Genomic DNA, 57,671 nt, shown 5'->3' with positions numbered 1-57,671 from the left:
TCCTGAAAGCAGATTACATCGGGCATTTGGGTTGCCACAAGATCCAGCATTTTCTCTTTTGTTAACAAGGAGATTTTTTCACCATAAGGGGTAAAATTATGCACGTTGTAGGTCATCATCCTGATCAGTTTGACATCTTCTTTTTGCAGCGCGCCCTTTTTACCAAAAAAACCAAACGTAGCAATTAAACTGTGGCCGCCGTAGCCTATCAAAACTACAGTTAAGATAACAACTACCCACTTAGCTCGCAAAGCCCAATAGATCAACACTAAAATATTTGCAAAAAGGAAGAATGGATAGGCTAAACCAAAAAACGCGATAATCATGTGCTCACGAGGGTCGCTTACTCCAGCTCTAATCCCCATAAACATACCAATAGCCAACAGAATGGCTACCCCAAATACCAGTTTATCAAAAAGTGTGATCCTCTTTTTTTTCATTAATTCTTACTTGCCCTAAACAAAATCTCCTTTTCTTCCTTGCTCAACTGATCATATCCGGCCTTAGAAATTTTATCTAAGATTGCATCTATTTCTTTCTGATTAACGATATGCTCACTTTTTTTCGGGGCGGAATTTCTTACGACTTTTAATTTAGGCTTTCTGACGAAGATACCGCTCAAGTCCTTCCCGTTCTGCAATAATTTGATATAACTAAATCCAAATAAAGCGCCGCCTAAATGGGCAATGCTCCCGCCGGCATTGGCTCCACCGGTTCCAATAACATCAAGTATGATATAGGCTAAAACGAGGTATTTCAATTTAACATTTCCAAGTAACATTAACTGAAGATTGTAATCCGGAACTAAAGTAGCCGTGGCAACTAAAATAGCCATTACACAGGCTGAAGAACCGATAATGGTTGCCTGCTGAACGGAAAATACCGGAACAATGTGGAATAGCAATAAAAATGTGAGCGCTCCTAAAATACCGCCACCCAAATACACAAAGTGAAATTGACGGGGTTTTAAAAAACTTAAGAATATTTGTCCCATCCAATACAACCATAACATATTGAATAGAACATGAAAAAAATCGGCATGAAAAAACTGGTAGGTTATAATTGTATAAAACCTAAACGGCAAACTAGCTATGGTAGCAGGGAATGCAAAGTACTCCTGAATTTGCGCTGTAAGCCATCCCTTTTCGCCAGAGAAAACCATGAACACCCCCAGCAAGGAAGCAACAATAAATATAAGTACGTTAATACCTATATATAGCATAGCGGGGCTGCCCGACTTGAAAAACTTTATATACAGTTCATGCAACAATCCTCTAGTCATAATAATCGTAAAAAGTTGTTTTGTTTCGCCATAGCTTAACTAAAATATAACCTATCAGTGCACCACCTAGATGGGCAAAGTGGGCCACAGAATCTCCGGCAAATTTTCCCATCCCTAAAAATAGCTCAATCACTATGTAAACTGGAATAATATATTTTGCTTTAACCGGAACTGGGATAAACATAATATACATCTCAATATTGGGGTATAGCATTGCGAAAGCCACGAGCAAACCAAAAATAGCACCCGAGGCACCAACCATTGGTCCAAAGTAAATTGATTTCATCGTTTCTAGGTCCGCTAAGCTCGCTACCGAAAGCGTGTCGAGATTATTGATCGCTGAACCCGTGATTTGGTAAACTTCGAATGCCTGCACCGCCCATTGCAAAGCCAAAGCGCCAAAGCCGGTGATAAGGTAAAAGTTAATAAAGCGCTTAGGCCCCCAATGCGCTTCCAATATTCCTCCAAACGAATAAAGCGCAAACATATTGAAGAAAATATGCATCGTGTTTGCGTGCATAAACATGTAGGTGAGTGGCTGCCATATTTTAAAGAAAGGCGAATCGAAGTAGAATACGGCTAAATACTCAGCAAATGGAATTCCTTGTTGCTCAAAAATCCATTTGGCCACAAAAAATAGCACATTAATAATTAGCAAATTCTTAACAACCGGTGGAATGTTATTCATAGTTTTTTTGATTTGGATTTTCCAATATAATATTATTTCTTTCTTTCTACTTACAACCCGTCATTGCGAGGCACCACCCGTCATTGCGAGCGCAGCGAAGCAATCTAACCTTCCGTCCTTGCGAGCGCAGCGAAGCAATCTAACCCCGCATAGTCAAAAGATTGCTTCGTACCTCGCAATGACGATCTTTTGTTGCAAATTTTTGTCCCTCACCCTTCCGTCCTTTCAACGCACCACACCCGTCATTGCGAGCGCAGCGAAGCAATCTAACCCTGCATAGTCAAAAGATTGCTTCGTACCTCGCAATGACGATCTTTTGTTGCAAATTTTTGTCCCTCACCCTTCCGTCCTTTCAACGCACCACACCCGTCATTGCGAGCGCAGCGAAGCAATCTCATCTTTCGTCATTGCGAGCGCAGCGAAGCAACCTAACCCTGCATAGTCAAAAGATTGCTTCGTACCTCGCAATGACGATCTTTTGTTGCAAATTTTTATCCCTCACCCTTCCGTCCTTTCAACGCACCACACCCGTCATTGCGAGGCACGAAGCAATCTATCTCCCTATCCCTACCGCTCAAATTTCTGCGCAATTTCACTCAGCGCAATAGTTTGAATCACTGGTCGCCCATTCACGCTAAAGTTAGGAGTTTTACAAGAAAAAAGCTCCTCAATTAAGGTATTCATTTCTTGCTGACTTAAAGCTGTTCCTGCTTTAATTGCACTGTTCCTTGCCATACTTCTGGCCAAGGAATCTCTTTTATCAAGTTTTAACTCCTGTTGTGAATTTTTATAGCCCTCAATTAGCTGTTCAAATAATTGCGTTTCATTAATTGTTGCACTTCCCAAATCAACCGGAACGCCTTCAATAACCAACGTATTTTTACCGAATTCCCGAACTTCAAAACCCAAGCTTTTAATATCTTCTAATAAACTTTTGGCTAATTCGTAGTCGTTCGGACTTAAAGTAACCGTTTGCGGAAAAAGACTTTGCTGGGAAGCTCCCTTTCTATCTTCTAAATGAAGCGAAAATCTTTCATACAAAATCCTTTCATGCGCAGCCTGCTGATCAATCACCATTACACCCGACTTAATCTGTGAAACAATGTAACGGTTATGTATCTGCATAAATTGTTTCTGCACCGGCTCAAATTGATCGCCTTCATAAGTTGGTGTCAAGGGCAATGCAGATTGCGCTACCACCTTATGTTCGGTAACCTCATACAATGAGCCCCAGTTTTGTGAGTTATTGCCAGCATTCCCATAATTCCGTACATAGGTTACCACATTATCTTTCACAGGCGACCTGCTAGGTGCAAATGGGTTAAAGTCGGGGTTGAAAGCAATACTCGGAGGTACAATATCTTCCTGAGGAATGGGACTTATCATCTGAGTGAAACCCGTTTCCTGATTAAAGTCTATGGTAGGACTAATGTTAAACCGCCCTAAAGATCTTTTGACAGCGGAATGAATAATGGCATAAATGGACTTTTCGTCCAAATACTTGATTTCAGTTTTAGTTGGATGCACGTTTACGTCGATCTTAGCTGGATCGATATCTATAAATAATACATACAATGGATAACTATCCTCAGGCAACAACTCTTGGTAAGCTTTGTTTACAGCGTGATTTAAATAAGCATCCTTTATAAAACGATCATTTACAAAGAAAAACTGTTCACCCCGGGTTTTTTTGGCAAATTCAGGCTTTCCAATATATCCTTTAAGATTAATAATTGTGGTTTCTTCCTCCACAGGGATTAATCGTTGATTATAATTATTTCCAAATAGATGAACCACACGTTGTTTTAATGCAGAAGCAGGTAAACGATAAATCTCTACTCCATCATGATGCAGACTGAAAGCAATGGCGGGCTTAGCCAGAGCAACTCGTTGAAATTCGTCAATAATATGGCGCATTTCTGCAGGATTACTTTTTAAAAAGTTACGCCTGGCCGGGGTATTGTAAAATAGATTTTTAATACAGATACTCGTTCCACCTGGGGTAGCAACAGGCTCTTGTTTGATAAATGAAGCCCCCTCAATCTCCACTAATGTACCCACCTCTTCTTCATGCCGTTTGGTCTTCAACTCTACCTGAGCAATCGCCGCAATCGAAGCCATTGCTTCTCCCCTAAAACCCATGGTACGAATGGCAAATAGGTCTTCCGCTTTGCGAACTTTTGAAGTAGCATGACGCTCAAAGCACATTCTCGCATCGCTAACGCTCATCCCACAACCATTATCAATGACCTGAATGAGTGCCTTCCCTGCATCCTTAACGATTAATTGAATTTTGTCAGCCCCAGCATCAATCGCATTTTCAAGCAACTCTTTTACTGCCGACGCCGGTCGCTGTACCACTTCGCCAGCGGCGATTTGATTAGCAACGCTATCAGGTAAAAGTTGTATAATATCAGACATTTATTATTATAGTAAGGTCGCTAATTTAGCGAAAATTAGCTTTATCCTTAAGTCTGTTTTCACATTATTGATACTAAATGACTTAGAGGTGATGCAGGAGAAGCCGGCTTTAATCTTTAAACCGCATCAGTATAAAAACTCCCAACCTTTTCCTATCTTTAAAGCATGAAAAGACTCTCTTTCCTACTCATACTTTTGTTCGTCCTCACTGGCTGTGGAAAGCAAAAAGCAGATATGATTATCTATAATGGAAAAGTTTACACGGTAAACGACAAGTTTGAAATAGCAGAAGCAATGGCTATTAAGGACGGCAAAATTGTTGGCGTTGGAACAACGGACGATATTCGCAAGGAATTTGCAGCCAATGAAGAGGTGGATGTTGCAGGAAAAGCCGTATATCCAGGTTTTATTGATGCTCATGCCCACTTTATGGGCTATGGACAAAGTTTGCAGAGTGCTGATTTAAGAGAGACAAACAGCTGGGATGAGGTTTTAACTAGGTTAAGTGAGTTCGCGAAGACAAATCCCGATGGCTGGCTAATTGGTAGAGGATGGGATCAGAATGATTGGATAAACAAGGAATTTCCAACAAAAGAAAAGTTAGATGTAATGTTCCCGAACCGTCCCGTGCTATTGGAGCGAATAGACGGTCATGCCGCTGTGGTAAACCAAAAAGCCCTAGACGAAGCGGGAGTTAGCAAATCGTTTTCCTTAACAGGGGGAGATATTGTAGAAAAAGATGGCAAATTAACCGGTCTGTTAATTGACAATGCTGTGGGACTGGTTCAAAATAAAATACCGGCACCCAATGCAAAGCAAATGGAGAAAATTTTTCTTGATGCGCAAAAAAATTGTTTTTCAGTAGGTTTAACCACGATAGACGATTGTGGTTTAGACTTTGAAGCGGTAGATTTTATTGAAAAAATGCAGGCCAAGAAAACATTAAAGATGCGTTTATATGTGATGCTTTCTGATACCGAGAAAAATTTTGATTACCTATTTAAACGAGGAGCAATTAAAACAGATCGATTAAATGTAAGGGCTTTCAAAGTATATGCAGATGGAGCATTAGGTTCCAGAGGTGCTTGCTTATTACATCCTTACACCGATATGCCGAATAAGAGAGGTTTCCTATTAAGCGAGACTAAGCACTTTGAAGAGGTAGCTAAAAAAATAAACGAACACAACTTTCAAATGTGCACCCACGCCATTGGAGATTCTGCAAACCGTACCATTCTCAAAATCTATAATGAGGTTTTAGGCGGTAAAAATGATAAGAGATGGAGAATTGAACACGCACAAGTGGTCGCTCAGGCAGATTTTAACCTATTTGGCAGCGCAAGCATCATTCCCTCGGTACAGCCTACACACGCCACTTCCGATATGTATTGGGCGGGTGATCGCTTGGGTAGCGAAAGAGTGAAGGGTGCCTATGCTTACAAACAATTAATGGACCAAAATGGTTGGATACCTTTGGGAACCGACTTTCCTGTGGAGCAGATCAACCCGATGTTTACATTTTTTGCTGCTACAGCCAGAAAGGACGCTAAAGATTTCCCTCCAAATGGTTACCAGATGGAAAATGCTTTAACGGCCGAACAAGCTCTTAGAGGGATGACCATTTGGGCCGCAAAAGCTAACTTCGAAGAAAAGGAAAAAGGAAGCTTGGAAATTGGCAAGTTTGCAGATTTCATTGTGCTCGAAAACGATATCATGAAAGCTAACGCAACGCAAATTTTACAAAATAAGGTGCTGAAGACTTACGTTAATGGAGAAAAGGTATATGATCAAAAATAAATTAATAAGTACAATTGTTGCGTTTCTAACCCTAGCTTTTACCTTAAGTGCCTGCGCACAAGAACATAGACAAAACGAAAATCGCTTAAAATCAATCAATGCGATTACTAAAAATTCTGTACTCCTTAACAATCAAAAGAACCTAATTCCAATTGTGGGTTTAAGCGACAAGCATTTTGCTTCGGTTAATTTAGGATTTGAACATCAGTTGGCCTTTGACAGCTTGCTCTATAAATATGCAGATGTGCAGTCGATGAGTGCTTTAAAATACAAGGATTCATCTACGTTGAACGACCTAGAAGATGATTTAAAATATTTTAATACGGTGATCATTGCGATTACGGATGCAATGTCTTCCAATGGCAAATATTTGAATTTCATCAATAACATTGCTAAAAATAAAAATGTAATAGTGGCACTATTTGGCGATGGCAAAAGTTTGGCCAATCTCGATCAGCTAACCGCACCAATAGTTTGGACACCACAAATTGACCAGGAGTCGAGCATGGTAATCCCTCAGATTATTTTTGGAGGTATAGCCGCCCAGCAAACCTTAACTATAGGATATTCGGGAAAATATACGGTTGGATCAGGCTACAAGACTACAACTACCCGGTTAAAATACACCGTACCCGAAGATGCAGGTGTTAACACGGATGACCTGAAGGAAATCGATGAAATTGTGAAAGAAGGAATCACCAAAAAAGCTGCCCCAGGTATGGTGGTGTTAGTTGCGAAAGATGGCAAGGTAATTTATAACAAAGCTTTTGGCTACCATACCTATGACAATCGAAGAGCCGACAATATAACCGATATATTCGACCTGGCATCAGTTACAAAAGTTACGGCTACTACGCCGAGTGTGATGCGTTTAGTGGAACAGAACAAATTAAAATTGGACACCAATGTTGGTTCTTATATTGCAAAAGCAAGAAATACCCCCATGAACGGCATCAACGTTCGTGAAGTAATGCTCCATCAAGCTGGTTTTATTCCTTATATCCCTTTTCATAATTTTATTAAAGAAGGAGATTATAGCCGGGATTCAACAGCTGCCTTCCCCACAAAAGTGGCAGACAACTATTATGTTAAAAGAGGTTTTTTTAATGATGTTATGTGGCCAAAAATGTTAAACTCGCCCATCAAAACCCGAGGAAGCTACGTGTACAGTGACATCAGTATGTACGTGATGCAGGATATTGTTGAACACATTACAGAAACACCGGAAGACCAGTATGTTTTAGCCAATTTTTATAAGCCATTGGGTATGCATACTGCTGGCTATCTCCCAAGAAACCGTTTTGCAAAAGATAGGATAGTACCAACAGAAGATGATAAAGTTTTCAGAAAAACGCTATTAGAAGGTTATGTGCACGATCAGGGAGCTGCTTTAAAAGGCGGTGTTGCAGGTCACGCTGGCTTATTCGGCTCGGCCAACGATCTGGCAATCTTTTATCAGCTTATGCTTAATAAAGGCACTTATGGTGGCGAGCAGTATTTTAAACCCCAGACCGTTGATATGTTTACTGCAAAACAATCGAACATTAGCAGAAGAGGATTGGGATTTGACCGTTGGGATCCAGATTTAACGAAGAAATATCCATCTTCATTGGCTTCACCGCAAACCTTTGGCCATACCGGTTATACAGGTATTGCGGTGTGGACAGATCCTACAAGAGGATTGATTTATGTGTTTCTCTCTAATCGGGTAAATCCAACGGTAAGCGAACAATTAGGAAGGTTAAATATTCGTCCGCGGATACAGGACGCAATTATTAAGGCGATTGACAAAGGAAAGAAGAGCGGCAATTAAGCAATAACCGACCCTAAATAGTGGCTGTTGCTTTGCGAGCTATGATCATACGCTACGAAAGCTATATACACGTGAAATTCACACCCTGCTGAATCATCAGGTAACTCGATAGAAGCCGTACCCATGTACCGCTTTCCTGCGGCAATGTCATACGCTGCTTGGCCAGTTTCGGAACAATAGGCCAATACCATGGCTTGGTCTATCATTTCATAATGTCCATCTGTACTCCAAGTGAACAATATGCTATCACCCTGGCGTTCCATATGCATGGTTTTCGGAACTGTAAGACTTCCAAAACTCACTAAGGCTAAACTTGGATCAATATAAGAGGTGCCATCTTCCCTCGTTTTCAATGCGTGCTTACTGTTATACGATTTGGCAGCAACAAAGCCTTGAAAAGTGGGTGCATAATTTCTAAAGCCTACCCTAAGCACACCTAAGAGCGGCCGCTGCCAGGCTTGCAATAAAGCAAACTTTGCTCTATTCGCTAACTCTTTAGCTCCGGGCTTTTTTGTCCTTACTTTAGCTAAACCTTTAATAACATCCTGTCCGTTCAGCTTATAACCTATAACCGAACCAAATTTACCTGTTAAGCCTCCGTTAGGCCCATTTCTAATTATTGCCATATCATCAAATTTAAAACAGTCTAATGCCACCGGCTTCTTAATAAAGATAAGAAAAATTAGGGAAAAAGAGACCTTTAACATAAATTTTACACGGAATTTATAGGGAATTAACAGGGGGTGTACAGGCATTAATCCCTGTTTAGTCCCTGTTAACTCCCTGCTAACCCCCTGTTATCCCCCTGTTAATAGTTACTTTGTCTGCATCACTTTCCCTAGCCGTCCCTACAATGGCCTTAAAGATTTATCTTATCTTTGTGAAAAATCACAATAACAATGGAAGAAGAATTAATTGTAAAAGACAGTAATGGTAACCGTTTAAAGGATGGCGATTCAGTAATATTAATTAAAAGTTTGCCCGTAAAAGGAACATCGGTAACTTTAAAAAAAGGTATGGTTATCAAAAATATTAAGTTAACCGACGATCCTAAAGAGGTGGATTGTAAAGCTGATAAAATGAGGATTGTATTAAAAACAGAATTCCTGAAAAAAGGCTAACAATTTTCAGTTAATTATTTTTTCAACCCGATCTCTCTTAAACGTTCATCCAAATATTCTCCAGCAGTCATATCGTTGTAGGCTTTTGGATGGTCAGCATCGATTGTTGAAGGTAAACTTGTTAAGTCCATATCACTTCTTGGGTGTAAAAAGAAGGGCACGGAGAAACGCGACGTTTTCATCAATTCGCGCGGGGGGTTAACAACCCGGTGTGTGGTAGATTTAAGCTTATTATTGGTTAGGCGTTGCAACATGTCGCCAACATTTACCACAATATCGGTATGATGTGCTTTAATTGGCAACCATTCGTTATTGCGGGTTAATACTTCTAAACCATCGGCACTCGCACCGATTAACAGGGTAATTAAATTAATATCCTCATGTGCTCCGGCACGTACAGCATCATCTGGCAGGGCATCCGGGTCTTCTATCGGAAAATAATGGATTCCTCTTAAAATTGAATTTCCATTATGTACGTGTTTATCAAAATAATTAACCGGCAAGTTTAAATAGGTGGCAATGGCACGTAACAAATGCTTGCCATTCTCTTCGAGTTTTTGATAAATTTCTCTGGTAACCGTATTAAAGCCTTCGATTTCTTCCAAAACTTCGTTATCAGGGTACTCTTTTTTGATGGGATCTCCATCGGTCACCTCTTGTCCTATTTGCCAAAATTCTTTTAAATCGGCCGTTTTTGCGCCTTTTGCCGTTTCCTTCCCAGCACTGGTATAGCCTCTTTGTCCGGCCAATTCGGGTTTTTCATATTTGCGTTTTACCGCTACTGGTAAACTAAAAACTCCCTTTATATGAGCATATAACTTATCAATTAACTCCTGACTAACACCATGATTGGTAATGGTCACGAATCCTGAGTCATTAAAAGCTCTTCCAAGCTCATCAGAAAACTTCTTACGCTGCTCTTCAGTACCATGAATATAGCTGCTTAGATCAAGGCATGGGATATAAGGTGTAGACATATCTTTTGTTTTTTATGAATGTATAAATTTAGAAAACTTATTGCAATCGCCATCCTATTGTCAATAATAATTAGCATTTTTAGTTATTCAAAACTATCTTCCTTTGTTTTGCGTATAATTACTGAAAGTAATTCGTAAAAGATGAAATACATTACCTTGTTAATTTTAGTACTCCTATCTATGGAAAATGCAGATGCTCAGCAAAAGAAATTACAGAAAGCAACTTTCGGCATGGGCTGCTTTTGGTGTACAGAAGCGCTATTTCAACGCTTAAATGGCGTAACCAACGTTAAATCGGGTTATGAAGGCGGCAATACAGTAAATCCTACTTATGAAGAAATTTGTACCGGAACAACAAACCATGCCGAAGTGATTGAAATGGAATATGATCCGGCAAAAATTAGCTACGACGAGCTATTAGAAATTTTCTGGAAAACCCACGATCCTACCACTTTGAACAGGCAAGGCGCCGATGTTGGCACACAATATCGCTCCGTTATTTTTTATCATAGCCCTGAACAAAAAGAAATTGCCGAAAAATATAAGGCAGCGCTTAATAAAGAGAATGCATTTGGCAAGCCTGTGGTAACCAGCATTGATAAAGCGGAAACTTTCTATGTTGCCGAAAACTATCATCAAGACTACTACATTAAAAACGGAGAATTGCCTTATTGCAGAATAGTAATCTTACCGAAAATGGAAAAGCTGGAGAAATTATTCAAAGCTAAGCTGAAAAACTAACCTTCTACCACAACACCCATTGCACAGAATTTATCAATTCTGGTTGCTATAAGCTTGTCTGTATCTAGTTTAGTTAATTCTTTAAGATCTTTGACTATTTGTTTCTTTAATGTTTCCCCCATCAATTCGGGATTTTGATGCGCACCACCGAGGGGTTCTTTGACAATACCATCGATTAACTTGTTTTTAAACATATCATCTGAGGTAAGCTTTAAGCATTCTGCAGCTTTCTCCTTAAAATCCCAGCTTCTCCATAAAATAGATGAGCAAGATTCGGGAGAGATAACCGAATACCAGGTATGCTCTAACATATAAACTTTATCGCCAATCCCAATTCCTAAGGCTCCGCCTGATGCACCTTCACCAACAACAAAACATAATATGGGCACTTTGAGCACCGACATTTCTAATAAATTTCTTGCAATCGCTTCACCTTGTCCACGCTCTTCGGCTTCCAAACCAGGATAGGCACCCATGGTATCAATAAACGATATAACAGGTTTATTAAATTTCTCGGCTAAACGCATTAACCTTAAAGCCTTCCGGTAACCCTCGGGATTTGCCATCCCGAAATTACGAAACTGACGCTCTTTGGTATTTTTTCCTTTTTGGTGACCAATGATCATCACTGTTTGCCCATCAATGGAAGCAAAACCCCCAATAATGGCCTTATCGTCCTTAACAGTTCTATCGCCATGCATTTCAATGAAGTCATCGCAAATAAAATTGATATAATCTAAAGTCTGAGGCCTTTCAGCATGGCGCGACATCTGTACTTTTTGCCACCCTGTTAAGTTACTATAAAGGCTTTTACTTGTATTAGCCACCTTTTCTTCAAGCTCTGCTAAAGTTGCAGACATGTCTACTTTAGTTTTGTCAGCAACTTGTTTTACCTTTTCAATTTGCTGCATTAAATCAGCTAAGGGCTTTTCGAAATCGAATGATGTTTTGATCTGTTCCATATGCGGGCTGTAAAAATACGGAAAATAGCTAAAAGAACAAAGAACTCCTTACTTAATAGGCATCATAAAGCTTGTACCCGCTCCGGTTTGTGTAGTAGGTAATTTACCATCCCATTTTTTAATCCATTCCTGCTGTATTAACATCGGTGTTAATGAAGCCTGTCTTAATCGGTTCGCTTCAGCTTCAGATTTAGCCCTAACTAATAGTGCTTGTGCCTCCCCTGTAGCCGTTGCCACCTTTACTTTTGCTTCGGCATCTGCTTGCTTAGCTTGATTTTCTGCCTTTAATCGGGCTTGGATTGAAGCATTTTTCTCATCAATCATTTGTCTTAAACTTTCTGGAGGCGTAATAGCCGAAGTAAGTTGGTCGTATATAAACCCATCTTTACCCAATTTAGAAATCAACACCGTTTGTATTCTATCTTCGAATTTTTCCCGGTTAGACATTACTGAATCCGAACTAAACGAGTTCGCTACAATACGATAGGCATCATAAATACTGTTGCGCATAAACTGTTGTTCGATTTCAGTTAATGTTTTACGGTATTGTCTATAAATTTGAGGAACCATTGCCGGGTTTACATGGTAATTTAGCTTAGGATCCACCTTAAACTCCGCAGCGTCTTTTGTAGTTACCACAAACGGATCGTAATCTACCGACTGTGTAAACGTTGGGAATTCAATAATTTTAGTTGTCCAGGTATTGTACCACACTCGACCGGTTACTATGGTAATATTATCAACGCCTCTATTGGTACCGTATAGATTAATTTTGATACCCACATTTCCAGCATCTATATTCTCATAAGTAAATGGTTGAATAATTATAAAAGCAAGAAATGCAACGAATATTAATACGTATCTGATAATTTTTCTCGACATAGATGAGTCCATTTTAAATCTTTTTAAATAAATTAGTTATCGGCTTAAATACAATTGCTAATCCCAATATAATCTCGAATACCCCAATTGCTACATCAATATTAGAGGGCTCACTCAAATTGTTCACCCCTAAAGTGATGAGTGTAATAGCCACAATTACGCGAATTAGAATGAAGATTTGTTTCATTGTTACAGCAATTTAAATATTGGTTGTTTAAAACTTCGCAGGAACACCTTTTTTTGGCAATGTTTTTTCGATAAAATCACGGATGTGATCATTTCCTAGTTGTAAATCTGGCTTGCGCAGGTACATCATATGACCACTTTCATACCCTTCCCAGCTCATTCTATCTTTCAGCTTACCACTCGGATCCATTTGCCACATATTATACTTTGCATTAAAATAATCGCAGGCACCATCATAATAACCCGATTGAACTAAAACATGCAAATAAGGATTTTGAGCCATTGCCGCTCTCAAATTTTCGCCTGTTTGGTCGCCACTTCTTTCCCAAGGGTTTACCGGACCGAACATGTTATATTTTAAATCTGTTTTATAATTGAGCTCATTGCGGATGTACATATTAATAGCCGGGGTAAATGAGTGCAGCCAAGAGGTTAATTCTGCATTATAATCCGGACTATTACCTGCATCCGATTTATCGATCCCTTTGTATCTCGAATCTAATCTTCCGACGGTATAGCCTTTATCGCGCAATAATTCTTTCCAGAACAAATTGGTAGAGACGTTAAGGTTGTTCTGTAAGATAACCTTTTCAGATAAACCGGAGAAACGAGCCATCTTAGCAGCAATTTTCTGCTTTTCGGCCGCTGGTAAAAACCCACCTTTCGCAATGGCCGGAATAAGTTCATTTACCGTAAAGTTCTCCACTTCTGGCAACATATCCGTTAATTTTTTGCTTTGTAAATCGCCAGGTAAAACTTTATGGTACCAAGCTGTTGCCGCGAAGTACGGTAAACGCAACGCAGCGTCCAAAACTGTTCCTCTTTCAATCCCTAGTTCGGTAGGCGAAACTAAAATTACCCCGTTTAAATACATCCATTGGTTACTTTGCAGCTCTAAAGCGAGGCCCGAAACACGGGTGGTGCCATAACTTTCTCCGATTAAATATTTGGGAGAAGCCCAACGGTTATTGCGGGTTACAAAGGTATTCAACCATTCGGCCAAATAGCGGATGTCGGCTCTAACGCCAAAAAACTTATTGGTTGGTACGTCTTTGCTAGTTGCACGGGAATAACCCGTATTTACCGGATCGATGTAAACAATGTCGGCAACGTCTAAAATTGAAGCACTATTATCTTTATAACCATAGGGTTGAATTGGATATCCTTCATCGTCGATATTTAAAACCACTGGACCAGTATAGGCGATATGCATCCAGACCGATGCAGAACCTGGGCCCCCGTTAAAAGAAATTACCAGGGGTCTGCTATCTTTATTTTGAACATCAGAGCGTTCATAATAAGTATAAAATAATCCGGCAATAGCTTTTCCTTCCTCATCCCATACTGGTAAAGTTCCTGTTGTAGCTTTGTAGGGAACAGCTTTCCCTCTAATGGTTACGGTATGATTGGTAATGACCGAACTTTCTGGCACAATGGTTCTTGATGCCACGCTCTGTGTTCTGGCTGCTGGTTCTTCTCTTACTGCAGGGTTAGTTGGAGCGGTTGGTGGTCTTTGCCCTTCGCGGCGTTGTTGAGCTTGCGTAAAGCTTACAAAGCTTAATGCAATGAGTGTTAAGGTAAAAATTCTCTTCATTTGATTGTTTTTGGTTGTATCGCTATAAATATCAAAAAATTGCAAAGCATTACTAGCATAGGCACGAAATTGTTACGCCCTATACTTCTAATACCACCACTCTATCTAATTCCTGCTCGTCAGAATTAAGCGTGATGATTAGCTCATTTTTTGAAAGTTTGGTTTGAATGCTGGAATTATCCTTAAGCAAATAAGCTTTTTTTATCTTTTTGTGTAAGAACTGCGGTAGCACAATCTGGTTAGTGTTGGCATTTAAAACATGCACAAAAATCTTATTTCCTTTTTTGGTCATACTCCCCCATTCCTGCGGTTTTAAATAACCAGCCTCTGTTCCATAGATACTTTCGCCATAGGTTTTCAGCCAGCTACCCATTGCCTGCAAGCGCTCTTCAAATTCGGGCTGTACTTTTCCATTTGGCATGGGCCCAATGTTAAGCAATAAATTAGTCCCTAATGAAGCGGCCTTTACGAGGTATTCGATCAATTGCTTATTTGATTTGTAAGTGGTGTCCGTTAAGCTAAAACCCCAAGAGCCATTGATCGTTTCACAGGTTTCTAAAGGCAGTTTATCTGATGCTTTTTGAAAGCTTAAGCCTGATTTATTCTCTCCCGGCAAATCTTTTTCAAACATTTGGAAGTCTTCACCTGCAAAAGGCGTAAGGTGGTGATTATTACCGATTAAACATTGGGGCTGTAGTTGGTGGATCAAGCTATATATTTCATCGTATTTCCAATCTATTCTCGAGTTTCTATCTTTTTCACCTTCAGGGGCCGTTTGGTCCCAGTGACCATCAAACCAGATACCTGCAATCTCGCCATAATTGGTCAATAACTCAGTCAGTTGATTCTTCATGAATTGCAGATAGCTCGCATAATCGCTTTTTCCTTTCCTACCACTATGCTGACCAGTTCTTCCCGTTTCGTGCGGATAGTCTTCTCTGGTCCAATCTAACAATGAATAGTACAAAAAGAGCTTTATCCCTTGCTTGTGGCACTCATCGGCCATCATTTTCACAATATCTTTTTTGTAGGGTGTATTGGTGATATTAAAATCTGAGTGTTTGGTATCCCACATGCTAAAACCATCATGGTGCCGGGTAATTAACGTGATATACTTCATCCCCGCATTTTTCGCCATTGTTACATAATGAGCGGCATCAAAAGCTGTGGGATTAAAAAAATCTTGCAACCGCGTATAATTGTTGACGGTAATTTTACGATTATTCATTACCCATTCTCCACTACCGGGAATACTAAAGGGACCCCAATGGATAAATAAACCAAACCTGGCGTCATTAAACCATTTTCTCGCCTCCAGATTAGCAGTTGAGGGAGTATAATTTTGAGCAGCCGCAGAAAAAGCAGACAAAAAAACAAGGTATAGTAGGAGTACTCTTTTGATCATCATTTATCTTTTTATTTATGCAATTAAAGGATAAATATGCACAATGCCAAAACCAAGTTCCCTTTTATTGATTCAAAGCTAGCTTACTAAATATATGATATTCGCCTGGGGCAAGGGTAGCATTATATTGTGCAGCAGAAATGTTAATATTAGAACCATTCAGTACATCGAGCCATAAGCCGTTACTACCAAAATCTATTCCGGCAACTTGCGGATTTACGTCGAAATTACCCACTATTACCACTGTGTTTGTACTATTAACCAATTTTATATATTTAATTGCTCCAGTTAAATTATAACTAATTGTAGCCGAATTAAATATTGAATTACCTTTCTTGAGTTTTATAAATTTAGCATAAGCCTCATATAAGGCTTTTCTGCTCGGATCGTTGAAATACTCCCATTTTATTGGTTTCACCCCGGTTCTGCCATTAAAATCAATGCTCGTGTCGTAACCTAATTCACCGAATTGCCAAATCATTTTAGGACCAGGTATAGCGAAAAGAAAGGCCGCAGCCATTTCTTCTCTCTTTAACGCGGTGGTTAAATCCTTAATAACGTACGATCCTGAGGCATTACCGAAATTAATGTTCTTAAAATTCAACCGCTCTTCATCATGGCTTTCTATGTAGCTCACTAAATTTTCGGATTTAGCAAAACCATGTTTGGTATAAAATCCCCACGAAAAATCAGCATTGTTTAGCCAGCCCATTGTTGCTTCATTCATAGTATAATTAAGATTGTTCCAGAGCATCATGCCATCGTCGGCCAAGGTACGTTCTTCCGTTTCCTCTGCAAAATGTTCTAGAATCACATAAAAATTAGCATTGTCTAAGCTCTTTATAAAGCCGTTATATTCTTTCCAGATTGCAATTCTTCCCGCGTCATATTGCCTGAAAACATCATCACCAGAAGAGTTCTTCTGCGTAAAGCCTTTTGATAAATCGAACCGAAAGCCGTCGATCTTATAATTTTGCATCCAAAACTTGATCACATTTTTAGCGAAATATTTAGTGGCGGCACTTTCATGGTTAAAATCGTAGCCTACATTAAAAGGATGTTTGGCATCAACATTAAACCACGGACTATTACCCGAAGGCTTACCCCCTTCGAAATATAACTGTGCCATGGGCGATTGACCAAATGAGTGATTCAAGACCATGTCGAGAATAACAGCTATTCCACGCGAGTGACATTCGTCTATAAAATTTTTTAAAGCTGTTTCCGTGCCGTAATATTTATCTGGAGCAAAGTAAAAGGATGGATTATATCCCCAGCTTAAATTACCTTCGAACTCGTTAACGGGCATTAGTTCAATCGCATTAATTCCGAGGTTAACTAAGTAATCCAATTTTCCCAATGCGGCAGCATAGCTATGTTCTTGTGTAAAATCGCGAAGCAATAATTCATAGATGACCAGGCTATTTTTATCGGGACGAACAAAATTATTGTTTTTCCATGTATACGTAGGTCGGTTTCCCTGCATCACGCTTACAATGCCAGTGGTTTTACCCGTAGGATATGCCTTTAAGTTTGGATAAACTGAGGCGGGAATAAAACTATCATGATTAGGATCCAACACCTTTTCACAATATGGATCTGCGACCCTCAGATTATCGTCTACCAAAAATTGATAAGCATACTCTGTGTTGGGGTTTAAATTATCAACTTGTACCCACCAGGTTAACCCATCTGAAGCTTTAGCCATTTTATGAGCTGTTGCAGACCAGTTATTAAAATCCCCTATTAAGGCTACCGACGTTTTACCGGGCGCATATAGGGTGACTAATGCGGAAGTTCCATTATTGAGGTAGGCGACTCCATCTTTAGCGCCCGGGGGCAGATTACTTGGGGGATTGACAACGACTGGCGGGTCAGGCTCTGGACTTGGGAACGTTCCCGGTTTTTTGCAACTAACAATGAAAAAGAGCATTATGCCCAGATAGCCTATTAATTTGTTCATAAGATTTTAGGTTAGAACATCTAAATTAACAATTATTTCGTTAATAGTGTATAAAGACCGGGTAATTAAAGTACATTAGTAACTTATAAAACCGCCTAAATCACGCTCTCTCAAAGTATGACAAAGAAAGTCAAGTTCACCAATACCAATAAGTCTACCTTTTATGCCACGGTGCGTAAGCGTGTGGATGCACATTTTGATGATCAAAATTTGAGCATTCATGCCAATGGTGCCATGTGGTTTAAAGCCCTGTTTTTTTTAGGGACATTCATTGTTTTGTATGTCATGATTCTATTGGGTCATTTTAGTCCGTTGGCGATGCTCGTCATGTCGATGGCATTGGGCGTATTTGGAGCTTTTGTTGGTTTCAATATCTGCCATGACGCGATACATAAAGCTTTCTCTGATAAGCCGTTGATTAACCAATCGTTCAGTTTTTTATTTAGTCTTATCGGTGCAAGTGCCTACGTATGGAGTATTTGCCATAACATTGTACATCATACTTATACCAACATTTCAGGTCATGATGAAGACATAGACGTAGCGCCTGGCTTAATTCGTTTTTGCGAAAAAGAACCAGTCAATAAAATACAACGCTATCAGCATGTGTATGCTTTTGGGCTATACAGTTTGGCGATGCTGTCCTGGGTTTTCAGAAAAGACTACAAAAAATTCTTTCAATCAAAGATTGGTTCCCAGGCAACAAATCATCCCAAAATTGAATATTTTAATCTCTTCTTCTTCAAATTTTTGTATTATTTCTTATTCATCATTTTGCCCCTTATAGTTTTAGACATCACCTGGTGGCAGTTTATAATTGGCTTCTTAGCTATGCAGTTTGCCCAAGGCCTAGTGCTAGGTTTAGTTTTTCAGCTTGCACATGTTGTTGAGGGAACCAGTTTCCCGCACCCAAATGATGAAGGAAATATCGAGGAAGCATGGGCTGCCCATCAAATGATGACTACGGCGAATTTTGCAGTGGATAGTAAACTTGCCGGTTTTTTCTGCGGAGGTCTAAACAGACAAGTTGAGCACCATTTATTTCCGAAAATCTGTCATATCCATTATCCGGCGATTGGAAAAATTGTTAAGGAAACCGCATTTGAATTCAATTTACCTTACATAGAAAGCCCCACCTTTCTCAGTGCTTTAGGCTCCCATTACCGTATGTTGCGAAAATTAGGTAAAGAGGCATATACTGCAAAATAAGTTCTTATCTTTGTCGTTATCATATTTTTTTTAATTTTAAGTTAAGTCCCCCAAATTTTTTGGGACTAACACAAGATGAATAAACAAAAGAGAATCACAGTTGCCGACGATGATCCTGGAATATTAGATGCTGTGTCTATGGTACTCGAAATGGAAGGCTATGAAGTAAGTACTACTTTAAACGGCAATACAGTACTCACCCAAGCCGAATTACCACATGTTTACATCCTCGATATATGGATGTCTGGATCAGACGGCAGGGAGCTTTGTCAAAAGTTGAAAAATGATGAAAGGACCATGCATATCCCCGTCATTCTAATCTCTGCGAGCAATGATCTGAAACGCTCGGCCGAAACTGCGGGAGCCGATGATTTTTTGGCTAAACCTTTTGAAATTGATGCCTTGTTACAAAAAATCGCAAATGTTTTAACGAACTGATCGACCAAGCTTATTTTTAAGGGTTGACGATCTGACGATTAATTTAGGTTGAATATTAACGATTTTAGGGCGCACCTCTTTTTCGGAGCCCATTTCTTGGAAAAACAAATTCGCAATAGTTTTCCCCATGTCCACGCTATGTTGATCGATAGTGGTAATAGAAGGTGTGGTAATTTCTGTAAAGGCCTCATTTGAATAACCACAAATACCTAATTTCTCGGGCACCATTACACCCATTTTATGAGCAACCTCCAACACACCTAACGCAGAAAAATCTGAAGTAGAAGCAAATATCGCATCTGGGGGCATCGGCATGTTGAGCAGTTTACGTGTCGCTATGGCTCCCAATTCCTTTGTCCATGCATTTTCTATCATCAGTTCTGGCAGCACTTCAAAATTATGCTTCTTTAAAGCAGCGATGTAACCATCTTTTCTTTGTTTAAATATATTCAAATTCTGTGGTCCCTCCAGCAAAGCTATTCTTTGATAGCCCTGTGTTATTAAGTGGCTAACAGCTTCCATTGAAGCACGCTCATTATCGTTGACAACTTTGAAAGTCTCCAGATTATCTGCTACCCTATCAAACTGGATCAGTTGAATTCCCTGGGCTAAAATATTCCTTAGGTGACTATCATCTTCAAAATCGGCACTTACAGAGATGATTATGCAACTTACATGTTGGTTAATCAGCGTATTTACACTTTCTACCTCTCTTGTATATGATTCATTTGATTGACAAATAATGAGGTTATAACCTTGTTGATAGGTTACTTCCTCCAGGCCTGCAATAACATCTGCAAAGAAATTCTGATTAATATGTGGGACAATTACCCCAATGGTTTTATTGTGTCCTCTCCGTAAGTTAGACGCTAAACTATTTTGCTTATAATTTAATTCTGCTGCCGTTTTCAATACCAATTCCCGGGTAGCTGCACTAACGTTGTTATTATTGCTTAAGGCACGGGAAACCGATGAAGCATTGAGGTTGAGCTTCTTTGCAATATCATAAATCGTGGTTCTTTTTTGGTTTTTCACTGGCTACGGTTACAGGTGCACACTAATAAATTACTAAGCAATCGATTGCGAATATAAAATATTTGTTTATTTTCGTCAGATACAATGCTGTATTAAACACGAAAATAGCTAAAAAGAATATGTTATTATTAGGTATTGATGTAGGAACATCCTCCATAAAGGTTTCGGTAGTGGACTCGGCATCTGGTCTAACAGTTTCAAGCGCACAATACCCAGAAACGGAAAGTGAAATCTTTACGCCGAAATACGGTTGGGCTGAGCAATCGCCTGAGTTATGGTGGGAGCATGTACAAACAGCTATTTTAATTTGTAATGCACAAAAAAAATATGACCCTTTAGCGATCTCCGCTATTGGCATAGCCTACCAGATGCATGGACTTGTGATGGTAGATAAAAACCAGCAGAATTTGCGGAATAGCATTATTTGGTGCGATAGCAGGGCTGTTAAAGTAGGTGAAAAAGCCTCAGCTTATTTGGGAGAAGAATTTACTTTAACACATCTCCTTAATTCGCCAGGAAATTTTACTGCATCAAAACTGGCCTGGGTAAAAGAAAATGAACCAGAAGTTTACAATAAGATTTCCAAGGTCATGTTACCAGGAGATTTTATCGCTATGAAACTCACTGGGGAAATAACCACTAGTATTTCGGCACTATCGGAGGGAATATTTTGGGATTTCGCTACCAACTCTTTGTCTAAGGAACTCATGGCTTATTTTGGCTTTGCAGAATCACTTATTCCAACGGTGAAGCCCGTATTTTCCGAGCATGGTCACCTGACCGCAAATATTGCCCATACACTAGGGTTGAAAGCCGGTATCACAGTGGCCTACAAAGCGGGCGACCAGCCTAACAATGCTTTATCGCTCAATGTGACCAAGCCAGGTGAAGTTGCTGCAACCGCTGGCACGTCTGGGGTAATTTATGGAGTTACCGATCAATTGCTGGCCGACAAACAATCGAGAGTAAACACCTTTGCCCATGTTAATCATGGCTTATTGGAACAACGTTTGGGCGTGTTACTCTGTATCAATGGTACAGGTAGTATGAACAGGTGGACAAAAAGTCTATTTGATGCCGAGATGGACTATGCAACAATGAATGATGCTGCAAAAAATATAGCTCCGGGAAGCGATGGGCTACTTGTACTCCCGTTTGGCAATGGAGCTGAGAGAATGTTGAACAATCAAATAATTGGTGCGCACTTGCAGCATATAGACCTTAATTTACACACCAAAGCACATATTTTTAGAGCGGTACAAGAAGGGATCGCCTTTGCTTTTCGTTATGGTTTAGATATTTTAAAAGAAAATGGAATGAAACCCTCTATTATTAGAGCCGGGAGAACAAACCTATTTTTAAGCGATATTTTTGCTCAGTCTTTTGTAAACATCACTGGCGTACCGGTTGAACTTTATGAAAATGACGGCAGTTACGGCGCTGCCATTGGAGCGGGAATTGGCGCGGGGATTTACCTGTCGGCCGAAGAAGCATTTATCAATAAAAAACCGATCAGGCTCATTGAGCCGAATTTAGAAAATATAGAAGAGCCTTATCAAAACTGGAAAAAGTTACTCGAATGCAAGCTAAATACATTAAATTAATTCAAAGCGTATAAATTTATCATGGAAGAATATTTTAAAGGAACTGAACAAATAAAGTTTGAGGGTTTATCAAGCGATAATCCGCTTGCTTTTAGGTGGTACGAAGCAAACAAAGTAATTGCCGGTAAAACGATGGCCGACCATTTTAAATTTGCGTGTGCCTACTGGCACTCATTTAATGGCAATGGAGCCGACCCTTTTGGTGGCGCAACGCATCTTTTTCCCTGGGACGTGAAAAAAGACGTGATCGAAAGGGCAAAAGCTAAAATGGATGCCGCTTTCGAATTTATGCATAAAATGCAAATTCCTTATTATTGTTTCCATGACGTGGATGTGGTAGATTATGGTGATAATATTGCAGAGAACGAACGCAGGCTGCAGACCCTGGTCGATTATGCAAAGCAAAAACAAGCCCAAACGGGGATAAAGTTGCTCTGGGGAACTGCAAATCTGTTTAGCCATAAACGTTATATGAATGGTGCTGCTACTAATCCAGACTTTCATGTTTTGGCCCATGGTGCTGCACAAGTTAAAGCAGCGCTAGATGCAACGATTGAACTTGGAGGCCAAAATTATGTTTTTTGGGGCGGAAGAGAAGGTTATATGAGTTTACTTAACACCAACATGAAACGTGAACAGGAACATTTGGCTCAATTCTTACACACTGCAAAAGACTATGCACGAAAGCAGGGGTTTACGGGCACATTCTTAATTGAGCCTAAACCATGCGAACCTTCTAAACATCAGTATGATTACGACGCGGCAACTGTGATCAGTTTCTTACGGCAGTATGATTTAATGGCCGACTTTAAATTAAACCTGGAAGTTAACCACGCTACACTTGCTGGCCATACTTTTCAGCACGAGCTTCAAGTTGCGGTTGATAATGGACTATTAGGCTCGATAGATGCTAATCGTGGTGATTATCAAAATGGTTGGGACACTGATCAATTCCCGAATGACATTAATGAATTAACTGAAGCGATGTTAATTATACTGGAGGGTGGCGGTTTGCAGGGAGGTGGAGTTAACTTTGATGCTAAAATCCGTCGCAATTCTACCGATCAAACGGATCTTTTTTATGCCCACATTGGTGCGATGGATCTTTTCGCACGAGCACTTATTACGGCAGATGCAATTTTGGAGAAGTCTGATTATAGAAAAATCAGAAGTGATAGATATGCCTCCTATGATAGTGGCAAAGGGGCTGAATTTGAACAGGGAAAACTAAGTCTGGCAGACTTAAGAGATTACGCTGCGAACAACGGTGAGCCGGCAACAATTAGTGGGAAACAAGAGTTTCTTGAAAATTTAATAAACAGATATATTTAACGGATAAAACATTTTCTGACTCCAACTGTTTTCAATTTAAGGAAAACAGTTATGGGAAAATTAAAAAACGTTAAGCATCCTGATAAAAAGCAGCCTGTACCTCCATTCCCAAAGCAAAAGCAAAAAGTACCTGGGATAGAGAAAAACATGAAGCCATTGGCCGATCATGGTGAAGATAGTTATCAAGGGTTTGGTAAGCTAAAAGATAAAGTTGCAATTATCACGGGTGGCGATTCTGGTATTGGCAAAGCGGTTGCAATTGCTTTTGCAAGAGAAGGTGCCGATGTGGTGATCAGTTATTTGAGTGACAGAGAAACACCCGACGCCAAGGATTCTGCAAAGCACGTAGTAGCGGCGGGCAGAAAAGCATTGCTGATCAAAGGTGATATTAGCAAAGAAAGCCATTGCAAAAAAATCATCACACAAACGGTTAAGGAATTTGGCAGAATAGATATCCTGGTTAACAATGCCGCCTTCCAAATGGCCAGAAATTCAATGGAAGAAATTTCTGCTGCCGAGTGGGTAAAAACATTCGATACCAATATTCATGCGATGTTTTACCTAAGTAAAGCGGCTGAGCCTCACATGAAACCCGGTAGTAGTATTATCAATACAACTTCTGTAAATGCTTATTCGCCGTCACCAGGCTTATTACCCTATGCGGCTACGAAGGGCGCTATTCAAAATTTCACGGCCAATCTTGCTCAAATCTTGCTGATGGCAGGTAAAGGAATTAGGGTAAATGCTGTGGCACCAGGCCCTATCTGGACACCGTTAATTCCTTCAACTATGCCTGATGCAGATACCTTTGGACAAGACACACCAATGGGTAGACCTGGGCAGCCAGCCGAGGTGGCGCCCGCATTTGTATTTTTAGCGAGTGATGAGGCCAGTTATGTAGCTGGAGCTACTATTCCAGTGACTGGTGGAAGAATCACCATTTAATTTTATAGACTATGAACAATCAACGCGATAAAAAAGAAAAACCGAAACAATCCGGCGATGCAAAAGGCAAAGCTACTTTCGACCAAAACGGTGAGGGAAATTCACCGAAATATGCCCAATCGGGCAGTGAGCCTAATGAGAATGGAGCATGGGAAGATCAGGCCTTTAATAAAGACAAAAGCAAAAAAGATAAATAGGCTTAATGGAAAAAACGATCTTAATTGTTGATGATGATTCATCTATATTGGATGTACTTGACTCTGCACTTTCTATCAATTTTAGTGTACAATTAATTAGTAACCCCGAGCAACTTTCGCATCATTTGGCTAATTATTTACCAGATTTATTTCTAATAGATTATGGTTTACCCTATAAAGATGGCTTCACAATCTGTAAAGAGCTCAAAGAAGATTACCGAACTAAGCATATTCCGGTAATTCTTTTTTCCGCGAGCAGAATTTCAAGCATACTACTGCGCGATTCTCATTGCGATGCCTACATTCAAAAACCATATGATTTATGGGAATTAGAAAGAACTATTAAGAAATTTATTTAACAGGAGCCAGGCTTTTGTTGCAAAATATTTAGCTTAATGCGATGATACATGCTTTGATCTGTTAATGATTGCTCTAGTTCAGTTAAAATATCCAGAATATTAGCGCTAGCAGAATCAATCCATTTCTTGTTTTCGGCCTTGATGCTCCTTAAAACCGGTTCAATTTGTGCTAACGTTTTTTTTCCCATTGCGGTAAGGGAAACCATTCTTTTCCTTCCGTCTTTTTTATCAACTGACGCCTTAATTAATTTTTTCTTCTCTAGTTCTTGTACAAGCTGGATGATGGCAGGATGACTAAGTTGTAAATAGTCTGCTATTTCGGTGATGGCCAGTAGTTTCTCTTTCTCCAAAATGGATAAGATCAGAAACCACCGGGCCTCAAAATCAACGTCTGATTCTTTATAAATCTTACTTACATCATTAGAAAGCCTTTCGCTTAATCTTTTTAAACGGGTAGCAATAGCTAGTTCTGCCAATTCGTTCACTAAATCCATCAATTATTTTTTTACCTAAGTTAGAAAAATTAGCTTGATTTAACCTGCTCTTCTCTTTTCCTCATCGGCCGCACCTGTTCTTTTTGAACTTGCCACCTGCGATCGGCCAAATCGGTAACTAAAGCTAAGGGTTGCTACGCGACTGTCCCTGCTCTGGTAAAATTGTTCACCATACCCATTTAACAAGGTATATGCATCAACCTTTTGCGTGTAAAAAACATCACTTACGCTTAACCTCAGCGAAGCTTTTTTGTCTAACAGTTGTTTTTGTAAACCTAATGTCAGTCCCCAGTTAGCTTTAATATCCAACGGTCCATAAAAAGATCTACTTTGATAAGTACCGGTTATTTCAGCGGTGGTAGTGGGGTTAAATTTAATTACATTGTTCGAATTCAGGTTAAAACTTACGCGGCTCGCATCCAGATCGGTATTGGCCAAATTACCTTTATACTTTCCATAGTAGGTTAAAGCATTAGTGGTACTTGTTAGCCATTTCCCTACACTGACCGGAAAACCGAAGCTAAGGTTATAATAATCAAATTCTGCTAAGTTCCTATTCGTTTGAATAACAGAATTAGGCTGCTCATCTGGCGAAAGAACCGTCAATATGTTATCTGTTGTTTTACTATATCCTAACTTGGTAATGTACCTTTGTTTATAGGTATGAGTTAACTCAAACGAATTACTTAACTCAGGTTTAAGATAAGGATTACCCGTTGAATAGGTTAATGGATCTAAGAAAACTTTAAAGGGATTTAATTGGCGATAGGAAGGCCGGTTAATTCTTTTGCTCAGTGAAAGTCCTAGATCGCTATTTTCGGTAAATTTATATCCCACATAACCACTTGGAAATAATTGCGTATAATTTCTATCGAAAGTGCTTTTATCGGTTACTTGCAGACCATTAGCGTTGGTATTTTCTAACCGTAGTCCCAATTGCAAACTAAATTTCTTCCAGGAACGATTCGCATTCAAATAAGCAGCATTAATGTTCTCGTCATATATAAAATGATTGCTTTTTGCAACATCTAGTACAGCACCACCATTACTTTGATCATAGAACTGCACGTCATTATCTGATGTTACCCAGCTGCTTTTAACTCCAAGTTCTATTTTTGTGTTAAGAGATTTAATTTGCTGTTGATAATCGACCTTAAATGATTTTATACTCAGTACTCCCCCCAAATTGCCTAGTAATTGATAGGGCGCCTTTGCTTGTGTACCACCAGTATTTAAATAATTTGTTAAATTTTGCTGCGTTTCATTCGAAGCAAAACGAGCATAATCAAAATCAGCAGAAAGTTCTTTCCCGGTAGTATCTATGGTATGTCTGTAATTTAAATTAAGGCTATTGTTACTTCTAGACGGAGTGTTAGTACCTACTGTATTAAATGTTCCCGTACTTTGCGACTGACCATTGAAAGAGTTTGCATGGCTATCTGTGCTTATTTCGCCTTTATTATAGCTTCCGTTGGCTGAAAAACCGACAACAATATTTTTATTCACATAAAAATCACTCCCCACTCTCGCATTATGATTGTCGAATTGAAACTTAAAATAGTTATTGTAGTTATTGCTTCCCAGTAATTGATTAGTAGGAGAATAAAAGTCCCTCAGGATATCAAGCTTATTGAAGTTCTGATTGAAGCCGTAGTTATAGGAACCAAATACATTAGCAACCTTGGTACGATGATTAAAGTTTACACTAGGATTCGTTTTTGCATATTTCCCTTGTCCGAAACTCATCGTTACATTGGCATTTGTACCAACGTTAGTCCCTTTCTTTAAGCGAATATCAATGATCCCGGCATTGCCTGCAGCATCATATTTGGCAGAAGGATTGGTTACCAAATCAATTTTTTCAATCTGGGTAGCCTGCATGTTTTTAAGCATATTCGCTAAATCCTGTCCTGACATGGGCACTTGCTTCCCGTCAATCATGACCAATACCCCTTGTTTTCCGCGCATGGAAATGTTATCATTCTGATCGATTGTGATACCCGGTGCTTTGGCTAATACTTCTAAAGCGGTATTGCCAACTGCCGAAATGGAGCTGCTTACATTGATGACAGTTTTGTCAAACAGCTGCTGCACAAATGGTTTTGTTGCTGTTACACTAACTTCCTTTAAGCTTTTGGATGTTACCTGTAAATTAATCGGGCTTAATGCTAAATCTTTATCCAACGAAATTACCGGCGACTCGTACTTTACAAAGTTCATGCTTTGTATTACTAGCAGATAACTGCCTTCCGGGATTTTTTCAAAAACAAAAGCCCCATCTGGCGTGGAATATTCCAATTTAATGAGCTTTTTATCACTTGCATTGAGCAAATGAACAGTCACTTCATCAAACTTGGGATTCTGAGCCGCTGTTAAGCTCCCTTTTAAAGAGAATACTGGTTTATCCTGAGCCTTTGCGTAATTTACGTAAGAACTTACATAAATTAAAAAGACAAATAAAAACAAAAATTTCTTATTATACTTCATGACTTAAATAGTTTATTTGTGGGTTTTATTATAAATATGACGCAATTTTTTTATAAATGTTACACCATTTTATTTAATAATAAAAGCAAATGTAAGACAACTCGTTTAAAACTATTGTTAAAAATTGTTAATTATGTAAGCACTTACATTTATTTACTATGGAATAGGTATCCACTGTAAGCTAAGCCTTTGGCTACACTTTTAAAATTGTCGCCGGAGTTTAGGCTTATATGAGGGAACTTATCCTTGAATAACTTTTGAATGCTGGCTACCATAGAAGTTCCGCCGGTTAGGAAGAGGCTATCGACATCCTCCTCGCCAATGCCATGCTGTGACATAAATTGGTTTAGATAAGCAGCTATTCGATCTACATCTTTCTTGATGATTTGTTCGTAGTCCTGCAATGTAATTTCTTCTTCAATTTCGATACCCATTTGATGATAGCTAAAATTTGAAACCTTAGCATCTGAAAGCGTAATCTTCGTTTTTTCAATGGATTGGAATATCGAATAACCCAAGTTATGATCAATTAATGTAATTAGGTTTTTGAATTTAATGTCTTTACCAGAAAAGTAATAGTAATCTTCTATGTCTTTTTTAATGCGTAGTCCGTTAAAAAAATTCATCTGATCCCATGAGCAAATGTTTGCGAAAAGAGACTTCGGCACAGTTAAAACTTTCCCCGGAGTCGCTTCATAAGTAGTATGCTTTCCGAAATATGGTGTCCCTTTCTCCCACATAAAGGCCGAATCAAAACTATCGCCTCCTACATATATGCCGCCAGTTGCCATCATGTCGTCCTTGCGGTCCAGACTTCCAACTTTTGCGGGATCTAGCACTAAATAAGTGAAATCTGTTGTTCCTCCCCCTAAATCGGCAACCAGTACCTTTTCCTTTTTTACCAGTGTTTTTTCGTAGGAAAAAGCTGCTCCAATTGGCTCAAATTGAAATCGAATCTCTTTAAATCCCGCAAGTTGGGCCGCTTTATTTAGCCGGGTTTGAGCCAGTGTATCTTTCTGTACATTATCATCATCAAAAAAAACAGGTCTGCCAATAATGGCTTTGCCACAATCCTGTCCCACTAATTTATCTGCTCGCTCTTTTAATTCCTTTAAAATAATGGCCACCAGATCTGAGGCATTATACCTTTTATGATGAATTCTGGTTTCGGTAAAGCTACTTCTTGATAAGATCTGTTTAATTGATTTAATAAATCTCCCTCTCATTCCATCAGCTAGGTAAGCTGTAATAGCCTCCTCGCCTACCACGTAACTTTTCTCTGCTCCAGTATTTAGTTGGTGATAAAAGTAAATGAGGGAAGGGATAATGATTGTACTGTGGATTTGGTTCGAATCCTCGTCATAAATTGCCAATGCTGAATTGGTTGTTCCAAAGTCAATTCCATATAAAAATTTCTTCATGATAAGCCGAGGTAGAACGATAAAAAATTAGTGGGGCGGCGAAAGTATAAAAAAATAACTTAAGAAAAAAATTCTCTATCAAATACCCTTATGATAAATGCTAGGGATTTCTCATTTGATTCTGCCGTTTTCGTTTTCAAGTGCCGAGCTCCTGCTCCGTGGCCCCTTTGCATTACCGGATGCGAACCTATAACTAAAATTGAACCTTAGCTGCCTGGTTTCGAAGTAGCTGTAATTTTGAATATACAGTTTCCCTATACTTTGTACCGACTTTGCCTTGCTCCCCTTATACACATCACTAAACACCAGCCTTAAACTAGCTTTTCCTGCCATAAAATTTCGTTGCAGCCCTAAATCTACCGAACTATTTGCTCTTGAGAATTGATTTGCTCCGGTTAATCTCTTCGAATTATATGTACCTATTACCTCGGCCGTGAGTTGATACGGCAACTTAAAAGTCTGTTGCAGATTCATTCGAAGCGCATTTTGTTTAGGATCAAGTTTTCTATCTCCTCCAAAATCTATGTCATTGAAAAGACGGAACAATGTACTATTAAAGGTTACATTCCACCATTTAGCTGGACGCAGCATTTGAGTTAGGCTTAAAGCCATATGTTGTTGCACACCAAGGTTACGGGGAACCATTACTATGCTAGCCTGGTCAACCGTATCGGTAACTTCCACACTAAAGTTATCAGTATAAGTATAACTAAGTCCCAAAATAGTTGAGCTTTTATAAAGATACTGGAGTAAACCCCTATTACTCAATTGGGGTTGCAAAAAAGGATTTCCCTGCCAATAAGAAAGTTCATCCAATAAATAGATAAATGGATTGAGGTTTTGGTAGGCAGGACGATCAATCCTCCTGGAGTAGGTCAAAGAAAAATGATGAGCTGCGGTAAGTTTTAAGTTAGCAGAAAAGAAAGGAAATAAGTTTGTATAATTTCTGGTGATTGATTTTGCATTACCAGATATTTCGGAAATCACTGCTAACGCACCGAGGGAAGAAGAATGCTCTACTCTTAATCCGCCATAAAGTTGCCATTTTTGCATGCTTTTAGTATAATTGACATAGGCGCTGGCAATTTTTTCCACATAAGTGAACTGATTGGACCTCGAAGGATCTAGGAATTCGCCATCTGTTTCTACGGTCAAAAACCTGGAGTCATTTTTCGTAGATACTGACGAATATTTGGTTCCTGTTTCCAGTTTTCCTTTCCATAGATTTGTGGTATAATCCAATTTTATAGCCTTTAAACCAATATCAATTCCATTTAATGAACGATAAAGATTATCGCTTAAAACCACGTTATTAACCGCTAGGTATTTGTTTGATTGTAGGTTTTTTGCACCTTTAGTAAAATCACCATAATCTGCATCAATGTTAATTATCCTTCCCAACGTATCTTCATATTTATAGTTTAGATTAACATTATAGCGTTGTGTTTGCTGATAATAGTAATCGTTTATTGCAATAAGTCGCTGATCAATTTGCATGTTTTGCGCATCGCCTATTTCCGTATTGGTATCGGTAATCCCTCCTCCAAAAATAAAATTCCCATTTAATAATAGGCCGATGGTTTGATTTTTATCAATTGAAAAATCGGCTCCTAATCTAGATCCCATTTTTTTTCTCTTATCTATATCATCTGTGAAGCTATTGAAGAACTTGTCCCCTTGAATCCTGTCAGCTCCGTAGAGATAGGAAAAATTACCTAAAAAGTGACTATAGTTGCCATATATATTAAAGCGATTTTTCCTATAAGTAAGCGATAAATCCTGATTATTTCTGAGGTATACTCCATAACTCAAACCCGTAGTAAAGCCGGCGCTAAATCCCTGTATAAGCGACTTCAAGGTCTTCACATTAATAATCCCAGCAGTTCCTGCAGCATCATATTTTGCGCTCGGACTACTTATTATCTCTATCGATTTGATATTTGATGATGACATAGACCTTAGTATCTCTGCAGTTTCCCTAGATGAGAGGTAAGTTTGCTTTCCATCGATTAGTATGGTTGTGCCAGGCTTGCCATTTAAGGAGACACTGTTATCATTACCTACCACAACTCCCGGCGCCCTGCCTAATAATTCAAGAGCATTCAATCCCTGGGCATTAATGCTCTTGGAAACATTAAACACGATATTTCCACCGTCCATTTCTATCACTTGCTGACCATTATTTACATTAACCTCCTTAAGTTGCTTAGTGGTTGGTTTTAGCTTAACTTTGCCGAAGTCTATTGGGTCAGATTTAAGAGCGACTCGAGAAAAACCAATGCTTACACCTTCGTAACCCAACGAGGAGAGTCTCAAAGTATATGGCTGATTTGCCAGCAAATCATATGCTAGCGTAAAGCTTCCATGTTCGTTCGCTATAGTGCCCCCTACCTGTACTGAATCTTGCAGAAGTGAAATGGTGGCAAAAGGTATTGTTTTACCATCTAGATCAACGGCGAAACCAGACAACCGCACCGCATCCGTGGAAACTAACGTTGTATCTGCTATTTTACGATCTTGTGCCCTTGTTAGTATCGCATTTAACATCAGTATAACTAGCACAATAAACTTATTCATATCGGTAATTAGTTCAAATGTTAATTAATTTCCTATCCTACGTTTTTCTTCATCATTACTCTGCTCTATCTTTTTGGCATTAAATTTTTTACCCGAGCTGAAATTATAACTCACTGACAAGCTAAAATTCCTGGTTGGTCTCTTTTGATAAAAATCAATTCTTGTATCGCCAAATTCTGTAAAATCTTTTTCCCTGGCTGTGTTCAGCAAATCTGCCACATAAAAACGTATTGTTAAACTCTTATTTAACAATTTTTTAGAGGCTCCAAAATCCGTATAAAGTTGATAGGCAATTTTTGTGTTTGCCCGTACAAATGGCGAACGATAATCTAATCCGGCGTCCAAATCCAGGAAGTTTTTTAAAGTGAAAACATGGTACGATCTTGCATAAAATGTAGTTTGGCTTATACGATAATTTGTTAAATTATAGCTAAGGTTATATCCTGCTAACGAAGTATTTGTTGTCCACCATTTAAAAATTTTAAGCGGAGCATTAAATGAAAACCCGTATTCTTTGCTATTACTAAAATTCCGGGTTTGGTATTCAATTACATTTCCCACTGGATTTGCCAGTTGGGCAATTTTATCTAATGTGAGGGCATAATATATATCTGCGGAGAAGCCCTTCCAAAAAACTGTCCCAACTTCAAGTTTGTGCATGTACTCTGGCGTCAGGGCTGGATTTCCCAACTGGGTCAAATAATCATCAAACTGTAATCGATAAGGATTTAGATCTGCAAAGCCTGGTCTTTGTAATCTTCTCGAATAACTTAAATAGAGCGCACTACCATTTTTCTCATTCAACTTTTGATTAACGAAAAGTGAGGGGAAAAGTCCCAGATAATCCCTGTTAAACTTTGAATTCTCCGTAAGAGAGTTACCTTCCATATCAGTATACTCCGCCCTAAGTCCGACTTTAGCGCTCAGCTTACCCCAAGTTTTTTCCAATGATGCATAGGCCATTGATAATTTTTCGTTATAAATAAAACGATTACTTAATTTGGGGTTTATCTGCCAGGTTCCCTCTATTAAATTTTCATTTAGAACTTCATTATCTCTTTTAGTGGCTACAAATTTAAGTCCTGTCTTAAAAGAAAGTGCTTCACCAAACACTTTGGTGTAATCAGTTTGCAAGCTATAAAGATTAGTCTTATTGGGTGTATTATTACGATAAGTTGAGTTTTTCGGTGTAAAACTATATACTGAACTAAAATTATTCAACTCTGTTCGGGTGCTGTATACGTAATCGGCAATCATCTTTAATTCTGAACCAAGACTGTCCGTTTTAAGCAAGTAATTGAGTGTCGACGAATGAAGAGAGGGCTTTCTGAACCATTCCGACCGCGCTTGTCCTGTAAGGGGTTGTCCTCCCTGAAAGGAGATGTAAGTATCGAAATATTGGTTCATTTTGCTCTCATTCTGTACAGATTGAAAACTCAGAGATTGATTTCTACCGAGGTCATAAGCAGCGCTAACCCGATACATTAATCTCCCATTGTTATTATATCTATCAGTATTACTGGCATAAAAATCTTCGTTGGGGTAATTAATTTTTGTACTTGCAATATAGTCGCTCTCTTCTTTACCACCAGATATATTACCTGACAAGTACAAGCTTTTAAGCTTATAATTTAAGGAGATTCCAGAAGACCAAGCCGGACGGTTTTCCTGCTGTCTGTACTGACTAGACATTAGACCTACAAGACCATCCTTCCGCGTCTTCTTTAGTACAATATGGATGATACCTCCAGAGCCGGCTGCCTCAAACTCAGACGGAGGGCTAGAAATAATCTCGATCTTAGCGATGTCTTCCGATCTTAAAGTGCGTAAATATTCGGCTAGATCCCCCTCAGACATTCGCTGAACTACATTATTAATCATCACCATCACAGATTGGTTTCCTTTTATTTTAATTGAACCATCCCCACTTACCCATATTCCAGGAGATTTTTGAAGTACTTCGAGCCCGTTGTTCCCCACTTCTAAAAAACTCCCCTCTACGTTTACAATAAACCGATCAGTTCTTCTTTCTACCAAAGGCTTCTCGCTAATAACACTCACGGCTTTTAATGTCTGCCTGTCTTCAGTCATGACCACACGTTTAAGTGCAGTTGTATCTGGATAGATAAAATTAAGCTCCAATACTTCATAACCAATAGACGAAACCTTTAACCTATAAGCATGTTGTTTTTCAAAGGAATGCGAAAGTTGGTAATTTCCAATTTCAGTGCTGATTGTGCCGGTTACCAAGGTACTGGATTCGAAGAGGCTTACCGATGCAAATGGAATACCTTTCCCGGTTTGGTCAACAATAACGCCATTGAACGATGTTTTTGATTGCGAAATGTTTTCTCCTTCAGACTGTTTTTTGCTACCTATTGCAATTAACCTATCAGATACCATCCTATACGCAAGCTTTTTCTCCGGAAGTATATTTGCGAGTACTTGTGCAACAGGCATACGAACCACGTTAAGGGACACAGTCATCGAATCAGAAATAACTTCGTTGCTATACACAAAAGTATAACCGCATTTATTTTCTATCTCTTTAAAAAATGAGTGTATTGATTGATTGTTTAGATTTAAAGTCAACTTACGATCCTGTGCGCTTAGTATTTGATAGCTGAAAAGCAATACCATTGTCAATAAACATCTTTTCATGATTAGTCTTTAATCACTACCAACCTCTTGTTGATGGTATAAGTTAATGGATAGGAAAGTTTAAGCGCAGCTAATGCTTGATGAATGGTCTCATTTGTAAATGTTCCGCTAAAGCGTTTTTCCTTTAATTGCTCGCTTTGGATTTCTATGTTCAAATCGTATTTTTTTTCCATTCGTAAGACAAGATCCTTGAGTTTCTCTTTACGGAATACAAGTGTATCGGCGACCCACTTTGTGTCGCCCAGTAAAACTTGAGAAGCCATTGCAAGAACCATAAAATTATTTTGGGCTTTGTTTTCCGTAGCAGAAAATATTAGTTTCTCATTTGGTTTAAGCAATATTTTATGGTTGCTGTCTAGTTTATCTGTTACCTGAATGAGGCCTCTTACCAGTGCCACTTGTATTTCCTTATTTTCCTTATAAGCCTTTACATTAAAAGCAGTTCCCTTTACCTCAATATCTATTTTACTCGCATGGATAATTAAGGGAACTTTTTTGTTCGTTGTCACATCGAAATAAGCTTCTCCTTCTAAAAATATTTCTCGTTTATGTTTCCCATAGTCCTCATTATAACTTATTACCGACCTTTTGTTCAGCCATATTTTGGTACCATCATCCAGCATTTTAAACAACTTCTGATTCGTGGCAACGATTTTGACTAAACCAGGATCGGCATTACGATATAAAAATTGATAACCTAATAAACTTGCACCGATGAAAATCACCAGCATTGCCGCTATTTTCAACATAGGTAAACCAGCAAAAATAGCTTTCCTGGGAAGGGAATAATTAAACTTTTCTTTAAAGCCTTCCTCCTCTGCAATTAAAATCATTTCCCAGATATGATTAAGTTGTTCCAAATTTGAACTACCTACTGTATGTTGCTTGAAATAGTGTTCGAACTCACTTGCGAGGCGTTTAAATTCTTCGTTATTTTCGATTGCCTGCTCCAATAACGCTTCATCAGCAACTGAAATCTCTCCTGATAGTTTACTAGATAAGCATTTTAAGAATTCGTCCTTTTCCATTTTGTTTTATCATTTGTGTTAGAACCGTATATTGTGAAGACACAAGGTTTTTGAAAAATACCTACTCCTTATAAAAAAAATAGCAGTGGCAAATCCGACAACGCTTGCTTTTTGGAAATTCTTTTTTGGGGGTGGTAACCAATGTAATCACTAATCGCTTCGGCGAGTGCCTTAACAGCTTTATAGAGCTGATTTTCTACCGTTCTTACAGAAATATTTAAGATTAAGGCGACCTCCTGTGCTTTTAAACCATCTTCCTTGATGAGTTTGAATATAAGCTTACGTTGTTCGGGTAGCGCTTTCACTGCCAGGTCCAACTGCTTTTTGAGTTCTTGGTTTTCCATTTTCAGCCCATCATCATCTGAACACAGAGCTATTGATTGATGTAATTCTTCATGGAAGAATTGGGATCGCTTCTTCTCCGATCTGATCAAATTTAGGCAAGCATTCTTGATGGCAATAAAAAGATAAACTTCTGGATTCAGTATTTCAAATAGTCCGGCTCGTTTAATCCATATTTTAACAAAAAGTTCCGAGGTTATTTCCTCAGCACTTTCCTGATTTTTGGTATATTGTTTAGCAAAAGTTAAAAGTTTGGGATAATACATTAGGAAAAGCTCATTGAATGCGAGCTTATTCCCATTTTGTATTTCTCTAAAGAGCGAAAGGATTTTTTCTTTTTGTTCTGGCATCAAATTAAACCGCTTTTAGCTTAAGCTTTGGCATCTGTGTTGAAGACACCAGGGTTTAAAGATATACTTATCTAAAGATAAAATTTAATGAAAATTATGTTTTTCCTGGAGGCTTTAACAAATCCTGGGTTTTTGATTTAGCTGTTATGGCTTTGACAATTTCGTCGAGTTCATTAGCTGAAATGGAAAGGTAATCAAGTACTTTTTGCTGTTCCTCAGTACTTTCGCTTAGATCAGCTAAAGTCTGAATTAGCCCCATTATTCGAGACAGGGGTGCGCGAACATGGTGTGACTGGATCCACGAAATTTCCCGGAGCCGTTCATTTTGAGCTTCTATGGCATGGATATAACGTTGTCTTTCAGTTATGTCTGTACCAATTGCCATGTTAGCTTTAAAACCCGCATACTGAATTGGCGCAACTTGGATTTCGACTTCCATCAGTTCTCCGTTCTTTTTTAAATGGGTCATAATCACATGAAAAATTCCATCGTGCTTCAACCCCTCTTCTACAGCACTATACATTTTTTCAAGATCTTCAGCTGGCCTAATGTCTCGCAAAGTCATCGCTAAAAACTCTTCTCTGCTATAGCCGTAGTGAAGTACTGCTGCATTATTAACATCCAAAAAACGCAAGGTATCCACGTCGGCAACCCATGCTGGTAGCGGACTAAAATTAAACAGATTACTATATCTTTCTTTCGACTCTTCTAGGTCAGCGTAAATAGCTTTCCGTTCGGTTATGTTTACCATTGTTCCGATCAATGCTGGCTGTCCCTGATACAATGTGGTCCCCCCTAAAACCTCAAACCATAAGGGTTTGCCCTCCTTGTTCACTATCCTAACTTCATACCTCCCGCTGGCTTTGCCGTCAGTTGCTAACCTTTCTTTAATATTTTCCCGTACAAGCTTCATATCGCCAGGATAAATAAAGTCTTCCACTTGTTTATCAATAATCTCATGCTCGGCATACCCAAACTCTTCCACAATTCGTGGATTTACGTATACTATCTTTTCATTCTGAACGATATAGACCCCAACGGTAAAATTTTCAACCAAGTTCTGAAACTTACTTTGGGATTCAGCTAGTTCAAGCCGATTTTGAATATGCTGCACAGCAATAGCCATATTAGCTACCAGGCGCTTTAAGGTAATTACTTCATTCTCGTCAATGGTCGTACATTCTTTTGCATGGATGCATAATTCACCGTTTTCGAAAGGCAATATAATGGTTGGTTCTACAGCACTAACATCTTTCTCATTTCTTATCCAGGCCAATTCATACCTCCCAGATTCCACTATGCATTTGCACACCCTCGTAAAGAGGCGGCCGATATGATCCTCGTCCAGAATGATATCATTAATCTGATTAAGCAAATTAAGTTCCTTATTCGCTTTATTAACCTGAGCCGTTTTTACTTCAATTATCTTATTCAGTTTGTAAGGTTCTCGCGCCCTTCTATAAGCAAGCAGGCTAACTACTACCGAAAGTAACAGGCCCATACCCGATATTAAAAAAGGGAATCTATTTACCACATAACCCTGAGCATAACTCGTTCGCATGACCCAGTCCCCTTCAGGGATTTCACTATCAACGTATTCACTTTCTTTGTCGGCTTTTACATTAGACATGGTGTAGGGGAAGCTTTCCCCCTTTTGCACTTTTATTAATTGATAAGCGAATTTTTTTTGGTCAACACCCGTGTGAGCAATTGCTTTCTTGATAATGTCGAGCCGCGTAAGTACGGTAGCAACCGCTATTACTTTGTTATCCTTTAAAATTGGCACTTTCCCAACTATGCCTGTATCGCCAAAACGAAGTTGTCTTGGACCACCAAAATATATATCCTTTCGATTTTCGGCAAATGCTTCTTCAGCTTTACGAAGGGGGTCACTATTTACGTTAGTTCCAATTGTATTTTTATAAAGTGTATCCGGGTAAGCATTCTTTACGATACCATTTTCAGTGATTTGAAGTGCCTGCGCATAGGGGTTGTTATTCAGTATTTGACTGGCTATACTATCAAACTTAGCAGGAACACCATATTGCTTATAAATAATCGCCAAAGTTTTCGCTACGGCTATATCACTCACTAAAATATTCCTAAACCGGTCTTTCACCGCAGCAGCCTCATGCATTAGTTCATTCTTCTGCTTCTCTTTAGCTATCTTATATTGCTGAAACGTTAGTAACTGCGTAAGCACCAACATAAGTGAGCATACGATTGCAAAAACTAAAGAGGGCAGCTTGGGCATACTAGCAATTTAAACAAATCCCTGATTGATTGCAAATTAAAAACTTTACAAATAAATTAGCTATTTGCCCGGCTGGGTTAAAGCTTGTTCTACTCTTTGCATAAAGGGTTTTAAATCAAGGTCAAAATTGGTTTTTGCGAGTGGGATTTCGTCGGCAGTTTTTACGGTTGGGGTATAACCTCCAGATGACATATAAAAGCGGTCGGGAAACTTGCTGGATACGCCCTGCTCGTAATCAACTCGTTGCCCTTCTTTACCATCTGTATTGCTAAAACGAACTTTATTAAAGTTTACCCATTTGTTTAATTTAGCATCGAAACCCCAAGCATTGTAATAATAAGCTTCTCTTCTCATCTGGCCATTTGTATAGCCAAAATTTTCTAAGAAAGAATAAAACCCATCAAACAACCGCTGTTCCTTTGGCGCTTTCCAACTGGCAACATACACCCAATCTTCATTCTCTAATCTATACCAGGCAGATAAAACAACCGAATTATTGTCCTGCACGGCAGCATTCATTAAGAATTTTACCGGCTTACCGGTTTTCCAGTTCGCATCCTTTACATAAGATTGCCCGCCAGTACCTTCTCCACCAAAACTGTTCGTGGTGGTACGTTCTCCTTTATCAACCAAGGTCACAAAATCTTCCTTGGTCATCGATTTATCCTTTTCAGAATCCTTGCTATCCCAAACAGAAAACAATACTCTTCTTTCGGTTGGCGAATTGGTTTGGATACCCATATAACCCCTAAAAAACCCCAGGCTCATGTAATAGGTAGCTAACGGGTCTTGTCCTTCGGGGACAATAATTTCCTGGTAAATCCAATTATATAATTTAGCAGTGTTGTCGGTAGACTTAAAAGATAAATGAACAGATGGTGAAGATTGGTAATCTGTTTGGTTTACCTGTGCGCCTGGAGATTTAGTATTAAAAACCAAACTATGTATTTTGATAGCATCAGCTGGTGCTGAAAGTGGTTTAAGTTCATATCTGAAATACCCGGTTTCCGGCACTTCGATTTTTGCAACATACAGCGAATCTTTTTGGCCATTACCTTTAAATTTTACGTGGCGATTTATATTCCTAAATTGCTTATTCCCTGCGCTTGGTTTAATCGTTAGCTCAAAATCCAGATTCACCCCACTTTTCACCTCATTAATGATAGAAAATTGATAACTACCTTTAGTATGGTATAAATACCACACTACACTTTTGCTTTTATCCGTCCATCTAGAAACGATTCCCTTATGCTCTGGGTAGCCAACGGGTACACTTACACCTTGCTGCCTGCCACCCGTAAATGGTTCAACGTAACCTTTATTTGCGGGCACATAAAATACCGACTGGCCCAATACAACGTTAGCACTCAAAACTACCAGGAGTAGCATGACGCTACATTTAAACATGTTCATTTTATTCTTCATAGCAGAAAGTTAAACCAAAAGAATAAAACATGCATGCTAAAACAGTGCACAAACGTTTGCGCTTAATAATACCTTTTTTTCAATAGTTCCATCATATAAAGATTGATGTCCCACTGGTGTGCGACGGCGTTTGATGATGCGGGTACCTGTACCATATATGGATAAGGTCCAAACTCCGGGGTAATGGTTAGCAGGGTATCTTCCTTTCGTTTCCGCGCTACAATCTTGTCCCACCATCCCAGGTGTGTATTCAAAGCCTGTTGCCACTCCGGCAAACGCGGGTCGGGCACTTGCGGTCCGCATGGATAACCCACTCTAGCGTGTAAATGCTCGGCACGATTAAGCGCCAGCTGTACAGCCTCTTGCTGGTTTTCCAAGAATGACTCCGCTACACAAACCCAATGAGAGATATCTAATGTGAGCTTCAAGTCTGGTAGTTTGGTTAAATATTGCTGCGTAATGTGGGATGCGAAAGAAAACTTATTGCGATGTGTTTCGTGAACAATCAAAGTACCACTTTGCGCACTCACTTTCTCAGCCACAGCTATTAATGCGGCATTTTGCTCGAAACTAAAGAAGTCTTTACCAGTTTGCGAGTTAATTTTTACACAGGGCATTCCCTTTACCTTTTCCAACCAGGCAGAATAAATATCGTAATGCTTAGCATAATCTGTTTCATTGGTATCATGATGTTGTATAATAATGCGCAGGTTGAATTTTTCTGCAACACTCCATATCTCCTGCAATTGGGCCGTTGTAGTAGCTTGGGTAATTCCAACTTCAAAGCCATTATAGCCCGCAGCGCTTACTTTTTGGCCAAATGTTTCCCAATTTAGCGCATCGCTTCCCCACCTGGGGCAAAAAAACTGTATCGTCATTGAGTTTAGAGGTTAAAAATATATTAGACGGGTTTTATGGGTCGATTAGCTTAATATTATAGAATCCTGACTCTAATTTGATTTCTTTCAATTCATGAGCCTTACCATCTATATATATTTTCCGGTCTTTTATTTTGTCTAAGCTAACTGTTGCCGTACTGTTGGGCGGAATTGTGAGTCGATAGTTTATTGTTTTTCCAGATTTTTCCCAGGAAGACTTGATGGTTCCATAAGGTGATTCGTGCGTTGCAGCGAAACTATCTAAGCCCTCAACAAAATGAGGTTTGATCAACACATTTTTAAAGCCTGGAGATTCCGGGTCTGCTTTTATCCCTCCAAGCGATTTATAAATCCAGGCCCCAACTTCTCCAAACATAATATGGTTCATTGAGATGTCTCTAGGAGCATCAATGTCCCAGTTTTCATACAGCGTGGTTGCTCCATTAACAATCCACCAACCCCACGAAGGGTAGGTTTCTTGAGAAGCAATTTTATAGGCCAAATCTGCGTATCCATTTTCACTTAGCGCGTTTAAAATGGTTTTAGTTCCTAACAAGCCTACATCTAAATGGAAACCTTCTGCAGTCACTTTTTTTGCGAGGTTTGCTGCCACTTTAGCTTTAAGTTCGCTAGGTACCAAGTTCCAAAATAAGGGGGCACTTAGTTCTGTTTGAGTACCTTTTGCATAAATTCCGCTTTCTTTATGGAGGAACTTATCATTGATAGCGTGCTTAATTTTTTCCGCTAAAGACCTATACTTCTCATAGTCTGCCTGCTTATGCAGTAATTTGGCAGTTTTTGCCAAAATTGTAGCATCTACAAAATAGTAGATGGAAGAAGTAAGTTCTACTGAAGACTTGGATTTAACAGGAACCCAATCGCCAAGCCCCCATGAAGTCAAACCCGTAGGGCTTATCTGATCAAGATAATCGACATAACGTTTAATATTTTGGTAATTATCAGAAAGAATAGTAGTGTCTCCATAAAAAAGGTAAATATTCCAGGGTATAATGGCTATGGTGCTTGTCCAGTCGGGACCGTTGCCCCATTCATATCCCCATCCCCCGGTAGGAATGATGGATGGTAATACCCCATTAGGCTGCTGTTCATCCCTATGATCGGCTAGCCATTTCTCATAGATGGTAATTCCATCAAAATTATAGAGCCCTGTTTCAATCGCAATATGCGCATCTCCTGTCCAGCCATTTTTCTCTCTTTGCGGACAATCTGTTGGGTAACCGAACAGGTTTGCCAGGTAGGAATTATTGGTAGCTTCCCAAATCTTGTCAAGTGTTTTGTTTGAGGAGGTTACCTTGCCGCTAACTGGCACATCGCTATGCATAAAATAAGCCGTTAAGCTTTCGTTGTTTAAGCTTACTGGGCGACTGCTGCTAACTTCCACATATTGAAACCCTTTATAGTTAAAGCGGGGCATAAACGTTTCTTCCCCATTTCCGTTCAAGATAAAAATATCCGTTTGAAAAGGGTCTTTATCGTCGGTAGGCCGAAAGTGGTAGTCTATATTGGACAAATCTACTTTGCCATTTTTTAAAAGACGTTCGCCGTGTTTTAAACGGATAACCGTACCCTTTTCGCCTTTGACTTTTAACTTTGAGACGCCCGATATGTTTTTGTCCAGGCTAAAAACATAGGTACTGTCGTTAAACTTGCGAACCTTAGCCTCGAGCTCCATTCCCTTGCGAATAGGATGGAGCATTTGAGAAACTATGTTTTGTGAGGGGGCAGCACGCAGTATAGTGTTCTTCCATTTTGTATCATCAAAACCCGGGGTATCCCAGCCTAGCTGTTCTAACCTTGCATCATAGTGCTCTGCTGTATAAATGCTATTGAAAATAACAGGGCTCAAGGATGTTTTCCAGCTTCTATCTGTCGTAATAATCTCGATAGACCCATCCTCATAGGTTATTCTGGTATCCATACAAAACGTAGGGCGATTCCTCCAAGGTGCTTTATCAAAAAACCAAACCGCAGTAGATTGATGGTTATACCAGCCATTTCCTAAAAGTACTCCCAACACATTCTCGCCATTCCTAAGCTGTTTTGTAATGTCATAAGAAAGATAAAGATTTCTCCTATCAAACCTCGTATACATAGGATTTAAGCTATGATCACCTACTTTTTCTCCATTAATAGTTAACTCAAACAAACCTCCAGCTGCAATATATGCTCTTGCAGATTTAATTTTCTTTGTAGTTGAGGATTGGAAATTCTTTCTAAAATAGGGTGCCGGTTTTAGCGTAACATCTTGAACATCCGAAATCCAGGCCCCTTTCCAGTTCGACATCTCCTTTACGCCCGTCTCAAATTTACTTATTGAAATCTTTTGAACTTTCTTTCCCTCTTTATCCCATACATCAACCCGCCAGAAATAAATGGTAAATGGTAAGAGTTTTTTACCGCTATATTTAATCAGATAGTTGTCGGATATCACCTTGCCAGTGGCCCACTCCGATCCTTTTCCGCTAGCTACTTGGGCTGAGTCGGTTCCCACAAAAACTTGGTATCCAGTTTGTTTAGCACCGTTTCGTTCATCATGAAGCTGCCAACTTAACCTCGGATGGGCAACGTCTACTCCTATTGGCTCAACCAAATATTCGCACTTCATGTTAACAATTGAAGGGGGCGATTTTGCCAATATCGATATAGGACTAAACAAACAAAACAATATTAAATAGCTTATACTTCTCATTTTAATGCTTTTATATTCCATTTTCCTGCCGGGACGGCAAAACTTAAAGAGCCATCGATTTCATTCTGCCGGAATGTGCGATTAGCTTCTTCAGTATATTTACCATTTACCCAGACCTTTCTACCATTTAATTTCACTTCCTTACAGGTTGTTGGCAATACAATTACGGCCGACGTAGCCCCTGGAACCAAGACTGTTAATTTTAAACTTGAATCTTTGTTTACAAAGGAAGTTTTAATCGTACCACTTATTGTTGGCACCGTTGCACTGGCGTATTTCATTTCACCTACTTGTGGTTTAACTTGAAATAATTGGTAGCCTGCTTTTAATGGTGAAACACCACATAAATACTGGGAAAGCACTGCCAAGCCTCCACCGCTCCAGGAATGGTTTATTGTTCCGCCTCCGTATTTTGGATCATTAAAATTCCAGCCTTCCCATAAAGTGGTAAAGGTTTCATTATTCACCATTTGGCTAAAACGTTTCTTTTGTCTCGCCAGCGCAAAATCAGGTTCATTCATTAAAAAAAGAGCTTCCATCACATATTTCTCCATGTAGGGACTTGCATGTTCTTCTTGCTTTAAAACATTTAAAACAGCGTTATACTTTTCTTGATCTGCTAAACCGGCAACCACTGCCAGAGCCTGTACACGGTCATCTGTTTTACCTTTATATGCCGGATCTCTGTAGCATTCTCCCGTCCAATATTTTTGATTAAAAGCTCGTTTAAAGATTTTCATCTGATCCGAATATTTGTCTGCATCCGCTACCTTACCCAAAACGTTCGCAGAATGCAGCATTCCCTTTAAGGCAAGATAGTAAAATGAATGGAAAATTAATTGGATATCTTTTTCATCTCCCCAATCTCCCCATGTCCAGTCTCCCCCTCTAAATTTCATCAATCCGTTTTCGTCGGGTTCCCATAACTCGAGATATTTCTTTGCTGGCAAATATGCGTATTTCAAGGTTTCTATATCTCCTGTATAGTGATAATAGTTCCATAATCCGTAGTATCCTATCGTGGCTAAGCATTGGTCTGGCAATTCCTTATTCCAGTTCCCCGCTGGTACTGGAGAAAACAGTATCCCATTTGGCTTTTGCCAATCGACCATCTCGTGAATCCACTTTTTTGAGAGTTGATAGCTTGAAGGAGATAAGGCATAAAAAGCTTGTGCAGATTGATTAACAGCATCCCCAGTCCACTGCGCCCTTTCTCTATCCGGACAATCCATGTATGTATCTCTCATGTTTAGATAGAGTGTTCGTTTCGCCTTTTCCCAAAATCGATTAAAAAAGTCATCGCTGCAGTTAAAAGAACCCGAAAAACTGGTATCATAACCTGTTTCTCTATAATAAAGACCCAGCACCTTAATACCTTTTGGAACAACATAATAAACCTTATGCCCATTTAACCATCCTAGACTTTCATATGCTTGCAACCCCTTCTTAGTGATATATTCTGACCGCAAATAAGTATCTCCGCCATTGTAGGTAAGGTAATTATCTGTAAAAACTACTACGCGCATGCCAGCATTCTCCGTTTTGATTTTAAATAACGGGGTAATTTGTGCGTTATAGGGTAATTCACAAATTATTGTATCTGCTAATTCACCCGAAAGAATAGTGCGTTTGCCAACATACTTTTTAACGCCAAAGTCTTTAAACATTGGAATTGGCCGGAGTGATAATTTATTCCAGGGCTTGGCTCCAGATTCTCCCAGCGTCACCGCTTTTCCCATCGCCATCAATGGATCAACATTCCAATTCATTAATTCTTTTCTTGCATCGTATAAGATACTTGACTCGGGCAACCGATAGTTTGGAAAAGGACGAGCAGCGGTGGCATATGCCTGTAAGACACTTACTTCCCAGGTGCTGTCACTATAAACAGGAGTTTGATCAATATAACCATCAAATAATAATCCTGCTTTTTCGCTGCTATGGTGAGAAAAGCCTTGCTTGCCAAAGTACCACACTTTGATGGCGATGATATTTTCACCTTTCTTTAGCCATTTACTAAAATCAATTTCATCGTAATAAGTGCCGGATGGATTTGGCCCCCTTTTTAGCCCCCCTTCAAAAACTACCATTTCCCCATTAATGAATAGCCAATATTTACTATCTGCGGCGATTCTTGCAATAGCGTTGGTCGGTTTATTTTTTAATTGTACAACTTTTCTGAAGGCCAGCCACGTATTAGGTGTGTCGGCAACCGTTGAATTTGCAATCCACTGCGCTTTAAGATTTTGCGAAAAAGCATGATCTATCAATGAAAAACATAGGCAAATCATGAAAAAAAACGTCTTCTTTATCATTGATCTCATTAGGACTTCGGCAATATTGGCAACTCTAAAACTTGTTTTTGCATTTTTAACCTTTTAGCTAAGTTAGCATAATTCAAGTTTTGAACGTTTTTATCTTCCTCCACTGCCATGGCCGCCGCTATACCTGCACTTTGCCCTAATACTATCCAGGTGGGTTCTACTCTAATTGAACTGAAAGCAACATGACTTGCCGACAAACTAACTGGCACTAAAAGATTAACACATTCTTCGGCTTTTGGTGTAATAGCTCTGTAAGGTATTTGATGGGGTTGACCGATGTATCGCCCTTTTACATGTACTGGAAATATAGTGCCTTCGTTAATAAAACCGCCATCTGCTGTTGCGATTCGCTGACAATCATGCGAGTCTATTGGAAAAGAACCAATTCCAATTGCATCGGCTTTTTCCACATTTTCTAAAATATCCTTTTGGGTCAAAAAATATGCACCGTTCATTCTTCGCCCTTCTCTAACATATAGCACTGGCGGAAAATGGTTGGTTGCTGCAAACTCATCTTTCGCATAGCCCAAAGTTGCCATCTGTTTATGTATTGGCGCTGGCATGCTTTCATCATTTTGTAAAAAATAAAGTAAGCCTTCTGTGAAATCTTGATGGGCCTTCCATATTTTCTGGCGTTGTTTTGGTTTGGCTTCGGGATATTTGTAATTTTCGCCAACCAAGCCCGAAGAAAGTTGTAAAGAAATGCCGTTGTTTCCATCAAACTTCTTATTCGGCAGCGGGTAGAAATCAATGGGTGTCCGCACGTTAGGATTCGCCTGATAATACGACTTGAAAATTGCGTAATCGTTAGGATCGTAATTGACCGGCTTCGTAAATGGCACCTGATTATCAGGATCGGAAGATAGGCATAAACGGAAACTATAAGTCATAATCCGATGATCGCCCTCACCTTCGGGACTAAGTTTGTTGCTGTTTATAAATGGTAAAAGCTTTCCTTTGTTATCGGTTGCTTTAATACTCACTTTTTCTTTAGGATAAATTGCGCCAGCTAATGACTCGTCATATGTTGTCCTAGCCTCTCTGCCAATGCTATAACTTACCCCTGCAGCCGCTAATAAATCACCTTCATAACTTGCATCGATAAAAACCTTCCCAGTAAACTTTTTACCGGAATACATTTTGATGGAAACAATTCTGGCGGCTTCCTTTTTGGCAGATTTTAGCGTTTCATTAAGCATTACCGGGACGCCTTCTTCTCTTAACATGTCCAGAAAAACCCGTTCGGCAACATGAGGCTCATACATCCATTTCCGATTATCTTTAACCGCTACTTCATAGGGCAGCTTGATACCTTTATCCTTGTATATTTTTTCGATACGAAGATGTATTTCTTCAAAAATACCACCCAATGATTCGCGGGCAGTCTGATTAGAATCGCTGAACGAAAGTCCCCCGCTCATCATGCCTCCAACTATATTTAGCGGCTCTATGATCAGTACTTTTTTTCCTTCACGGGCCGCAGCTATGGCGGCAGCAACACCAGAAGGTGTTGCGCCGTAAACAATAATCTCATATGCATTGATATTTGCTTTGGTTACCGTTGTTACAAAAAGTAGGAGGATAATAAAAATGTTTCTGACTTCTTTCATGTGCTTTTATGATTTTGAACCTATTAATAGCCCGGATTTTGATCGGTTACTGGATCTAATGCGTCGTTATAATCAATTTCCCCGAGTGGTATTGGCCACAAAAGATGCTTTGGCAAAATGGTTTTGCCTTTATTGGCCAGTACAAGCTCGCTTGCTTTCCCAGTTCTTTTCAATTCTAGCCAGCGTTTTCCCTCAAAAGCAAATTCATAAACCCGCTCTTTCATAATCAAATCCAAGAAAGGAGTAGTGGCATAATCGGCAGCAGTATAATCTACAACAGAAGGAACAGCCGGATTATAACCATACGCTCTTCTTTTCACTTTGTTTAGCGCCTCTAAAGCAGCGGGACTTACATTGTTCTCCGCTCTGGCCGCAGCTTCAGCATAGATTAACAACACATCTGCGTAGCGGTAAACCGTGTTATCATTACCTGCAGTACGGTTAGTTGTTGCAAGTTTGTCGACAAACTTTGAAGTTACCAGCGTATTTGCGCCGAGTCCAAAGTTAATATTGTCATAGAGAGATTTTCTTAAGTCGTTCGCATTCCAGTTTACAAAAATAGGGTTGGTTTTATTACCGTGAACAGCATATGCCCCTGGGAATCCGAACAAACCTGTGCTAGGATGATTTACAATAAACAAAAGGTAGTTGCCCTCATTGGTTAATCGGGAAAACTTAAAGTAAAACACCTCTTCCGGGCTATTGTTAACGGTAGGTCCAAAGATGTTATCCTGGATATTCGCTTTACTGGTCACTTGTATCAGTGAGTACTTGTTCGACTGAATAACCTCATTGGCTTTGGCGGCGGCTTCAGGATATTTCGCCATTTGCAAATAAACATCAGCTAAAAGCGTTTTGGCAGACCCACTTGTTGGTCTCCCAGCGGCCGTTGCTACAGGTTTGAGGCCCATTTCCGCAGTCAGTAAATCTTTTTCAATGAATGCATAAATATCGTCAACACTGCTTTTCGCCAGATCTCTTTGCTCCATATTAAGTTCGGTACGCAACGGTACTGCCCCCCAGTTTCTAACCAACTGAAAATAAGCAAATGCTCTTAAAAACTTTGCCTCGGCTTTATAACTATCATAGGCAGCCCCATCAGGTGAATTAGCTATCACTAGATTGGCATTTCTAATAGCAGTATAAAATCCATTCCAAAAGGGTACTACTCTCCCGGTATTTGTGTCGTTAAAACCTTGGTATAAGCTGATGTTTTCCCAACTGCCTCTACCATATAAAAAATCCGAATGACATTCCAGTGTGGCTACATATTCTGCCATTTGTGTCCTTATTGGAGGATAAATGGCATTTACCGCAGATTCTACTTCTTGAGGAGTTTTATAAAAAACCTCTACCGCTAATGATTTCGGTTCTTCTTCTAATAAATCCTTACATGATGTGCACAGTCCCACTAAGATTAACATGCAGATAGCTGTTAATTTGGGGAATCTATTTATTTCTTTCTTTCTCATTTTTTACTATTTTAATATTGATTAAAATCCGGCTCTAAGCCCAAATGTTATTGATTTCGCGTTTGGATAACTGTGATAATCTATCCTGAAGTTAGTTTCTGGGTCCCACCAAGAGTAATTCGTGCTGGTGAAGAGGTTTTGTCCACTTGCATAAAGCGTAAGTTTAGATATCCAGTTTGTCTTTAAAATGCTTTTTGGCAGGTTATATGCTAACATCACATTCTTCAATCGCAGATAAGAACCATCTTCAATTAAGCGATCCGAAACCCTCACCGCAGTAGCATTACTTACTTTCGGGTATTTTGCATTGGCGGCATTTTGTGGTGTCCATCTATTATCAAAAACGTCTTGTGTCATGTTCAATCCAAAACCATAATCAAGCGTGTTGGTAATTGAACTAGCGTTGAAAATATCATTGCCCTGCAATCCTTGAAAAAACAAATTCAATTCAAAGTTCTTAAACGTCATTGTAGAATTTAAACCGTAGATGAAATCTGGATTTGCATTGCCGATATATGTTTTATCATTTTGTGAAATTGTACCATCGCCATCAAGGTCTTTAAATATGATTTTTCCTGTAGCATCATAGCCTTCTTCTAGGTATCCCCAAAAAGTTCCTACGGGCTTTCCTTCTGTGAGTATACTGGTCACATCATTAATAACTACCAAGTTCACGCGATCTCTCAACAATTCATCACCTTTCGAGAGCTTAATAACTTTATTTCTATTGAAAGCAATATTTGCATTCAGATCCCAGTTAAAAGCCCCTTTTAAAATATTTGACTCAAGCCCCAGCTCAAGCCCTGTATTTTTTATCTGTCCAACATTCTGAATGGTACTTGTATAGCCTAAAGATGAAGGGAGTATCACATTGCTTAATAAATCACGGGTATTTTTAATATAGTAATCTGCTGTCAGCAAAAACCTGTTTTTTAGCAACCCTATATCAATACCAAAGTCTAGTTGCTCTGTAGTTTCCCATTTCAAATCGCTAGCTAACACGGTTCCTGGCGCAAAAGTAGTGTAGGGCGCATCGTTAAAAATTGTGCGGCCCGCAGAGAGTTGATTGAGTGTTGAATAAGGATTAATAGCCTGGCTACCTGTTACACCAAAGCTGGTACGCAGTTTTAAATCAGAAATAAGCTCATTCCCTTTTAAAAATTCCTCATTTGATACCCTCCAGGCTAAAGCAGCGGAAGGAAAATAGCCCCATTTCGATCCTTCGCTATACCGTGATGAGCCATCTCTTCGTAAAGAAACGGTTGCCAGGTATTTGTTGTCGTAACTGTAATTAACGCGACCCAGGTAGGAAAGTAATACAGATTTAATATAACTAGAGCCAGGAACATTGGGATTTGCCGCTGCACCTAAATCGTAACTTTCAAAATTATCGCTCAAAAATCCCGTACCGCCGGCGCTAACTCCTGTATTCAAGAAATCTTGATACGTAAAACCCAATACCGCATTTAAGGAGTGCTTATTAAATTCCTTCTGATAGCTTAATGTATTTTCGTTGAGGAAACTCGTAAACTGGCCAGCAAATATATTCGCAGATCCTGCGGACGCAAAAAATTTAGTGGTAGTATAAGTATCGGTTCGCTCGTCTCTATTTTCTATGCCCCCAGCTATTTTAAGCTGTAGCGCAGGCGTTATGTTATAGTTTATAGAAGCGTTTGCCAACACAACATTCGCTTTAATTTTGCTATTTTGCTCGTTAATAAAATTAATGGGGTTTCTTATATCCGTAGCAATAAATGGATAAGCCGTTGAAAGCACACGGTATGAGCCATCGTCGTTGAAGGGCGTTAACGTGGGAGGTGCAGAAACTGCTGCAGAAATCATAGAATTACCCCGGTTACCGCCCCCACTATCTTTTCGCTCGGTTGATAATTTAGATAGAGTACTTGAAAAACTGAGGCTAAATTTATCGCTTATTTTATGGTTTAAACTGGTAACTAAAGAATATCTATCGTAATCACTTCCTTTAACAATACCATTTTGACCGAATGCACTTCCAGAAACAGAGAATTGAGTTTTCTCATTTCCACCGTTTACGTTAAGCGCAGTAGTTCTTATTGGGGCTTTCTGAAAAACAAAGTCCTGCCAATCAAATCCCTCTCCGAAACCATCTATCTCTGCTTGTGAAAAAAACGGGGTTAAATTAGAGTTGGTGCGCTGCTCGTTATAAAATATCGCATATTCCTTGGCATTCATCAAATCCAACTTTTTAATGAGGCTTTGTGTCCCATAGCTGGTTTCAAAACTTACTGCAGTTTTTCCTGCCTTGCCCTTTTTGGTGGTGATGAGGACAACACCGTTTGCACCACGTGATCCATAAATTGCCGTAGCAGATGCATCCTTTAACACTTCCACACTTTCAATATCTGTGTTGTTAATTTGGGTAGGAGAACCATTTACCGGAAATCCATCAATTACATAAAGGGGTTCATTGCTACCCAAAATAGAGTTTCCTCCACGAATTCTAACTGTGCTGGAAGAACCCGGTGCACCTGAACCTTGTCTTACCTGTACGCCTGCAGCTCTACCAGACAAAGCCTGTAAAACATTTGCGTTTGGCATAGCATTAATTTCTTTTGATTTAACTTGCGATACCGAGCCTGTAAGGTCCTTCTTTTTAACTGTACCGTAGCCAATAACAACCACCTCCTCTAAAGCAGACAACGCCGTTTTTAAGTTTATGTTGATAGACGTTTGCGTGCCCACTGTAACTTCTTGGCTTTCAAACCCAAGGAATGAAAACACCAGCTTCGCATCGCCATCTGGAACGGAGATGGTATAGTCGCCATTTTGGTTGGTAACCGTTTCTTTGTTAGCGTCTTTCAGCTTAACGCTTACGCCCTCCAATGGCAAACCCTGATGATCTAAAACTTTACCCGTTATGGTAATATCCTGTACTATATTCTTCAGGTCGGCAGGCTTTACAACAATGGTTTTTTTATTTAAAATATAAGTTAAAGGCTGCCCTTTAAAACAAATAGCTAAAACCTCTTTTAACGAGGAATTGGAAACCGAGATATCAAAAGGTTTTGCGTTTTTTAAAAGTTCCTGTGAGTAGAAAAAATTATAGCCCGTTTGTTTTTGTATCTCCATTAAAGCTGCCTCTAAGGTTACATTATTTCTCACAAGGTTAATCTTTTGTCCAAAAGTTTTTGCACTCACAAATTGGAGTGATGTTGCCAGTAATAAAACAATCGTTAGTTTCATAATAAGCCAGATTTTTTTTTGGGTGCAATAAATATTATTGCGTAGGAATTTGTTATGTATTTTATACATTTGAAAGATGATTAGTTAATATTTGGTTAGTAACAGACTAAAAAAGCTTATCAGATAGTCTGGGGTGATTGCAACACTTCCAGACTTCTTTTTTGAGTAAGCGTTAATTCATGACCGTAATCCTCCTTCCTTCGGTTTTAAAATGAATACGTTCAGTAAGCGACATGCTCTCAAGCATATCCGCAAGTTCTCCAGATCTAGAAAAAGTCCCTCCAAACCTTTCATTGATTAATTTTCTATCTTTGAATATTACTTCAACATCATACCAGCGGCTAATTTTTTTCATGATAGACTGGCTATCTTCATTCCTAAAGATGAAGAGTCCGTTTTTCCAGGCCACGACTTCCTCAGTATTGACTTTTGAAACTCTTATTTTATTATTTTGCTTATTGAGCTGTGCCTGCTGACCGGGCACAAGTATTGTGTTGTTAACATTTACAGAGCCTTCTAAAAGTGTGGTACTAATTAGCTGTTCGTCGGCATAGGCCATTACATTAAAATGAGTACCGAGCACTTTAACTTCTACCGCATTAGCAATTACCCTAAAAGGCTTTAGTTTATTTTTTGATACCTCAAAATAAGCTTCACCAGCTATCTCCACTACGCGTTCATTTCCGGTAAAATTAACCGGATAGCGTAGGGATGAGTGTGCATTTAGCCAAACCTTAGTGCCATCTGGCAGAATTACCCTATATTCACCACCTCTTGGAGTACTGATAGTATTGAACTGTAATACGCCATTTGTCTGCTCCTTATTTACAGCGTAGCTTAACTCGCCATCCTTGAATTTGTTAATCACTACATCGCCTTCCATTGCTAACTCACCTATATTTTGCTCGTTCAAAATAATTTTCTGGCCGTTGGATAAAGTTAACACAGCATTGTTTTTACCTGGAATTATTTTCGCTACCTGGGTATTTACCTTTATTTTATCAATATTTCCAGATTGCTGAAACGCAAAAAACTTTAAGGAAAGAGCTATAGAGATAAGAACTACAATACTCGCAGCTATCCCCAGCCATTTTTTGGTTATGCTTTTATGTTTTTTTGTCGAAATGATAGCATGAAGAATGCCTTCTGCCTTTTCCTTAGAGATATCCAATGAAGAATTCTCCTCCCAAACGGCATCGAGTATCTTTATTAGCTCTTCATCATGCTCAAAATCTATCAGAGCCGACCTTAATGTAGCCAGTTCCTGATCAGACAAGGTCCCGTCAATAAGACGTTGAACTAATTTCTTTAATTGGTTCGGGTTCATACTTGGTTAAAAAGGAATTTATGCGTGAACTGCTGTCCCCTTTTTATAATGACCCTTGTAACTTAATTTCGGAGTAGTAGAAAGATAAAATTATTTATTTATTCGTATTAAGTTTTCAATTATCAATAAAAAAACCGCGATATCGGTGTGTTTTGTAAGATAACTTCTCAAAAACCTAAGGGAATGCTGCATGTGAGTTTTTACAGTAAGCGGAGAGATAGCCAGCCGTTTTGCTACAGCATCATATTTTAATCCGTCACTTTTGCAGAGGTTGTAAACAAGTTTCTGTTTTGGAGGCATTTCGTTAAGTGCCCTATTAATAATAAGCTGAGAGTCATTTAACAAAACCAGTTCTTCTGTTTCATTGTGACTCTCAGTCCATTTTATCTTTAAAAGATTGTTGGTAGCACATTTTAAATTTTGACGACGTAGTACCTTAAACACATGGTTTCTGGTCATTGCTTTTAAGTACCCTTCAAAATTGTCAATTTCGTCGAGTTCGTCATGCAGCCAAAGCTTCAGAAAAACATCTTGGAGCACATCCTCTGCTTCCGATTCTGATTTAAGGATTTTAAAAGCGTAACTATACACTTTCTCTCGATAAGAATTAAACAGTTCTCGAAACTGTGTTTCATCTCCGCAAGAGATACCCTTTAAAAGTGCTTTTTCATTCCTCATGATGCAGATGTTAAGCTAATCTAGTAATACTATCATAAATAACTATCATGTGCTGTCATGTAAAGCTACTAATTTATACGCATTTTGCTAACCAGTCTTTACTAAACAGGGACTTTTCAAGCTTTTTGAGAAGGGTAGTTTTAGTACTTACGCAGAGCCAGTTTATGAAATAATTAAAACAAATGTCTCATAGCATATGTTAAATTAATCCAAACTTCTCATCTTTTACGCTATGCAATCAAATTACGCTTTATCCTTTAGGTATGAGTGAATTTCTACCAGAGGACTTCACATTTAAAACCATAGTAGACGGTTCTCCCTATCCAGTTTATCTGTGCATAGGGGAAGACATGATCATTGCCTACGCAAACGCCGCAACACTGCGAACGTGGGGCAAGACAGATTCGGTACTTGGTAAACCTTTTATTGAGGCGATTCCAGAGATCAAGAATCAGCCTTTCAACCAATTATTATTGGATGTTTACCATACTGGAATCCCTCATTTTTCGACGGATAAACGGGCAGATTTAGTTGTAGATAATCAGCTGCAGACTTTTTTCTTTAAATTTTCATATCAGCCCTACCGTAATCTGTCGGGTGAAATAATTGGCGTGTTTTGCATGGCCACCGACGTTAGCGAATTGGTTAGCAACAGAGAGCGGCTGATAGCCTCTGAAGAATCGCTCCGGATGGCAATAGACGCAGCCGAGCTTGGAACTTTCGACAAGGATCTTGTGAAGGGCAAGATTTATTGGGATCCGAGATGTAGAGAGTTATTCAATATTAACCACGACAATGAGGTTTGGAAATACCAATAAATTTGACCCCCTTTCGCCAATTTCAAATTGACCCCCAGAGTTGATGTTAGAAAAGAACAAAAGTTGTTATGCAGAACCGTTCAGGTTTATAGATTACCAAGTCCGGTTAATAACATTGTTTCTACAAAAATACATTTTCTGTTTTAGAGTTTCTCCTTCTTAATGATTCACCAAAAAGTTCTACCCTTAACGAATGGTGAACGATCCTGTCCAGCACTGCATCGGCTATGGTCTTCTCACCGATGATATCGTACCATTCCTTTACCGGAATCTGTGAAGTGACCACCGTAGACCGTTTCTGGTGCCGATCCTCTATGATATCTAGCAGCGCAATCCTTGATTGTGGATCAAAGGGCTGTAGCCCGAAATCATCTAGGATCAGCAGGTCTACACGTTCAATTCGCTTGAGTTCGGCAAGAATAGTACCCTTTGCCTTGGCCAGTTTCAACTGGCCCATTAGCTTGGCTGTATTTACATACATCACCTTGTAGCCGTTCTGGCAGGCCTGGTATCCTAGTGCCGTTGCCAGATAGCTTTTCCCTGTTCCCGTTGAGCCTGTAATGAAAAGATCTTTATGTTCCTTAACGAAGTCAAGGGCGGCAAGGCGGTGTACCTGGTTCTTGTCAAGACCTCTTTCTATGGAATAATCGACCTGTTCCAGGGAGGCCTTGTAACGGAATCCGGCCAATCTTATGGAACGTTCCACCGATCGGTTCCGTCTGTCGTCCCACTCACTGGCCACCAGTAGGGAAATGAACTGGTCGGCGGTAAGGGTTTCTTTCACCGAGGTTTCAAGGTTGGTTTTAAAGGCATCGTACATGCCGTACAGACGGAGCTGGCGTAGCTTATCTAGGGTTTCATTGTTCATCTTGTTTCTGTTTTTTGATTTATTGATAATATTCTTTACCTCTTATGTTTTTATGTGATGGTATTTCTGTAGGTTCTTCCTCTGGACGGAGCTGGTCCAGCCGTTTTTTGAGGATTTCTTCGATAATGGGATAATTGTACTGGCCCAAGCTATCGGCCCATCTACAGGCATCGGTAAGCCGTTCTGGTCCAACACGCCTGGAAAAGTTCAGGATACCCGAGCATGACTTATAGGCCTGTTCTGGATATTTCTTATGCTCGAGTACCTTTGATATGTAACGGGCCACATCTTCATGCACCGCCTCTGCCTGTTGGATGAACCTTTCCGGTGTCCACTCGGACTGGAAGCGGTGCTGTGGGGCAAGATGCTCTTCATTGGTGGTATAGTGGTAACGGGTTCTGACCCGTGTGTGCAGGGCAATCATGGTATAGTGGTAATAGATCTTCACCAGCGTGGAGGTATACAATAGTTTTACCTTCTTGCCGATATATCCATAGGGTACGCTGTAGTAATGGGTATCTTCGCCCAAACGGACATACCCCTTTCTCATCACCGTAGCCATTACCTGTTTGTGAACTTCGTAACTTAACGGATTGAGCGGACCAAGTGCCTCCCTTTCGATCTCCTCGAACTGCTCACGTCTGGAGTAGTTCCTTCCAGAGAAGGGTTTGTTGTTATGGATCTCAAGAGCTGGGCGGATCGCTGCATTCAGCATCCCCAGATCACCGAAAACCCGACCCTCAAGTTTGGCATAGATGCTCCGATAGATCAGCTTAACAGCGCCCTCAACAAGCGATTTATCGCGTGGCTTATAGGCACGTGCTGGAACGACGGCAACGCTGTAATGCTCTGCAAATGCAGAGAATTCATCATTTAGTACCGCTTCGTACCTACTTCCCCTGGTGACCGCCGAGCGAAGGTTATCTGGAACAATGGCCTGCGGTACACCGCCAAAGTACAATAGTGCATGCTCGCAGGCCTTGATAAGATCTTCCTTGCGCTGGCTCGCCACAGCTTCGACATAGGTAAGCTGGCTGCATCCCAGAATGGCGACAAAAACCTCTGCATCCTGTTGGATGCCATCTAAGCCCGTAATCTTGAACTTGGTGCCCGCAAAATCGATATAGACCTTATCACCGGCCTTGTGCTCGATATGCATCACGGGCTTTGTGAGCTGTAGATAGGAAAAAATGGCATTATTGAAGTGGGAACGTCCATAGCCGTCGGGGTACTTTTCAATGTAATCGGCATGCAACTGCTCACGGGTAACTCCCTTTTTCTTCAGTTTCTTGCATATATCGGGCAAAAGGGCATGTAGCTGGTGCATCCTTGGCCTGTTCGATATCCGGGCAACTGGTGTGGCGAAAAGTACCGAAAGTTCGCCATCGCTCTTGGCACTGAATTCTTCATAAGTTATGCCAAGGCTGTGCCAAACGCGGATGTACTTCTTGATCGTGTTTCTGGAATTGCCTAGCATTCCATGGATCCGTTTGGTACCTGTACCCTGACAGTACAAACGGATAATCTGTCTTAGTTTATTCATTCTGATGGGCTTGTTGGGCATGGCAATCTCGGGTTTAGGTTCAGCCAAAAGCTAAACAAAAACACCGTTCTCCAAAACAGCTCGGCAGAACATCATCGTTCTTTTCAGGGGGTCATTTTCAACTGGCGCAAGGGGGTCAACTTCCTTCGGCAGGCAGTAAAAAAATCAGTTCATTATGGGGGTCACTTTCGAGTGGTGCAAAGGGGTCATTTTGTAGTGGTTTATCCA

Annotated in this window: 44 protein-coding genes (1 of these 44 running past the window's edge); 12 read left to right on the top strand and 32 right to left on the bottom strand. The window is 39.6% G+C overall.

Features of this window, described 5'->3' with window-relative positions; genetic code table 11:
• The 4 genes from BM207_RS16370 to mutL all read right to left on the bottom strand — a co-directional run.
• On the bottom strand, window positions 1–440 hold the 5' end (the start) of the coding sequence (locus BM207_RS16370; protein WP_090996841.1) for an endonuclease/exonuclease/phosphatase family protein. 670 nt of this gene lie to the left of the window's left edge; only the first 440 of its 1,110 coding nucleotides appear in the window; its start codon is at window positions 438–440; the stop codon falls past the left edge of the window.
• A complete protein-coding gene (locus tag BM207_RS16365) occupies window positions 440–1,282 on the bottom strand; it encodes a rhomboid family intramembrane serine protease (RefSeq protein WP_090996838.1) in 843 nt (280 codons plus the stop codon). Before BM207_RS16365 ends, BM207_RS16370 begins: the two co-directional genes overlap by 1 nt.
• Entirely contained in the window at window positions 1,275–1,970 is a 696-nt protein-coding gene (locus tag BM207_RS16360) for a rhomboid family intramembrane serine protease (RefSeq protein WP_090996835.1), read from the bottom strand. The genes BM207_RS16365 and BM207_RS16360 overlap by 8 nt, the downstream gene beginning before the upstream one ends.
• A 567-nt stretch (window positions 1,971–2,537) precedes the next feature.
• Window positions 2,538–4,391: a DNA mismatch repair endonuclease MutL gene (mutL, locus tag BM207_RS16355; protein ID WP_090996832.1), complete on the bottom strand. Its 1,854-nt coding sequence runs from the start codon at window positions 4,389–4,391 to the stop codon at window positions 2,538–2,540.
• Between the two features lie 165 nt (window positions 4,392–4,556).
• Between mutL and BM207_RS16350 the strand changes: the two genes are divergently transcribed.
• Both BM207_RS16350 and BM207_RS16345 read left to right on the top strand, forming a co-directional pair.
• Window positions 4,557–6,188: an amidohydrolase gene (locus tag BM207_RS16350; RefSeq protein WP_090996829.1), complete on the top strand. Its 1,632-nt coding sequence runs from the start codon at window positions 4,557–4,559 to the stop codon at window positions 6,186–6,188.
• A complete protein-coding gene (locus BM207_RS16345; protein WP_090997073.1) occupies window positions 6,175–8,001 on the top strand; it encodes a serine hydrolase domain-containing protein in 1,827 nt (608 codons plus the stop codon). The genes BM207_RS16350 and BM207_RS16345 overlap by 14 nt, the downstream gene beginning before the upstream one ends.
• Here the strand turns inward: BM207_RS16345 and BM207_RS16340 are convergent.
• Entirely contained in the window at window positions 7,998–8,627 is a 630-nt protein-coding gene (locus BM207_RS16340; protein ID WP_143095984.1) for a DUF6266 family protein, read from the bottom strand. The genes BM207_RS16345 and BM207_RS16340 overlap by 4 nt on opposite strands.
• A gap of 273 nt (window positions 8,628–8,900) precedes the next feature.
• Here BM207_RS16340 and BM207_RS16335 point away from each other — a divergent pair, with 273 nt between their 5' ends.
• The gene (locus tag BM207_RS16335; RefSeq protein WP_090996823.1) at window positions 8,901–9,122 is read left to right on the top strand and encodes a zinc ribbon domain-containing protein YjdM; all 222 of its coding nucleotides are present in this window, start codon (window positions 8,901–8,903) and stop codon (window positions 9,120–9,122) included.
• Window positions 9,123–9,136: 14 nt separating this feature from the next.
• Here BM207_RS16335 and BM207_RS16330 read toward each other — a convergent pair whose 3' ends face one another.
• Complete coding sequence (locus BM207_RS16330; RefSeq protein WP_090996821.1) at window positions 9,137–10,099, bottom strand: isopenicillin N synthase family dioxygenase; 963 nt, start codon at window positions 10,097–10,099, stop codon at window positions 9,137–9,139.
• 141 nt (window positions 10,100–10,240) lie between these two features.
• On the opposite strand from BM207_RS16330, the gene msrA reads away from it, so the two are divergent.
• Complete coding sequence (gene msrA, locus BM207_RS16325; RefSeq protein WP_090996818.1) at window positions 10,241–10,840, top strand: peptide-methionine (S)-S-oxide reductase MsrA; 600 nt, start codon at window positions 10,241–10,243, stop codon at window positions 10,838–10,840.
• On the opposite strand, the gene BM207_RS16320 is transcribed toward msrA, so the two are convergent.
• The 6 genes from BM207_RS16320 to BM207_RS16300 all read right to left on the bottom strand — a co-directional run bounded on the left by BM207_RS16320 (window position 10,837) and on the right by BM207_RS16300 (window position 17,832).
• On the bottom strand, window positions 10,837–11,802 hold the full coding sequence (locus BM207_RS16320; protein WP_090996815.1) for an acetyl-CoA carboxylase carboxyltransferase subunit alpha: 966 nt from the start codon (window positions 11,800–11,802) through the stop codon (window positions 10,837–10,839). The two genes, msrA and BM207_RS16320, sit on opposite strands and share 4 nt — an antisense overlap.
• Before the next feature lie 48 nt (window positions 11,803–11,850).
• Window positions 11,851–12,684: an SPFH domain-containing protein gene (locus BM207_RS16315; protein ID WP_090996811.1), complete on the bottom strand. Its 834-nt coding sequence runs from the start codon at window positions 12,682–12,684 to the stop codon at window positions 11,851–11,853.
• Window positions 12,685–12,697: 13 nt separating this feature from the next.
• The gene (locus BM207_RS19160; protein ID WP_177217147.1) at window positions 12,698–12,871 is read right to left on the bottom strand and encodes a hypothetical protein; all 174 of its coding nucleotides are present in this window, start codon (window positions 12,869–12,871) and stop codon (window positions 12,698–12,700) included.
• A gap of 27 nt (window positions 12,872–12,898) precedes the next feature.
• On the bottom strand, window positions 12,899–14,464 hold the full coding sequence (locus BM207_RS16310; RefSeq protein ID WP_090996808.1) for a S10 family peptidase: 1,566 nt from the start codon (window positions 14,462–14,464) through the stop codon (window positions 12,899–12,901).
• Between the two features lie 79 nt (window positions 14,465–14,543).
• The gene (locus BM207_RS16305; protein ID WP_177217146.1) at window positions 14,544–15,872 is read right to left on the bottom strand and encodes an alpha-L-fucosidase; all 1,329 of its coding nucleotides are present in this window, start codon (window positions 15,870–15,872) and stop codon (window positions 14,544–14,546) included.
• Between the two features lie 61 nt (window positions 15,873–15,933).
• The gene (locus BM207_RS16300; RefSeq protein ID WP_090996805.1) at window positions 15,934–17,832 is read right to left on the bottom strand and encodes an alpha-amylase family glycosyl hydrolase; all 1,899 of its coding nucleotides are present in this window, start codon (window positions 17,830–17,832) and stop codon (window positions 15,934–15,936) included.
• 117 nt (window positions 17,833–17,949) lie between these two features.
• Between BM207_RS16300 and BM207_RS16295 the strand changes: the two genes are divergently transcribed.
• Together BM207_RS16295 and BM207_RS16290 are read left to right on the top strand one after the other, a co-directional pair.
• Window positions 17,950–19,041: a fatty acid desaturase family protein gene (locus BM207_RS16295; RefSeq protein ID WP_090996802.1), complete on the top strand. Its 1,092-nt coding sequence runs from the start codon at window positions 17,950–17,952 to the stop codon at window positions 19,039–19,041.
• Between the two features lie 75 nt (window positions 19,042–19,116).
• On the top strand, window positions 19,117–19,479 hold the full coding sequence (locus tag BM207_RS16290) for a response regulator (protein ID WP_090996799.1): 363 nt from the start codon (window positions 19,117–19,119) through the stop codon (window positions 19,477–19,479).
• Here the strand turns inward: BM207_RS16290 and BM207_RS16285 are convergent.
• Window positions 19,468–20,514: a LacI family DNA-binding transcriptional regulator gene (locus BM207_RS16285; protein ID WP_090996796.1), complete on the bottom strand. Its 1,047-nt coding sequence runs from the start codon at window positions 20,512–20,514 to the stop codon at window positions 19,468–19,470. The two genes, BM207_RS16290 and BM207_RS16285, sit on opposite strands and share 12 nt — an antisense overlap.
• Window positions 20,515–20,633: 119 nt before the next feature.
• Between BM207_RS16285 and BM207_RS16280 the strand changes: the two genes are divergently transcribed.
• The 5 genes from BM207_RS16280 to BM207_RS16260 are packed head-to-tail and all read left to right on the top strand — an operon-like array spanning window position 20,634 to window position 24,951.
• A complete protein-coding gene (locus BM207_RS16280) occupies window positions 20,634–22,118 on the top strand; it encodes a xylulokinase (RefSeq protein WP_090996793.1) in 1,485 nt (494 codons plus the stop codon).
• A gap of 21 nt (window positions 22,119–22,139) precedes the next feature.
• Entirely contained in the window at window positions 22,140–23,450 is a 1,311-nt protein-coding gene (gene xylA / locus BM207_RS16275; protein WP_090996790.1) for a xylose isomerase, read from the top strand.
• A gap of 51 nt (window positions 23,451–23,501) precedes the next feature.
• Window positions 23,502–24,395 (top strand): glucose 1-dehydrogenase, encoded by an 894-nt coding sequence (locus BM207_RS16270; RefSeq protein ID WP_090996787.1) that lies wholly within the window; start codon window positions 23,502–23,504, stop codon window positions 24,393–24,395.
• An 11-nt stretch (window positions 24,396–24,406) separates the two neighbouring features.
• Window positions 24,407–24,592: a hypothetical protein gene (locus BM207_RS16265; protein WP_090996782.1), complete on the top strand. Its 186-nt coding sequence runs from the start codon at window positions 24,407–24,409 to the stop codon at window positions 24,590–24,592.
• Window positions 24,593–24,597: 5 nt separating this feature from the next.
• Window positions 24,598–24,951 carry a response regulator gene (locus BM207_RS16260; protein ID WP_090996779.1) on the top strand — a complete coding sequence of 118 codons (354 nt, stop codon included), beginning with the start codon at window positions 24,598–24,600 and terminating at the stop codon, window positions 24,949–24,951.
• On the opposite strand, the gene BM207_RS16255 is transcribed toward BM207_RS16260, so the two are convergent.
• From BM207_RS16255 to BM207_RS16175, 17 genes are all read right to left on the bottom strand, one after another.
• A complete protein-coding gene (locus BM207_RS16255; protein WP_090996776.1) occupies window positions 24,948–25,445 on the bottom strand; it encodes a MarR family winged helix-turn-helix transcriptional regulator in 498 nt (165 codons plus the stop codon). The genes BM207_RS16260 and BM207_RS16255 overlap by 4 nt on opposite strands.
• Window positions 25,446–25,484: 39 nt before the next feature.
• Entirely contained in the window at window positions 25,485–27,932 is a 2,448-nt protein-coding gene (locus BM207_RS16250; RefSeq protein WP_090996774.1) for a TonB-dependent receptor domain-containing protein, read from the bottom strand.
• A gap of 149 nt (window positions 27,933–28,081) precedes the next feature.
• Window positions 28,082–29,353 (bottom strand): Hsp70 family protein, encoded by a 1,272-nt coding sequence (locus BM207_RS16245; protein WP_090996771.1) that lies wholly within the window; start codon window positions 29,351–29,353, stop codon window positions 28,082–28,084.
• A 111-nt stretch (window positions 29,354–29,464) separates the two neighbouring features.
• Window positions 29,465–31,930, bottom strand: coding sequence for a TonB-dependent receptor (locus tag BM207_RS16240; protein ID WP_090996768.1), 2,466 nt, complete (start codon window positions 31,928–31,930; stop codon window positions 29,465–29,467).
• 24 nt (window positions 31,931–31,954) lie between these two features.
• Window positions 31,955–34,591 (bottom strand): outer membrane beta-barrel protein, encoded by a 2,637-nt coding sequence (locus BM207_RS16235; RefSeq protein ID WP_090996766.1) that lies wholly within the window; start codon window positions 34,589–34,591, stop codon window positions 31,955–31,957.
• Window positions 34,592–34,593: 2 nt separating this feature from the next.
• On the bottom strand, window positions 34,594–35,619 hold the full coding sequence (locus BM207_RS16230; RefSeq protein WP_090996763.1) for a FecR family protein: 1,026 nt from the start codon (window positions 35,617–35,619) through the stop codon (window positions 34,594–34,596).
• 68 nt (window positions 35,620–35,687) lie between these two features.
• The gene (locus BM207_RS16225) at window positions 35,688–36,311 is read right to left on the bottom strand and encodes an RNA polymerase sigma-70 factor (protein WP_090996759.1); all 624 of its coding nucleotides are present in this window, start codon (window positions 36,309–36,311) and stop codon (window positions 35,688–35,690) included.
• Between the two features lie 94 nt (window positions 36,312–36,405).
• Window positions 36,406–38,565: a PAS domain S-box protein gene (locus tag BM207_RS16220; RefSeq protein WP_090996756.1), complete on the bottom strand. Its 2,160-nt coding sequence runs from the start codon at window positions 38,563–38,565 to the stop codon at window positions 36,406–36,408.
• A 60-nt stretch (window positions 38,566–38,625) separates the two neighbouring features.
• The gene (locus tag BM207_RS16215) at window positions 38,626–39,990 is read right to left on the bottom strand and encodes a DUF3472 domain-containing protein (protein WP_245768144.1); all 1,365 of its coding nucleotides are present in this window, start codon (window positions 39,988–39,990) and stop codon (window positions 38,626–38,628) included.
• Between the two features lie 62 nt (window positions 39,991–40,052).
• Window positions 40,053–40,868, bottom strand: a complete 816-nt coding sequence (locus BM207_RS16210) for a hypothetical protein (protein WP_090996753.1) — start codon at window positions 40,866–40,868, stop codon at window positions 40,053–40,055.
• A gap of 34 nt (window positions 40,869–40,902) precedes the next feature.
• Window positions 40,903–43,494 carry an alpha-L-rhamnosidase gene (locus BM207_RS16205; RefSeq protein WP_245768143.1) on the bottom strand — a complete coding sequence of 864 codons (2,592 nt, stop codon included), beginning with the start codon at window positions 43,492–43,494 and terminating at the stop codon, window positions 40,903–40,905.
• Between the two features lie 80 nt (window positions 43,495–43,574).
• Window positions 43,575–45,893, bottom strand: a complete 2,319-nt coding sequence (locus tag BM207_RS16200; protein ID WP_090997064.1) for an alpha-L-rhamnosidase-related protein — start codon at window positions 45,891–45,893, stop codon at window positions 43,575–43,577.
• 8 nt (window positions 45,894–45,901) lie between these two features.
• Window positions 45,902–47,512 carry an FAD-dependent oxidoreductase gene (locus BM207_RS16195; RefSeq protein ID WP_090996750.1) on the bottom strand — a complete coding sequence of 537 codons (1,611 nt, stop codon included), beginning with the start codon at window positions 47,510–47,512 and terminating at the stop codon, window positions 45,902–45,904.
• Window positions 47,513–47,535: 23 nt separating this feature from the next.
• Window positions 47,536–48,984 carry a RagB/SusD family nutrient uptake outer membrane protein gene (locus BM207_RS16190; protein WP_090996747.1) on the bottom strand — a complete coding sequence of 483 codons (1,449 nt, stop codon included), beginning with the start codon at window positions 48,982–48,984 and terminating at the stop codon, window positions 47,536–47,538.
• Window positions 48,985–49,005: 21 nt separating this feature from the next.
• On the bottom strand, window positions 49,006–52,209 hold the full coding sequence (locus BM207_RS16185; protein ID WP_090996742.1) for a TonB-dependent receptor: 3,204 nt from the start codon (window positions 52,207–52,209) through the stop codon (window positions 49,006–49,008).
• Window positions 52,210–52,381: 172 nt separating this feature from the next.
• Window positions 52,382–53,536, bottom strand: a complete 1,155-nt coding sequence (locus BM207_RS16180) for a FecR family protein (RefSeq protein ID WP_090996738.1) — start codon at window positions 53,534–53,536, stop codon at window positions 52,382–52,384.
• 90 nt (window positions 53,537–53,626) lie between these two features.
• Entirely contained in the window at window positions 53,627–54,214 is a 588-nt protein-coding gene (locus tag BM207_RS16175; RefSeq protein WP_090996735.1) for an RNA polymerase sigma factor, read from the bottom strand.
• 263 nt (window positions 54,215–54,477) lie between these two features.
• On the opposite strand from BM207_RS16175, the gene BM207_RS16170 reads away from it, so the two are divergent.
• Window positions 54,478–55,032: a PAS domain-containing protein gene (locus tag BM207_RS16170; RefSeq protein ID WP_090996732.1), complete on the top strand. Its 555-nt coding sequence runs from the start codon at window positions 54,478–54,480 to the stop codon at window positions 55,030–55,032.
• 121 nt (window positions 55,033–55,153) lie between these two features.
• On the opposite strand, the gene istB is transcribed toward BM207_RS16170, so the two are convergent.
• On the bottom strand, window positions 55,154–55,900 hold the full coding sequence (gene istB / locus BM207_RS16165; RefSeq protein ID WP_090996266.1) for an IS21-like element helper ATPase IstB: 747 nt from the start codon (window positions 55,898–55,900) through the stop codon (window positions 55,154–55,156).
• 19 nt (window positions 55,901–55,919) lie between these two features.
• The gene (gene istA / locus BM207_RS16160) at window positions 55,920–57,443 is read right to left on the bottom strand and encodes an IS21 family transposase (protein WP_245768134.1); all 1,524 of its coding nucleotides are present in this window, start codon (window positions 57,441–57,443) and stop codon (window positions 55,920–55,922) included.
• Between the last annotated feature and the right edge of the window lie 228 nt (window positions 57,444–57,671).

The organism is Pedobacter insulae (genome assembly GCF_900113525.1).
Lineage (GTDB): Bacteria > Bacteroidota > Bacteroidia > Sphingobacteriales > Sphingobacteriaceae > Pedobacter > Pedobacter insulae.
Note: the sequence above shows the minus strand (reverse complement) of the source record. Positions and strands in the feature narration are given on the sequence as shown.

Coding starts and splice junctions, on each gene's coding strand:
- BM207_RS19160 (WP_177217147.1), bottom strand. CDS start 12,871: ATGAAACAAATCTTCATTCTAATTCGCGTAATTGTGGCTATTACACTC.
- BM207_RS16360 (WP_090996835.1), bottom strand. CDS start 1,970: ATGAATAACATTCCACCGGTTGTTAAGAATTTGCTAATTATTAATGTG.
- BM207_RS16195 (WP_090996750.1), bottom strand. CDS start 47,512: ATGAAAGAAGTCAGAAACATTTTTATTATCCTCCTACTTTTTGTAACA.
- BM207_RS16350 (WP_090996829.1), top strand. CDS start 4,557: ATGAAAAGACTCTCTTTCCTACTCATACTTTTGTTCGTCCTCACTGGC.
- msrA (WP_090996818.1), top strand. CDS start 10,241: ATGAAATACATTACCTTGTTAATTTTAGTACTCCTATCTATGGAAAAT.
- BM207_RS16185 (WP_090996742.1), bottom strand. CDS start 52,209: ATGAAACTAACGATTGTTTTATTACTGGCAACATCACTCCAATTTGTG.
- BM207_RS16255 (WP_090996776.1), bottom strand. CDS start 25,445: ATGGATTTAGTGAACGAATTGGCAGAACTAGCTATTGCTACCCGTTTA.
- BM207_RS16180 (WP_090996738.1), bottom strand. CDS start 53,536: ATGAACCCGAACCAATTAAAGAAATTAGTTCAACGTCTTATTGACGGG.
- mutL (WP_090996832.1), bottom strand. CDS start 4,391: ATGTCTGATATTATACAACTTTTACCTGATAGCGTTGCTAATCAAATC.
- BM207_RS16315 (WP_090996811.1), bottom strand. CDS start 12,684: ATGTCGAGAAAAATTATCAGATACGTATTAATATTCGTTGCATTTCTT.
- istB (WP_090996266.1), bottom strand. CDS start 55,900: ATGAACAATGAAACCCTAGATAAGCTACGCCAGCTCCGTCTGTACGGC.
- BM207_RS16345 (WP_090997073.1), top strand. CDS start 6,175: ATGATCAAAAATAAATTAATAAGTACAATTGTTGCGTTTCTAACCCTA.
- BM207_RS16170 (WP_090996732.1), top strand. CDS start 54,478: ATGAGTGAATTTCTACCAGAGGACTTCACATTTAAAACCATAGTAGAC.
- BM207_RS16225 (WP_090996759.1), bottom strand. CDS start 36,311: ATGCCAGAACAAAAAGAAAAAATCCTTTCGCTCTTTAGAGAAATACAA.
- BM207_RS16220 (WP_090996756.1), bottom strand. CDS start 38,565: ATGCCCAAGCTGCCCTCTTTAGTTTTTGCAATCGTATGCTCACTTATG.
- BM207_RS16310 (WP_090996808.1), bottom strand. CDS start 14,464: ATGAAGAGAATTTTTACCTTAACACTCATTGCATTAAGCTTTGTAAGC.
- BM207_RS16335 (WP_090996823.1), top strand. CDS start 8,901: ATGGAAGAAGAATTAATTGTAAAAGACAGTAATGGTAACCGTTTAAAG.
- BM207_RS16265 (WP_090996782.1), top strand. CDS start 24,407: ATGAACAATCAACGCGATAAAAAAGAAAAACCGAAACAATCCGGCGAT.
- BM207_RS16240 (WP_090996768.1), bottom strand. CDS start 31,930: ATGAATAAGTTTATTGTGCTAGTTATACTGATGTTAAATGCGATACTA.
- BM207_RS16330 (WP_090996821.1), bottom strand. CDS start 10,099: ATGTCTACACCTTATATCCCATGCCTTGATCTAAGCAGCTATATTCAT.
- BM207_RS16215 (WP_245768144.1), bottom strand. CDS start 39,990: ATGAAGAATAAAATGAACATGTTTAAATGTAGCGTCATGCTACTCCTG.
- BM207_RS16175 (WP_090996735.1), bottom strand. CDS start 54,214: ATGAGGAATGAAAAAGCACTTTTAAAGGGTATCTCTTGCGGAGATGAA.
- BM207_RS16250 (WP_090996774.1), bottom strand. CDS start 27,932: ATGAAGTATAATAAGAAATTTTTGTTTTTATTTGTCTTTTTAATTTAT.
- BM207_RS16305 (WP_177217146.1), bottom strand. CDS start 15,872: ATGATGATCAAAAGAGTACTCCTACTATACCTTGTTTTTTTGTCTGCT.
- BM207_RS16235 (WP_090996766.1), bottom strand. CDS start 34,591: ATGAAAAGATGTTTATTGACAATGGTATTGCTTTTCAGCTATCAAATA.
- BM207_RS16270 (WP_090996787.1), top strand. CDS start 23,502: ATGGGAAAATTAAAAAACGTTAAGCATCCTGATAAAAAGCAGCCTGTA.
- BM207_RS16210 (WP_090996753.1), bottom strand. CDS start 40,868: ATGACGATACAGTTTTTTTGCCCCAGGTGGGGAAGCGATGCGCTAAAT.
- BM207_RS16340 (WP_143095984.1), bottom strand. CDS start 8,627: ATGGCAATAATTAGAAATGGGCCTAACGGAGGCTTAACAGGTAAATTT.
- xylA (WP_090996790.1), top strand. CDS start 22,140: ATGGAAGAATATTTTAAAGGAACTGAACAAATAAAGTTTGAGGGTTTA.
- BM207_RS16230 (WP_090996763.1), bottom strand. CDS start 35,619: ATGGAAAAGGACGAATTCTTAAAATGCTTATCTAGTAAACTATCAGGA.
- BM207_RS16280 (WP_090996793.1), top strand. CDS start 20,634: ATGTTATTATTAGGTATTGATGTAGGAACATCCTCCATAAAGGTTTCG.
- BM207_RS16205 (WP_245768143.1), bottom strand. CDS start 43,494: ATGAAGTGCGAATATTTGGTTGAGCCAATAGGAGTAGACGTTGCCCAT.
- BM207_RS16260 (WP_090996779.1), top strand. CDS start 24,598: ATGGAAAAAACGATCTTAATTGTTGATGATGATTCATCTATATTGGAT.
- istA (WP_245768134.1), bottom strand. CDS start 57,443: ATGAATAAACTAAGACAGATTATCCGTTTGTACTGTCAGGGTACAGGT.
- BM207_RS16290 (WP_090996799.1), top strand. CDS start 19,117: ATGAATAAACAAAAGAGAATCACAGTTGCCGACGATGATCCTGGAATA.
- BM207_RS16190 (WP_090996747.1), bottom strand. CDS start 48,984: ATGAGAAAGAAAGAAATAAATAGATTCCCCAAATTAACAGCTATCTGC.
- BM207_RS16245 (WP_090996771.1), bottom strand. CDS start 29,353: ATGAAGAAATTTTTATATGGAATTGACTTTGGAACAACCAATTCAGCA.
- BM207_RS16300 (WP_090996805.1), bottom strand. CDS start 17,832: ATGAACAAATTAATAGGCTATCTGGGCATAATGCTCTTTTTCATTGTT.
- BM207_RS16200 (WP_090997064.1), bottom strand. CDS start 45,893: ATGATAAAGAAGACGTTTTTTTTCATGATTTGCCTATGTTTTTCATTG.
- BM207_RS16295 (WP_090996802.1), top strand. CDS start 17,950: ATGACAAAGAAAGTCAAGTTCACCAATACCAATAAGTCTACCTTTTAT.
- BM207_RS16365 (WP_090996838.1), bottom strand. CDS start 1,282: ATGACTAGAGGATTGTTGCATGAACTGTATATAAAGTTTTTCAAGTCG.
- BM207_RS16320 (WP_090996815.1), bottom strand. CDS start 11,802: ATGGAACAGATCAAAACATCATTCGATTTCGAAAAGCCCTTAGCTGAT.